This window comes from Candidatus Laterigemmans baculatus (assembly GCF_010367455.1).
Taxonomy (GTDB): Bacteria; Planctomycetota; Planctomycetia; order Pirellulales; family Pirellulaceae; genus Laterigemmans; species Laterigemmans baculatus.
The window spans coordinates 115,344-161,371 of the sequence record NZ_WRPR01000023.1; the positions used below are offsets into that span (position 1 = coordinate 115,344).

At 61.9% G+C, this 46,028-nt stretch carries 33 protein-coding genes (1 of these 33 only partly in view); 17 read left to right on the top strand and 16 right to left on the bottom strand.

The genetic code is table 11. The features are described 5' to 3' along the window. A protein-coding gene (locus tag GNK13_RS05025) for a potassium channel family protein (RefSeq protein WP_164101346.1) crosses the window boundary here: on the top strand, window positions 1-505 show its final stretch. Its footprint begins 596 nt before the window's first position; only the last 505 of its 1,101 coding nucleotides appear in the window; its start codon lies off the left edge, out of view; it ends in the stop codon at window positions 503-505. A gap of 16 nt (window positions 506-521) precedes the next feature. On the opposite strand, the gene GNK13_RS05030 is transcribed toward GNK13_RS05025, so the two are convergent. From GNK13_RS05030 to GNK13_RS05040, 3 genes are all read right to left on the bottom strand, one after another. Beyond that, window positions 522-785, bottom strand: coding sequence for a hypothetical protein (locus tag GNK13_RS05030; protein WP_164101347.1), 264 nt, complete (start codon window positions 783-785; stop codon window positions 522-524). A 93-nt stretch (window positions 786-878) separates the two neighbouring features. Then, entirely contained in the window at window positions 879-2,348 is a 1,470-nt protein-coding gene (locus tag GNK13_RS05035; RefSeq protein ID WP_235934783.1) for an FAD-dependent oxidoreductase, read from the bottom strand. A gap of 108 nt (window positions 2,349-2,456) precedes the next feature. Further along, window positions 2,457-3,464 (bottom strand): DUF6807 family protein, encoded by a 1,008-nt coding sequence (locus GNK13_RS05040; RefSeq protein ID WP_164101349.1) that lies wholly within the window; start codon window positions 3,462-3,464, stop codon window positions 2,457-2,459. A 143-nt stretch (window positions 3,465-3,607) separates the two neighbouring features. Between GNK13_RS05040 and GNK13_RS05045 the strand changes: the two genes are divergently transcribed. Further along, window positions 3,608-4,372 (top strand): VIT1/CCC1 transporter family protein, encoded by a 765-nt coding sequence (locus tag GNK13_RS05045; RefSeq protein ID WP_164101350.1) that lies wholly within the window; start codon window positions 3,608-3,610, stop codon window positions 4,370-4,372. A gap of 28 nt (window positions 4,373-4,400) precedes the next feature. Here the strand turns inward: GNK13_RS05045 and GNK13_RS05050 are convergent, their stop codons facing one another. Further along, window positions 4,401-5,402, bottom strand: a complete 1,002-nt coding sequence (locus GNK13_RS05050) for a 2-hydroxyacid dehydrogenase (protein WP_164101351.1) — start codon at window positions 5,400-5,402, stop codon at window positions 4,401-4,403. 239 nt (window positions 5,403-5,641) lie between these two features. Here GNK13_RS05050 and GNK13_RS05055 point away from each other — a divergent pair, with 239 nt between their 5' ends. The 3 genes from GNK13_RS05055 to GNK13_RS05065 all read left to right on the top strand — a co-directional run bounded on the left by GNK13_RS05055 (window position 5,642) and on the right by GNK13_RS05065 (window position 8,386). Next, window positions 5,642-5,992, top strand: coding sequence for a tRNA-binding protein (locus GNK13_RS05055; protein ID WP_203328925.1), 351 nt, complete (start codon window positions 5,642-5,644; stop codon window positions 5,990-5,992). 87 nt (window positions 5,993-6,079) lie between these two features. Beyond that, the gene (gene nrfH, locus GNK13_RS05060; RefSeq protein WP_235934784.1) at window positions 6,080-6,598 is read left to right on the top strand and encodes a cytochrome c nitrite reductase small subunit; all 519 of its coding nucleotides are present in this window, start codon (window positions 6,080-6,082) and stop codon (window positions 6,596-6,598) included. 48 nt (window positions 6,599-6,646) lie between these two features. Continuing rightward, window positions 6,647-8,386 carry an ammonia-forming cytochrome c nitrite reductase subunit c552 gene (locus GNK13_RS05065; protein WP_235934785.1) on the top strand — a complete coding sequence of 580 codons (1,740 nt, stop codon included), beginning with the start codon at window positions 6,647-6,649 and terminating at the stop codon, window positions 8,384-8,386. Window positions 8,387-8,564: 178 nt separating this feature from the next. On the opposite strand, the gene GNK13_RS05070 is transcribed toward GNK13_RS05065, so the two are convergent. Continuing rightward, window positions 8,565-9,581: an SDR family oxidoreductase gene (locus GNK13_RS05070; protein ID WP_164101353.1), complete on the bottom strand. Its 1,017-nt coding sequence runs from the start codon at window positions 9,579-9,581 to the stop codon at window positions 8,565-8,567. 589 nt (window positions 9,582-10,170) lie between these two features. Continuing rightward, window positions 10,171-10,887 (bottom strand): 4'-phosphopantetheinyl transferase family protein, encoded by a 717-nt coding sequence (locus tag GNK13_RS05075; protein ID WP_164101354.1) that lies wholly within the window; start codon window positions 10,885-10,887, stop codon window positions 10,171-10,173. Window positions 10,888-11,221: 334 nt separating this feature from the next. Between GNK13_RS05075 and GNK13_RS05080 the strand changes: the two genes are divergently transcribed. The 5 genes from GNK13_RS05080 (at window position 11,222) to GNK13_RS05100 (ending at window position 21,075) form a co-directional block, all read left to right on the top strand. Next, window positions 11,222-13,303 (top strand): alpha/beta hydrolase family protein, encoded by a 2,082-nt coding sequence (locus tag GNK13_RS05080; protein WP_164101355.1) that lies wholly within the window; start codon window positions 11,222-11,224, stop codon window positions 13,301-13,303. 205 nt (window positions 13,304-13,508) lie between these two features. Further along, window positions 13,509-14,738 (top strand): neutral/alkaline non-lysosomal ceramidase N-terminal domain-containing protein, encoded by a 1,230-nt coding sequence (locus GNK13_RS05085; RefSeq protein WP_203545339.1) that lies wholly within the window; start codon window positions 13,509-13,511, stop codon window positions 14,736-14,738. Between the two features lie 145 nt (window positions 14,739-14,883). Continuing rightward, on the top strand, window positions 14,884-16,398 hold the full coding sequence (locus GNK13_RS21420; protein WP_203328926.1) for a 3-keto-disaccharide hydrolase: 1,515 nt from the start codon (window positions 14,884-14,886) through the stop codon (window positions 16,396-16,398). 127 nt (window positions 16,399-16,525) lie between these two features. Then, on the top strand, window positions 16,526-19,810 hold the full coding sequence (locus GNK13_RS05095; RefSeq protein WP_164101357.1) for a LamG-like jellyroll fold domain-containing protein: 3,285 nt from the start codon (window positions 16,526-16,528) through the stop codon (window positions 19,808-19,810). A 32-nt stretch (window positions 19,811-19,842) separates the two neighbouring features. Next, complete coding sequence (locus GNK13_RS05100) at window positions 19,843-21,075, top strand: polysaccharide lyase 6 family protein (protein ID WP_164101358.1); 1,233 nt, start codon at window positions 19,843-19,845, stop codon at window positions 21,073-21,075. A gap of 179 nt (window positions 21,076-21,254) precedes the next feature. On the opposite strand, the gene GNK13_RS05105 is transcribed toward GNK13_RS05100, so the two are convergent. Both GNK13_RS05105 and GNK13_RS05110 read right to left on the bottom strand, forming a co-directional pair. Further along, window positions 21,255-22,268, bottom strand: a complete 1,014-nt coding sequence (locus GNK13_RS05105; RefSeq protein ID WP_164101359.1) for an alpha/beta hydrolase family protein — start codon at window positions 22,266-22,268, stop codon at window positions 21,255-21,257. 46 nt (window positions 22,269-22,314) lie between these two features. Beyond that, on the bottom strand, window positions 22,315-24,714 hold the full coding sequence (locus GNK13_RS05110) for a dienelactone hydrolase family protein (protein WP_164101360.1): 2,400 nt from the start codon (window positions 24,712-24,714) through the stop codon (window positions 22,315-22,317). A 215-nt stretch (window positions 24,715-24,929) separates the two neighbouring features. On the opposite strand from GNK13_RS05110, the gene GNK13_RS05115 reads away from it, so the two are divergent. Further along, window positions 24,930-25,775 (top strand): endonuclease/exonuclease/phosphatase family protein, encoded by an 846-nt coding sequence (locus GNK13_RS05115; RefSeq protein WP_164101361.1) that lies wholly within the window; start codon window positions 24,930-24,932, stop codon window positions 25,773-25,775. On the opposite strand, the gene GNK13_RS05120 is transcribed toward GNK13_RS05115, so the two are convergent. The 7 genes from GNK13_RS05120 to GNK13_RS05150 form a co-directional block, all read right to left on the bottom strand. Further along, window positions 25,763-26,737: a Gfo/Idh/MocA family protein gene (locus GNK13_RS05120; RefSeq protein ID WP_164101362.1), complete on the bottom strand. Its 975-nt coding sequence runs from the start codon at window positions 26,735-26,737 to the stop codon at window positions 25,763-25,765. The genes GNK13_RS05115 and GNK13_RS05120 overlap by 13 nt on opposite strands. Before the next feature lie 4 nt (window positions 26,738-26,741). After that, on the bottom strand, window positions 26,742-28,175 hold the full coding sequence (locus tag GNK13_RS05125) for a DUF1501 domain-containing protein (RefSeq protein ID WP_164101363.1): 1,434 nt from the start codon (window positions 28,173-28,175) through the stop codon (window positions 26,742-26,744). 5 nt (window positions 28,176-28,180) lie between these two features. Beyond that, window positions 28,181-30,481: a PSD1 and planctomycete cytochrome C domain-containing protein gene (locus GNK13_RS05130; RefSeq protein WP_164101364.1), complete on the bottom strand. Its 2,301-nt coding sequence runs from the start codon at window positions 30,479-30,481 to the stop codon at window positions 28,181-28,183. 21 nt (window positions 30,482-30,502) lie between these two features. Next, window positions 30,503-31,912, bottom strand: coding sequence for a RidA family protein (locus GNK13_RS05135; protein WP_164101365.1), 1,410 nt, complete (start codon window positions 31,910-31,912; stop codon window positions 30,503-30,505). 183 nt (window positions 31,913-32,095) lie between these two features. Then, the gene (locus tag GNK13_RS05140; protein WP_164101366.1) at window positions 32,096-33,880 is read right to left on the bottom strand and encodes a potassium/proton antiporter; all 1,785 of its coding nucleotides are present in this window, start codon (window positions 33,878-33,880) and stop codon (window positions 32,096-32,098) included. A gap of 146 nt (window positions 33,881-34,026) precedes the next feature. After that, on the bottom strand, window positions 34,027-34,602 hold the full coding sequence (locus GNK13_RS05145) for a tetratricopeptide repeat protein (protein WP_164101367.1): 576 nt from the start codon (window positions 34,600-34,602) through the stop codon (window positions 34,027-34,029). Between the two features lie 134 nt (window positions 34,603-34,736). After that, window positions 34,737-35,261: a hypothetical protein gene (locus GNK13_RS05150; RefSeq protein ID WP_164101368.1), complete on the bottom strand. Its 525-nt coding sequence runs from the start codon at window positions 35,259-35,261 to the stop codon at window positions 34,737-34,739. A 221-nt stretch (window positions 35,262-35,482) separates the two neighbouring features. Here GNK13_RS05150 and GNK13_RS05155 point away from each other — a divergent pair, with 221 nt between their 5' ends. The 5 genes from GNK13_RS05155 (at window position 35,483) to GNK13_RS05175 (ending at window position 42,362) form a co-directional block, all read left to right on the top strand. Next, the gene (locus GNK13_RS05155) at window positions 35,483-35,833 is read left to right on the top strand and encodes a hypothetical protein (RefSeq protein ID WP_164101369.1); all 351 of its coding nucleotides are present in this window, start codon (window positions 35,483-35,485) and stop codon (window positions 35,831-35,833) included. A gap of 302 nt (window positions 35,834-36,135) precedes the next feature. Beyond that, window positions 36,136-36,381, top strand: a complete 246-nt coding sequence (locus tag GNK13_RS05160; RefSeq protein ID WP_164101370.1) for a hypothetical protein — start codon at window positions 36,136-36,138, stop codon at window positions 36,379-36,381. A 33-nt stretch (window positions 36,382-36,414) separates the two neighbouring features. After that, window positions 36,415-38,709 (top strand): bifunctional SulP family inorganic anion transporter/carbonic anhydrase, encoded by a 2,295-nt coding sequence (locus GNK13_RS05165; protein WP_164101371.1) that lies wholly within the window; start codon window positions 36,415-36,417, stop codon window positions 38,707-38,709. 167 nt (window positions 38,710-38,876) lie between these two features. Then, window positions 38,877-40,178 (top strand): Gfo/Idh/MocA family protein, encoded by a 1,302-nt coding sequence (locus GNK13_RS05170; RefSeq protein WP_164101372.1) that lies wholly within the window; start codon window positions 38,877-38,879, stop codon window positions 40,176-40,178. 102 nt (window positions 40,179-40,280) lie between these two features. Then, entirely contained in the window at window positions 40,281-42,362 is a 2,082-nt protein-coding gene (locus GNK13_RS05175; protein WP_164101373.1) for an FAD-dependent oxidoreductase, read from the top strand. Here GNK13_RS05175 and GNK13_RS05180 read toward each other — a convergent pair whose 3' ends face one another. Further along, window positions 42,363-43,772, bottom strand: coding sequence for a hypothetical protein (locus GNK13_RS05180; RefSeq protein WP_164101374.1), 1,410 nt, complete (start codon window positions 43,770-43,772; stop codon window positions 42,363-42,365). It abuts the gene before it with no gap. A gap of 40 nt (window positions 43,773-43,812) precedes the next feature. On the opposite strand from GNK13_RS05180, the gene GNK13_RS05185 reads away from it, so the two are divergent. After that, complete coding sequence (locus GNK13_RS05185) at window positions 43,813-45,852, top strand: FG-GAP-like repeat-containing protein (protein ID WP_164101375.1); 2,040 nt, start codon at window positions 43,813-43,815, stop codon at window positions 45,850-45,852. Window positions 45,853-46,028: the final 176 nt, after the last annotated feature.

Genomic DNA, 46,028 nt, shown 5'->3' on the forward strand with positions numbered 1-46,028 from the left:
CCGCACCGAGGATGAGCTCGCCGACGCGCTGATCGCGATCTATGAATCGCACCAGTTCTATCCCGTGCTGCACTACTTTCGGTTTCCCGAGCCCGCCTACTTGTTGCCGCGGATGCTCTACTTTTCTCTCGAAGTCGCCACCGTCGCCGAAGTCATTCGCGCGACCGAGGGCGAAGCGAGCGGCCGTCGCTTCACCGCGTCGAGCCGCTTGTGGCCGGCGTCGAATCAGCTGCTGACCGAAGCGGCGTCGAATTTCTCGCGCCGCCGAAGCGACGGACCGCGGTGGGATGTCGAGATCGCAACGCTTCGCGACTATTTGCAACGCTGGCAGGCGGTCCAGCAGCGCCAGGACGTGGAGTTGGAGTCGCTCGTCTCACAGTACCAGGAGCTGCGGGAGCGGTGGCTCGCTCCGCTCCAGACGGTCGCACGCTCTCAAGGTGCCGAGCGGATGCTCGTCGAGCAACTTGCCAGGAGCGCACGCGGCGAGGATTCTGCTGAGCCGTAGGCGCTAGCCTCGGGCCCTACTTCCGCTTGCCTCGCTCAACCCGCCGCTGCAAGCCGGACATGCAGCTGAGCATCGTTTGCCGCAACTGCTGTGACTGCCAGCGATGACTGCGGACTCCCCGCCAGGCAGCGTTCACCGCCTGCTGCACATCGGGGGCTTCGGCGATCACTTCTTCGAGGACTTCAAACTCCTCGGTACCCTCGGGATTGCCGCCCGGTTTGTCATTCAACTCGCAGATCTCTTTGGCGAGCTGTTCGATGGTGAGATTGTCGACGGGCATTCCTCACTCCTGCCGCGGGAGCCGGCAAAAGTTCGGGATACTATCGCTGCCTCGAAATGCTCGCAAGGACCATACCCCGACAGAGAGGTGGGGTTAGGCGTTCTGAATTTCCCGCCAGTTCAGGTCATGCGGCATCACACCCTTTTGGACCGAAACCGCAGCCGCCAAGCCGGCCGCTTCCCCCATCGGCACCGAGTTGCCGGTGACGCGATAACTCGAGTGGGCGATGAAATCACCGCTAATGCAACGCCCGGCCATCAGCAGCCCATCGACATCGGCTGCCACCAATGCGGGGTAGGGAATATCGTAGGGCCGCGCACCACCCTTTTTAAATTCCTGATCGATCTGCTTATGTCCCAAATCGTTCAGAGCGTGGACGTCGATTCCAAATTTCGCGCGGCAGACCGCCTGGTCGTGCCGCAGGCCGGTTGCCAAATCGGAAGCGGTGATGTGATAGCGACCACGGATTCGGCGGCCTTCGCGGACGCCGATCTGCTCGGCGGTGGCGACGACGGCGAGATCCTGCCAAGCGCCTCCGAGCTTTCGCAGCCCCGTGACGATCTCGTGGATTTCTCGCCGCGCGCGGATCGTCGCCTCGGTGATCGCACCGGCGTCGAAAGCCGAAACGCCATACTCGTGATTCGTCATCAGCGAATAGATGCCGCTGTGCAAGTGCCTCAGCGTGGGAGCGCGATACGAGGGTTTCACCCCGTTGGCTTCCATCAGTTCAAGCAACCGACGCTTGGCTTCGGAACCGGTGCCGCGAAGATAGGGGCGGACCGCTTCGGGATCGACGCCGCTGAGCAGCGCAAGCATCGACATCGGTTGGCACTGGCAGTCGGTTCCCACGCCGACATCAAAGCCGCACCCGGCGTGAGCTGCCAAATCTCCATCACCGCTGCAGTCAATGAATCGTTCGGCCAGCCAGGCTTCTCGGCCTGACTTGGATTCGGTCAGCGCGGCAATCAAGCGGCCCGAGTCATCGGTGACGGCGCCGACCAACCGCGTATGCAAGCGGATCTTGACCCCCGCTTCGACACAGAGCTCCTCGAGCACCAGCTTCGCGATCTCCGGGTCGTAGACGGTGCCGCTCGAATGTTTTGCAGCCGCGCTGCCACGGGTGGCAAATTCCGCCAGCAGTTCCGCCATGACGCCCGACTTATTCTCGGAATCGAGAATTTTGGTCAGCAATCCAGCCGTCCACACGCCTCCGAGACAGCCCGCCACATCGATTAGCTGCACCGAAGCGCCCGCTCGAGCTGCCGCCAGTGCAGCACCAATCCCCGCCGGGCCACCGCCACAGACCAGCACGTCGCTGGTTCCGACGATCGGGATCGCTCGCGGCTGCTCGATCAACTGTCGCTGGTCGGCCGAGACTTGGCCGCCGGTGCGGATCACTTCGCCGGACTGGAGATTGGGATACGAGGGAAACTGCGAAGTCGTCCCAGGTGCCGTTTCACCTTCGCCTGCCGCAGCAGCCAGTGCTCCGGAGCCCAACAACCCTCCAGCGGTGACGTGCAGAAAACCGCGACGAGTCGAGACGAACTTCTCGGGACGATTCACGGCTGCAAGCTCCACTGTCGGCGTTGCCCCCAGGGTCCGGGGCGGATGTAAATGTCTGGCACACATTCTAAATCCCCGAGTCGGGGCGGTGGGCCGAGGACCGTGGTATCAGTCGGTTCCGGAGGCCAGTCGAGGCGCTTCCGCTGCGAACTCGCGGTGCCGCTCCGCAATCTTCGCTGCCTCGCTATCCCCGCGGTGGAGGATCAAGCGATAGTTGAACGCGAGCGGCTGGTCCCGCGGGAGGAGCACCGGCTGGCGTCCTGGCCAAGCCGCATTCTGCATGCTGCGACGCTCTCGCAAGATCCAAGGTTGCACGTAACCAGGCAGCGACGGATGGGTGAGAATCGCGACGCCGCTGACTTCTTCAGCCTTGGTGGTGCTGCCAGGGTTTTGGGAGCCGATCGCATAGCTGCCGACCATATCCATCCAGGGGCCAGCTTCGACCTGCAGTGTCTGAGGCTGGACCTCGCCTCCGCTGGAGACGAACCGCAGGTCGTGGGGAAGCGTGATCCGCGTGCAAAACCCTCCGTAGCCTTTCTCATCTTCGGAGCCACCGATCTTCAACTGTTCGACGAGTGGCACAAGGCGGAAAGAAAAATCGATCGCCCGCTGATCCGGCTTCGCAGGATGGATTCGAATGACCGCAGTCTCGTCGACTAGCGGTGTCATCTCCCCGCGATTGTCGACGATCCTCGGCGACTTCCAATGCACGCGGAGTCGGAGTTCCGCCGTTCCGTCGTCGCATACCTGCGTGTCGACCGTTTGGACGTCCCACACGAAATCTTCGCAGACCCAAGGGTCTCCCGCCCGCTTCTCTCCCACCCATACCTGATGCCAGGCCCAATAGATTCCTCGATGGTGGAGATGATCGGCGGGAAAATCCTCGCTAAGAACATTGCCGTCCAAATCGTACAACGGGTGGACGTAATGCGAGCGGGGGTATTTTTCATCCTCCGACTTCACCGCGCGCTGATAAAACAAGACCTGCTGATCCCCCTCCCGGACCAGCACCCCCTGCTCGTCCTCGGAGAAGCTAAACCCCGCGGGCTGCTGAGCGGTGAGTGGCGAAGGGAGAAGGGCGAGCAAAAACGGAATGCAGAACAAGCCAAATTTCATTGGGGTCTGCCCGTGGTATGGGAGTGACGTAGCGGTAGGATTGAAACGCAAGCTTAATGCTCCACCGGGGGCGAGGTCCAGCAAGCCGAAGAGTCGAGGGAAACTTGCGGTGCCCTCGCCTCAGTGGTGGGAGGAAACTGGCCATGAGTCATGAGCCGCTCACTCCGCTCTCGCGACTGAAAGCCGCCCACACGCCGCAGGCGGTTCGGGAACGGCTGCAGAAGGGGCCCACGCACAGTTATTTGCGCGACTTCGTCTATGGCGCGATCGACGGGGCGGTGACGACGCTGGCGGTCGTTTCGGGAGTCGCGGGTGCAGAGCTTTCGGTCGGCGTGGTGATCGTGCTCGGCGTGGCCAACTTGATCGCCGATGGGTTCAGTATGGCAGCGAGCAATTACTTGGGAACGCGAGCCGAGGAGCAGGTCCGGGAGCGGGCGCGGCGAATCGAAGAGGAGGAGATCGAGCGTTATCCCGAAGGTGAGCAAGAAGAGATCCGACAGATCATCCGCGGCAAAGGGTTCGAAGGGGACGATCTCGACCGGGCGGTGGAGATCATTACGTCAGACCGCCGGCGGTGGGTCGACATGATGCTGACCGAAGAACTCGGGCTCTCGCTCGAAGGACCCTCACCGCTGCAAGCCGCCGCCTCGACGTTTGGAGCTTTCGTGATCGTCGGCTGCATTCCACTGCTCCCCTTTATCCTCCAGTTTCTCGTGCCTCCCGCAGTGACTCAGCCGTTCCTTGCGAGCATGCTGATGACGGCCGCCGCCTTTTTCGGTGTCGGCGCCGCCAAGGCCCGGTTCGTGGAACAGAAATGGTACTGGTCGGGGCTGGAGACGTTGTTCGTCGGCGGTGGAGCAGCCGCGCTCGCCTACGCGATCGGCCGCTTGCTCGGCGGCTTGGCGTGAGCCGCGGAGCGGTGCAGGGCGGAACGCGTCAGCCCTGGGGCGGGCGGACTTGGTTCTTCGAGTGCCCAGACTGCTCGAGATCTCGGAGATTTCCGAGCGTCGTCTCCGCGATGCTCCGCAGGGCGTCGGCGGTGAAGAAGGCTTGGTGGCCGGTGATAAGAACGTTGGGAAAGCTGATAAGCCGGGCCAGCACGTCATCGGCGATCACTTGTTCCGAGAGATTCTCGAAAAAGTAATCCCCTTCCTCCTCGTAGACGTCCAGTCCCAGCGAGCCGATCTGCCCCGATTTCAATCCGTCGACCACCGCCTTGGTGTCGATCACCGCTCCGCGGCTGGTGTTGATCAGCATTACTCCACGCTTCATTTGAGCGATCGCTTCGGCATCGATTAAGTGATGCGTCGCGGGCGTCAGTGGGCAATTCAGGCTGATGACGTCCGACTCGGCCAACAACGTCGACAAGGGAACGTAGCTCATCCCCAGCCCCTGGCACTCGGCGTTCGGATAGGGGTCGTGCCCGAGCAAACGGCAACCGAAACCGGCCATGATCCGCGTGAACACCGTTCCAATTTGGCCGGTTCCAACGATCCCCACCGTCCGCCCGTGGAGATCGAAACCCAGCAGACCGCTCAGCGCAAAGTTCCCCTCGCGGACCCTCGCATAAGCCCGGTGGATCTTGCGGTTGAGCGCCAAGATCAGCCCCGTGGTATGTTCGGCGACCGCGTACGGAGAGTAGGCCGGAACGCGGACGACTTGCATCGAGAGCCGTTCCGCGGCCGCGAGGTCGACGTTGTTGAATCCCGCACAGCGAAGGGCAATCCGCCGCGTTCCCCCTTCGGCCAAACGCGGCAACACCGAGGCGTCGAGACGATCATTGACAAACACGCAGACCGCATCGAACCCATGGGCCAATTCAACCGTCTCGGCGGTCAATCTTGGCTCGAAAAAGCTCAGCTCGTACTGATAAGCCTCGTTCGCGGCTTGCAAAAAATCGCGATCGTATGGTTTGCTGCTGAAGACGGCGATCTTCAATGGAGAACTCCCGATGGTTGAGCGGAGCGGAGGTTGCATCGCGAGTGGGCGTCCACACTGGAGCATCGCGGGGCGGCACAGTCGTTTAACGGCAAGCCGCAGGCGTCGGTGTTTTAAAGTACAGTCGCCTGCGGCTTGCCGTTAAACGATCTTTCCGCGAACTTGCTGCTGCAGAACATGCGACGAACGCCGTCGGCTCAGGGAATTCTGCCAGACCCGAAGCCCCTCGCGAGGACATGATGCCCGAAACGACTGATCGAGTCAGCCTGGATGATTTTCAAAAACTGGAGATCCGCGTGGGGCGGGTTGCCACGGCGGAGCCGTTCCCCGAAGGCAAGTACTCGACTCACATCCTGCAGATCGACTTCGGCGGCGAGCTGGGCACGAAAAAGTCCTTGGCCCGCTTGGCACCGAACTACGGTCACCCGGAACTCGTTGGGCGGCAAGTCCTGGCGGTCGTCAACTTTCCACCGCGGCAGATCGGAAAGCACCGCTCGGAGGTCCTCACCCTCGGCGTCTCCGACAGCTCCGGCAACGTCGTGCTCATCGCCCCCGACCAGGATGTGCCGCTCGGCAGCCGCCTGCACTGATCTGGCCTGAACCAGAACTGGCCAGCACTAGTCTGGTACGTCGGTTGCCGCCGACATCAGGAGCCCCCGCAGTAGGAGCACGTCGCGTTGAACGAGCATGAGCCAGCCGCCCCCACCGATTCGCGACCGACCAGGAACCGCCGTCGGCGGCTCTTCTGGCTGGGGATGATCCCGACGCTGCTCGCGGTGATGGTGGGGAACCTGGCTGGCTTGGGAACGTTCACCTTTGGATACGGGCAGGGCTGGAGTTATCTGAGCAACGATCCCGCGGCCTGCGCCAATTGCCATGTGATGCAAGGGCATTTGGATTCCTGGCAAAAGTCCAGCCATCGCCACGTCGCCGTTTGCAACGACTGCCACTTGCCGCACGATCCGATCGGCAAGTGGGTCACCAAAGCCGACAACGGATTCTTCCACTCGTTGGCCTTCACGCTGGATAATTTTCACGAGCCGATCCAGATCAAACCGCGCAACAAGCGGGTCGCGCAAAGCTCCTGCCTGCATTGCCACGGCGACTTCGTGCACGAAATGTTTCCCGCTGAGGCGGGAGGCGAGCTGCTCTCGTGCGTGCACTGCCACAGCGATGTCGGGCATGCCTTGCGATGACCCTCGACCATTGAAGCTACGCCTTGAAGCGACGGAGCCGTTTTCGCCATGAGTGATTCTGTGAACCAGCCGCCGGCCGACGCCACAGAAACCGACCACACAGAAACCGACCGGAAGGGGCGGCGGATGCTGTGGCTCGGCGGACTGCTCGTCGTGGTGGCGCTGATCACGTTCGGTGTGACCGCGGTGCTCGTGACGATCTTCCAGCACCGCCAGGAAGCGCGCACCCCTTTTGTGCGACTGGTCGAAGTCAATGAGATCAGCACCGATCCGGTTCCCTGGGGTGTGAACTGGCCGCATCAGTTCGACAGCTACCGCCGCGCGGTCGACCAGGAAGAGACCGAATTCGGCGGCTCAAGCGCGATCTCCGCCAGCAAACTCGAGCAGGATCCGTGGTTGCGACGGTTGTACGCTGGCTACGCCTTCAGCCTCGATTACCGCGAAGCCCGTGGCCATGCTTTTATGTTGTATGACCAGGAAGTCACCGAGCGGGTCACTAAGCGGTCGCAGAGCGGCGCTTGTCTGCATTGCCACGCGTCAATCATCCCCACGTACCGGCGAATGGGGCTCGAAGCCCGCGGCGAACCGGCCGACGCCGACGCTTTGGCTGAGGACTTCAACTGGCCCGCCGTGATGGAAGGTTTCCGGATCGCCAGCACGCTCGATTACGCCGTCGCCCATGCGGAGCTGCTCAAAACGCCCGACGGCACGCCCGGCGAAAACCTTCCACTGTTCCCCGGGGGAACGTCGACCGAACTTCCCACGCCGGCCAATGTTCCGAGCGAACCGCCAAAGCCCGACGACGATTCCGCATCGGGAGCCCCCGCGGGGAACGTGCCCAACGATCTCGTCCATGTCGGGGAGGGGCATCCGGTCAGCTGCATTGACTGCCACGAGCCGGATCGGATGCAGCTGCGGGTGACGCGACCCGGATTTTTAATTGGAGTCGCGGCGCTGGCCAACAGCGACGATCCGCTTCCGCATTTGCCGAGCATTCAGCGGTGGCGAGAGGGAAACCGCGAGGAGCCTTACAACCCTAATCTCCATGCCAGCCGCCAGGAGATGCGGAGCTTTGTCTGCGGCCAATGTCACGTCGAATACTACTGCGCCGACAAAGAGACGCTTTTCTATCCTTGGGACCGTGGATTAAAAATCGAGCAGATCGAGGAGACTTACGACCAACACCAGTTTCCCGACGGCCAAGACTTCTACGATTTTAAACATGGAGAAACGGGCGCGGAGGTTTATAAGGCGCAGCACCCGGAATTTGAACTCTGGAGTCAAGGCATCCATGCTCGCGCCGGAGTGAGCTGTGCCGATTGCCACATGCCCTACGAACGGCAAGGGGCGATGAAAGTCAGCAGCCACTGGGTCCGCAGCCCGATGCTGAACATCAACAATGCGTGCCAGCACTGTCATAACGTTCCCGAGGAAGAACTTCGCCAACGTGTCGCTACCATTCAATCGCGAACGAAAAAGCAGTTGGATCGCGCCGCGGAAGCGATGACCGACATGCTCGATGCGATCCGTGATGCTCAAGCCGCCGGCACCAGCGACGAGGAACTGGCCGAAATCTTTGAACTGCAAAAGAAAGCGATGTGGCGGCTCGACTTCATCAGCAGCGAGAACTCGAAAGGTTTTCATGCGGACCAAGAAGCCGTCAGGATTCTCGGCGAGTCCATCGACTATAGTCGCCAAGCTCAAGCCGAAGCGATCCGCCTGCGAGCCCCCGATGCTCCTCCCTCGGACCGCCGCATCGAACCGGTCCAAGGCGTCACCGAAGAATAGTAGACCGTTTGCAGGCGTCGTGACTCCGTTGTCGCAGTATCAGCCGCAACGCGCTAGCGTCCGGTTTTGCCGGGATTTGAAGCGACCGGGGGCTAGCGCCCTGCGGCTGATGAGATGCGGGAGGACAATCCCTCAGACTGGAAAGCCTGACGTACGTTTGTCCCCGCCCTCCGGGACTTTAGCGGCGTCTGAGCAAACTCGCGCCGATTCCGACGGCGACTCCGGCCAGGCCGGCGAGGATCCAGGGGCGATGCTTGGCTAGTTCCAGTTCGACGGAATTGTCGGTCGCCCGAGCATCGAAGCTGCCGTGAGCTCCGCGGTCCTCCGCCGGAGTTCGGTCCAGTGGCTCCCAGAGGTTGTGATCCCGGTCCGCCGCAACCTGCTCGTCGGTCTGCTGCGACTCGTAGCCAGTGTGGGCCAGCATCCGGTCCAGCAGTCCGGGGATCAGTTTCTGCCCGATCATCGCTTTGACCGTCGGACCGCCCACCCACAGTTCGCGACGGCGGTGGTGAGATGCCCAGTAGATCGCATCGGCGGCTACTTCGGGCTGAAAGATCGGAGGCACTGGCTGAGCTTTGCGAGGCAACCGCGATTTCACCCAACCGAACTGCGGCGTATTGACGGCCGGCATATGAACGGCCGTCAGGTGCACGTCGCTGCCGTCATGGAGCAATTCGCAGCGGAGCGAGTCGGTGAATCCGACGATCGCATGTTTGGCGGCACAGTACGCGGACTGCAGCGGGATGCTTCGATAAGCCAGCGCCGAGCCGACTTGGACGATTGTCCCTCGATTCCTAGGCAGCATCCGGCGGAGCGCGGCGAGCGTGCCATAGACGTAGCCCAGATACGTTACCTGTGTCACCCTTTCGAATTCTTTCGCCTCCATCTCCTTCACCGGGGAGAAGACCGAGAGCATCGCATTGTTCACCCAGACGTCGATCGGCCCGAGCCTGCGTTCGGCCTCGGCCGCCGCTTGCTCGACCGCTTCGGCATCGGAGACGTCGCAGGGGAGGATCAGGGCCTGTCCGCCGAGCCGTTCGATCTCTGCCGCTGCCGCTTCGAGCCCACCACGACCTCGAGCAATCAGCCCGACGCTGTAGCCTTCCTTCGCAAAACGCCGCGCCGCGGCTCGTCCAATCCCCGCCGAGGCGCCCGTAATCACCACCGTTCTGCTGCGGTCGCTTCTTCCGTTCATCGTGGTGCGCCTTGGGGAGGAGGGAGTGCCCGGCAACCGTCAATTTCCCAATCACCCTCCCCCCGGGAGAGTCGGGATGTCAGGCCCGGGGAGGGCTTGCGAAATCGAGCCGTGCGTAGCGGCTCAGCCTGATGGACTGTTCGTGCTGCGGGTGCCTGCAAGGCGGGTGCCAGCAGCGGGAGGAGCTGGCGCGTGGTCCGGGTTCGGCCCCGGCGGTGGTGTACATACCTCTGCACTCCTCAGGGTGGCCACCGGACAACGCGTTTGCGGCACCCGGTTTGCATCCCTTGCGGCACCCGGTTTACATCGCTTGCAGCGGTGGGCAGGGCAGCCAAAAAGGGGGCTAGGTGGCGGGGCCACTGGTCAATATTCGACCACTCGATGGATGCTGTTCATGCAGACGCTAAATTACGAGTCCGAGCGGCGGTCGGCGGAGCCCGAGTGGTGTGACCTCGGGCAGGAATTTTTGCCGCTGCAAGAGGAAATCGCCTACGCCGAAGAACTCCTCGATGCCCTAGACAACGACTGCTTTGACTTTGACTTTGACTTTGACTTTGACTTTGACTTTGAGGAGCGAGCGCCGAACCCGCTACAGATAGCGAACGTCGAGCGGTTCGCTGCGGGCGACGGCCAGGGCCGCGCAAAAACCTTCCGGAGCGTCGAGCGCCCGCAGCGACCAAGGCTCCCCCGCGTAGTCCGGATGCCGCATCGCCACCAGGGCTGAAGCGGGCCTCGCCTCGAGCGACACGTCAAAGCTGGTCAGCGAGAGCGTCAGCCCGGTGCCGATCGCTTTGACGATCGCTTCCTTACGGGTCCAGACGCGGAAGAAGGCTTCCTGGCGCACATCTTCCGGCAGCCTCTGGAAAGTCTCCCGCTCGACGGGCGAAAAGTGTTTTCGGACGATCCCATCCCGCAACTTCACCGGCCGCACTCGCTCAATATCGATACCGACGGGATCATCCACCGTCAGAGCCAACATCGCCAGTCGATCGGAATGGGCCAGATTGAATTGCAGCGACCGCCCCGTTCCCATGCGGTCCTCAACCGTCGGTTTCCCCTGGGCCGCGTAGGTAAACGCAATCCGGCCCGGATCCTTCTCCAAGGCGACGCCTAAAGTGCGGCGAAGCATTCCTCGGCCTACAATAAACCGCCGCCGGTCGCGGTCGCGAATCAACCGTTCGGCCCGCTTCCGCTCCTCTGCCGAGAGCACCTGAGCAAACGCGTCGAGCGGCTCGCCAGGCTGATCCAGGTCGAGAGTAATCACCCACACCGTCCCCGGTGCGAGCGACTTTCCTTCGAGCGGCATAGCAAGCCTCCATTGGCGTGACGCAGCTGCGGTGAGCTGTCGGGTGGTGGCGGGGAGTGGTCGCACAGCTCGCTCGTTCCCTTTCCCGGGACGCGTTGCCGCAACACGCCCCGCGTCGCCAGCGGTTAGACTACGCAGCTGATAAACTATCCGCTCGGCGATCGGAGCTGCATCCCCCGCGGCTCCCCTTGGTTCGCTGCAGCCTTCCCCGTTCCCACCAGTCCGCAGCGCGTCCCTCTCCTGCTGCCCACGACGTCACGAGCCCCGCTTCGTCTCCGTTGCGACCCGCCTACGTTCCGAAGACTCCGCCTACGTTCCGAGATCAGGTGCGCTCATGAAACTCGCTCTCCGATTGCTCTCTCTGCTTGGCGACGCGGGCGCAAGCCCCCGCGGTATCGGCCTCTGTACCGCGACGCTCCTGTTCCTCATCGGCCCCTCCGCCGCGGCCCAAGGCACCCTCGAGGCTCCAGAAGCCCCCAGGTCCGAGGAACCGCATAAGGGCCAAGCAGACCAGCCGCTTGAGTCGATCGCAGCGGTTCTCTCCCGTTCGATTTTGCCCGAAGGAATGGTGCTCGAGCAGGTTCAATCCTTCACCGAAGCTCGCGTCCCGGAGATGCCGCAGGTGGATTCGGTCGAGGAGTGGCAGCGTCACGCGGAGCGGATGCGGCGGCAAACGCTCGAGCGGGTCGTTTATCGCGGCGAAGCACAAGCGTGGCGCGACGCCAAAACGCACGTCGAATGGTTGGAAGAGATCGAAGGAGGAGCAGGTTATAAGATCCGCAAACTGCGTTTCGAAGCCCTTCCCGGACTCTGGATTCCCGCACTGCTTTATGAGCCACTCGAATTGCAAGGCAAAGTCCCGGTCGCGCTGAATGTGAACGGGCACGACTCCAGTGGTAAAGCGGCCGATTACAAGCAGATCCGGTGTATCAATCAAGCCAAGCGGGGAATGCTGGCCCTCAACGTCGAGTGGCTCGGGATGGGACAACTGAGCGGAGATGGGTTGCAACACTACCGCATGAACCAGCTCGATCTGTGTGGTACCAGCGGTCTGGCTCCCTTCTATCTATCGATGGTGCGGTCGCTCGACCTGCTCCTGGAGCATCCGCACGCCGATCCCGAACGTGTCCTGGTCGCGGGCCTTTCTGGCGGTGGCTGGCAGACCATCTTCATCAGCTCCCTCGACGAACGCGTCACACTCTCGAATCCTGTCGCCGGCTACTCCAGCTTTCGAACCCGCGCTCGCAACCTCTCCGACCTCGGCGACTCCGAGCAAACGCCGACCGACCTGGCGACGGTTACCGACTATGCCCAGCTGACAGCGATGCGGGCTCCCCGACCGACGTTGTTGACTTTCAATGCAAAAGACAACTGCTGTTTTGCGGCCGGTCATGCGATGCCGCCGCTGCTCGAAGCGGCGCGACCGATTTACTCGCTTTATGGCAAGGCGACGAATCTTGAGTTCCACGTCAACGAGGATCCAGGAACCCATAACTTCGAAATCGATAATCGTCAGGCCTTGTACCGAATGATTGGCCGTCACTTCTATGGCGACGCGGAGAATTTCTCCGCGGAAGAAATTGACTGTAGCGCCGAACTCAAGACTTCGGAGCAGCTCCACGTCGAGTTGCCCGAGGAGAATGCCACCTTCAATTCGCTGGCCACCGGCGTATTAGCCGCCGCTCGCCGCAACCTGGACGTTCCGCAGGATGATTCCCAGCTTGCCGACTGGCAGGAAGAGCGGCGGCAACGGCTCACCGAAATACTCCGCGCGCCGGCCTACTCCGCGGTGGAAGCGGAAAAGGCGGAGGAGACGGAACTGGAAGGAGGCACCGCGATCTGCTGGCGTCTGACAATCGAACAGACGTGGACCGTTCCAGCCGTCGAGCTGATTCCCAGCAATTCGAAACAGAGTTCGCTCCTGATCGCGGATGCGGGACGCGCCGCGAGCGGTGCGACGGCAACGCAACTGTTCGAGCAGGGGCATCGGGTTCTGGCCGTCGACCCGTTTTACTTTGGCGAATCCAAGATCCCGCAACGCGATTTTTTATACGCACTTCTCGTCGCCGCCGTGGGTGGGCGGCCGCTAGGAATCCAGTCGAGCCAAACGCGGGCCGTGGCGAAGTGGCTGCGGGAGCAAGCCGGCCAACCGGTGCAACTGGTCGCCGTCGGTCCCCGCACCAGCACGATTGCTTTGGCAGCCGCTGCACTCGCCCCCGAGGAGATTTCGTCGGTTGAATTGCACGGTGCATGGGACTCGCTCGACCGTCTGATCGAAGAGAATCAACCGGTGACCTTCGCTCCCGAACTGTTTTGTTTTGGACTGCTACCCGAGTTCGATCTGCCCCAGTTGACACGCATGGTGGCACCTCGGCCGGTTATGATCCATGAGCCTCAGGAAGCGGCTCAGCCGTAACCTCTGTCAGAAGACCCATAACGACATCCTCCCCCCGGGAGGGTAATGCCAAAAGGGAGTTTTCTGACAGATCGCTAGCCTCGGGCTTTCTCGCCCCCCAATTCCCGCTGCAGCACCCGCGGCTAGCGCCGTCGGCTCAGGGTTTTCATTCCACTTATTGCAAGGTTCAGCAATGATTTATGTCCGCAACACCATAGTGATTGCATTGACCTGCGTTTTTCTCTTGGCCGTTGGGGCCGGAACTGCGGATGCGGCGGAGGAGTCTTCCACGCTGCAGTGGAAGGCCGGGGCGGCCTCGGCCAAAATCACTCCCGACCGCCGCCTGTATATGGCGGGCTATGCGTCCCGCAAGGAGCCCGCGGAGGGAACCGAGCAGGACCTCTTCGCCAAGGCATTGGCAATGGAAGACCGCGAAGGAAACCGGGTCGTCTTCATCACACTCGACCTGATCGGTGTCTCGGAGTCGCTCCGGAGTAGCGTTGCGAGCCAAGTCGAAGAGCAGTTCCAGCTTCCGCCCGAGGCGCTGCTGATGAACGCCTCGCATACGCACTGTGGCCCGGCCTACGAACGGGACGATGCCCAGGATTATATGGCTTCGCTGAGCGAGACTCTCGTGGGCTTGGTCGGCCAATCGCTCGAGCGGCTCGAGCCTGCCTCGCTGCATTACAACTTTGCGCGTTGCAGCGTGGCAATGAATCGCCGCACTCCCACCGACGACGGCTTTCGCAATCATCCGAACCCCCACGGCCCAGTCGATCACACGGTGCCAGTGCTTCGCGTGAACGACGCGGACGGTGAACTCCGCGCGGTCCTGTTTGGCTATGCTTGCCACAACACGACCATGGGCTTTCAAAAATGGTTGGGCGATTACGCCGGCTATGCACAGGAATACCTGGAACAGGAGCATCCGGGCGTCACATGTCTATTTATGATGGGCTGCGGCGGCGATCAAAACCCGTACCCGCGCGGTGAACTGCACTATGCGAAGAAACATGGGCGGAATCTCGCCACCGCGGTCGAAGCCGCGCTGGAGGTCGGCCAGCGAACTCCGCTGCACCAGACACCGGTGACGGGAACGCTGCGCATGGCCTTTGAGACGGTCGACCTCGAGTTCGCAACGCCCGACCGCCCCGATTTCGCCTACCCGGTGCAAATTGTCCGCTTCGGAGACGATCTGCTGATGGTCGCTCTCGGGAACGAAGTCGTCGTGGACTATGCGCTGCGGCTTCAGCGGGAACTGGCGAGCGACGGAGGGCCAGCGGTCTGGGTAGCCGGCTATACGAACAGCTACTCCGGCTACATTCCAAGCCGCCGAGTGTTGCTCGAGGGGGGCTACGAAGCGCAAAGCCGGCCATGGCGACCGACGCTGGAGGAGCGGATCATCGCCAAGGTTCACGAGCTGGCGAAGCGGACCGCCGCGGCCCCCATTCCCTGAGCCCCCATTCCCTGAGCCCTAAACCCCGCCGCACCGAGAACGGCTTCGGCGGCCCCACACGCTGCGGACTGAGTTATAGTAGGCGCCACCGGCTGGCGAATGCGGAGACCGGATTAAGACCACCTGTCAACAGGAACGATACCCGATGCGAAGCAAACGAGACTGGCGTATTTCCCTTCTAACGTTCGCCACGTTGGCGATCCTGAACCTCAGCTCGACGGCATCCGCTGCCAATCCAGAGCCGCCGGAAGGTTTTGTCGCGCTCTTCAACGGCAAAGACCTCACGGGCTGGAAGGGATTGGTCGCCAATCCCGAAAAGCGTGCCGAGATGTCCGCTGAAGAACTCGCCAAGGCTCAAAAGGAAGCCGACCAGCGGATGCGAGACCACTGGCAGGTTGTCGATGGGGAACTGGTCTTCGACGGGAAGGGTGATAGCCTCTGCACGGCCAAGGATTACGGCGACTTCGAAATGTATGTCGACTGGAAGATCCTCGAAGGGGGAGACAGCGGCATTTATCTTCGCGGCAGCCCGCAGGTCCAGATCTGGGACACCCAGTTCGAAAACTATTTCCGGCACGGTGCGGACAAGGGCTCCGGTGCGCTTTGGAACAACAAAGACAATCCCCGCTTCCCCTTGGTCAAAGCCGACAATCCCGTTGGCGAATGGAACACGTTCTACATCAAAATGGTGGGAGACCGAGTGACCGTGAAGCTGAACGGGAAACTCGTCACCGATAATGTGGTGATGGAGAACGTTTGGAACCGCGAGAAGCCGATCTATCCCACGGGCCAGATCGAGCTGCAGAACCACGGTAACAAACTCTGGTTTCGCAACGTCTATCTTCGCGAGCTTGACGGCGAGTCCGCCTCCGCGACTGCGGCCAATTCAGCTGAGAGCGAAGTCATCAGTCCCAAGGACGAACCGATCAAGTTGTTCAACGGAAAAAACCTCGAGGGTTTCTATACCTACATCGAAGGCCACGGTTACGAAGACCCGAACAACGTGTTCACCGTCAAGGACGGCATGCTGCACATCTCGGGCGAAGGCTATGGCGGACTGATCACCGAGAAAGAGTACCGCGACTACCACATGGTCATTGAGTTCAAGTGGGGCGGAAAAACCTGGGGGAACCGCGAAGACCGCACCCGTGACAGCGGCGTCCTGATCCATTGCCACGGGCCCGACGGTGGTTTGGGTGGCAAATGGATGGCCTCGATCGAAGCCCAGATTATCGAAGGGGGCGTGGGTGACATCCTGGTCCTCAGCGGCAAGGATCCAAAGACGGGCGAAATCGTTCCCACCACGATGACCGCCGAAATCACCAAGGACCGCGACGGCGAGCGGGTTTGGAAGAAGGGTGGTGAGCGCGTCACCCTATCCAGCGGACGTATCAACTGGTGGGGGCGCGACCCGGACTGGGTCGACGAGATCGGATTCCGCGGCAAACAGGACGTCGAAAGTCCGCTCGGGGAATGGACCCGCATGGACGTGATCTGCGATGGCGGACATCTGCTCTATAAGGTCAACGGCGTTGTCGTCAACGAAGGTTTCGACGCGAAGCCCGATCACGGCAAACTGCTCGTCCAAACCGAACAGGCCGAGATGATCGTCCGCCGCTGGGAGTTGCTGCCCCTGAAGAAGGATTCCCCAGCGAAGTAAGCGGTGTTTCCAGCGACATCGAGCGCTGAGTCTGTTTCACCGCGATCATTCTTCCCCGCACCAACCGCCGGCGCTGCATCACTGCGGCGTCCGGCGGTTCATCTTTCACGTTGCCACCGGCGCTCTAATGCTTCTCAGAACCACGCTTCTCGTTAGCTGTTTACTCTGCGTCACGTCGACCATATCGGCCCAGCTCGCCGATCCCTGGAGGTCGCAGTACCAAGGGGACGATGCGACGGGCAAGCATGTCATTGCGTTGTGGCAGTTCTTGCCAGGCCAGGAACTCGAGGACTCTTCGGGGAATGACCACGCCCTGACGCTCCGGGGCGCCACCGTCGTCGCCGAGGGCAAATTTGGCGGCGGACTCCAGAGTGGCCGGGGCTGGCCGGTGGAGGACGTCCGGCATGCGGCTGTCGCCAAACACCACCCCGACTTGTCCCCGCGCGGCCCCTTCACGTTGGAAATGTGGATTCAACCCCACGCGGAACTGGAAGGTTATCCCGAAGCTTTTCTCATCGACAAGAAGTATGTATCCAACGACGACTATCAGCTGATTCTCGGCCGCGCCGATGGTCGGGGGACGCGGCAGTTGCACTTGGTGCTCGGGTTCGGGGACGATTCCGAATCCTTCTGGTCCCAGCGGCGATTGAATCTTGAGCCTGACCGCTGGCATCATTTAGCGGTGACTTACGATGCGGCCGGAACGGCAACCTTCTGGGTTGATGGTGACAATTACGGCTCCGACACGCATCCAGGACGCGGCAGTATTCATCCAGGAAACCGGGAACTTTCGATTGGCGACCGATTGGGAAGCCATTATCACGGATTTCCGGGGCTGATCGATCAGGTGCGAATCAGTCGCGGCGTGCGTGAATATCGGCCGGTCGCGGTCCTGCCGCTGAGCTCCCGCACGACGTTTCTCCGCATGGAGTCCGCGCCGTCGATCCAGTTTGAGGTCAAGAACCTTTCGGAAAACGCCTTCGATGACGCAGCGCTGCGTTTCTCTCTAGCGGGCGTACCGGACCAAGAGTTCAAGGTCGATTCGCTTCCGCCAGGCAAGTCGCTGACGTTGGCTTACAAGCTCGACACGCGGCTGCGCCCGGACCAGTACGAGCTGCGGGTCTCCATCGAAGTCCCAACGGGGGAGACGACGTATCAGAACACCGAGGTCTATCGAGTCGTGATCGCGCCTCGCGTTTCCAAGCAGCGGATGCCCGTGGTGATGTGGGGCAGCCCGGGTCGCGACGGATTGGCTGAGATGCAACGACTTGGGTTCACCCACTGTCTCGGTCTAACCGCCGACGATGGACGGATCTGGGAGGCTGGTGCGGCTGTGCAAGCCGTCAATGACGAGCGGCTGGCACGCGACCGAGCGTTTCTCGACGAAGCCTTGGCTCGGGGCGTGCGGGTGATGGCTTCGCTCAGTCCCGGTCGCTGGCTGGAGAGCCAGGAGGAACTGCTGCGCGTCGATCGCGAAGGTCAGCATTATGAACGGGAGAATATCGCCGCCTCGCTGCCGAAACTCAACGCCTTCGCTTTCAACGTCGGCGCTTCGGCGGCGAAGACCTGGGGCGAACACCCCGCGTGGGACGGTGCGCTGATCGGAACCGAGATTCGCGATGGTACCCAGCTCTCTTTCCATCCGCACGATCGCCAAGCGTTTCGCGAATTCGCCGGCTATGAGATCCCCGAAGCGGCGGTGCAGAAGCGGGGCGTTCCCTACGCCCAGGTGAGCGAGATTGGTAAGGATCGCGTGGTCCCGGACGATCACCCCCTGTACGTGTTCTACCGCTGGTTCTGGAAGCAGGGCGACGGATGGAATCCATTCCATTCAGCCGTTCACCAGGGACTAACAGGTTCGGGTCGAGACGATCTGTGGACTTTCTATGATCCCGCAGTCCGTGTTCCGAGCGTCTGGGGCAGCGGCGGTGAGATCGACGTCATCTCCCACTGGACCTACTCCTATCCCGATCCCATCCGCATCGGACTCGCCGCCGACGAGTTGTTCGCGATGGCCGCCGGTGCCGAGCACGATCAAGACGTCATGAAGATGACGCAAGTGATCTGGTATCGCTCCCAAACCGCGCCGCCAGAGAAGCCGTCGCAGCAAGCTGCAGCGTCCGCCGAAAGTGCCAGCCAAGATCCCGAGCAAGCTCCGTGGGAAGATTTCGATCCCTCGGCCCAGTACATCACAATCTCCCCGATGCACCTCCGCGAGGCGTTTTGGACCAAGCTCGCGCGCCCGATCCAAGGAATCATGTATCACGGCTGGGGATCGCTCGTCCCGAGCGATGGGACCAGCTCCTACCGATACACGCATCCCGAGACGCAGAATGAGCTGGCGCGCTTGGTGCATGAGGTCGTCGAGCCCCTTGGCCCCACCTTGAAGCAGATTCCCGCGGCTCCCAAGGACGTGGCGATGCTGGAGAGTTTTGCGTCGCAGATCTTCGCCAGTCGAGGCACGTGGGGGTGGGGCAACCGCTGGACGGGAGACGCCTGGCACGTGCTCCAGTATGCCCACCTCCAACCAGAAATCGTGTATGAGGAAACGATCAGCCGCGATGGCTTGGATCGCTTTAAAATCTTGGTCATGCCCAGCTGTGACGTGCTTCCGGCGAGCGTCGTCGAGCGTGTCAAGGAGTTCCAGCAGCGAGGCGGAATTGTCGTCGGCGATGAACGCCTCGCACCAGCCATTCGTGCGGATATCACCATGAAGTCCTACAACCGTACGAAGCGGGCCGACGAGGACAAGCAGGCATTGCTCGCCATGGCGGCGGAACTGCGGAAAGCGATCGACGCCAAGTACGCGCGCTTCAGTGATACGTCGAACCCGGAGGTCATCAGCCACGACCGTCGGTACGGCTCGACGGACTATGTGTTCCTGGTCAACGACCGCCGTGAGTTCGGTGACTACGTGGGGCACCATGGGATGGTCATGGAGAATGGGCTTCCGGCGGAGGCGACGCTCTCAATTCGTCGCGAGAGGGGCCACGTCTACGACTTGCTCGAGCGGCGTGAGGTCGCGACGGGGCGGGGCGAGCAGGGCACCATGGAAATTCCCGTATCGCTCGCTCCGTGCGGCGGCGGACTTTTCATGGTGACCGACAAAGCGATCGAACAGGTCGCGGTGCGCACCGCTTCGACCGCAAAGCCGGGGAGCTCGCTCAAGCTGCAGGTGGCGGTGGCGAATCTCGAAGGGCAGCGGATCGACGCGGTCGTGCCAGTCCGTGTCGACATCTTCGATCCCGCTGGTCGCCCCGCGGAGTTTTCCGGCTACTACGGCGCCGCCGATGGGCGACTCGAATTGACGCTCGATCTCGCTCCCAATGACCGGCAAGGGGTGTGGGAAGTTCGGGTGCAAGAGTTAGCCAGCGGACTTTCAGCTCGCACCGCCTTTCGAGTCAGTGAATGAGTTCGTCCCCCGCGATGTGTCCGGTTTGTTTCATGCTCGATTCACTTTGGCGTTACGCCCTCGGTGTCTTCTTTCTCGCGTGGGTTTTGCCCGCAATCCCCGCGCAGGGTGAAGGAATCGATTCGCAAGCGGCCGCCCAAGCTGCGATTTCTTCCGCCAAACCTGGGGACGAGATCGTCTTGGCTCGCGGCCGATACGATCAGTGGAAGTTGACGGTCGACTGTGCGGGGACCGCGGAAGCACCAATCACCATCCGCTCGGAAGTCCCGGGCGGAGTTGTTCTCGACGGCCGCAGCAGCTTTACCATCACGGGAGCCCACGTCGTCGTCAGCGGGCTCATTTTCGACGGAGCCGATTCGCCTTCAGCCCGCAGCCTGATCGTGTTCGACGGCGCCGTCGGAGCTCGCCTCACCGAGAGCGAGTTTCGCGGTTGCCGGATGACGTCGGGCGATGCGGTTGTCGCAGTCGCCGGAACATCCCAAGACTGCCGGGTGGACCATTGCCGGTTCCTCGGCACTCGGTACCGCAGCATCCGAATCGTCGTTGACTCAGCCTCTCTCCGCACCGCCCCGCCGCTTCGGACGAGGATCGACCACAACGAATTCCGCGACGTGCCTCGCCTAGGCGGCAACGGCGCTGAAACCATTCAGATTGGCAGCCGCGCGGCTCCCTACTGCGACCTCGAAACGTTCGCCGTGGTGGAAGAAAACCTCTTCGTCGCCTGTAACGGCGAAGCAGAGATTATCAGCGACAAAACCTCTCAAAACACCTTTCGCAAGAATCTCTTTTTGAAGTGCCGCGGCGAATTGGTGATCCGTCACGGCAATCGAAGCGCGATCATCGACAACCGCTTCATCGATTGCAGTGGCGGGATTCGCTTGTCCGGCGGGGGGCATACCGTCACGGGAAACACGATCGTCAACAGCGGGGGAACGGGAATCCAATTGCTTTATGGCGTCGAAGATTCGCAGCACCCAGCGGCCTATCTGCCGGTCTCGGACTGCTTGATCGAAAACAACATGATCGTCAACGCACGTGAGGCAGGGCTGATGATCGGCGCAAACCGCAACCAGCGTTGGTATTCGGAGCGCTGGGCACGCAAACCTTACGAAGCCTCGCCACGCATGGCTGCGACGATCGCGCCGGCGAACAACACGATTCGCGACAACACCATCATCGGGCACCCTGATCGCCTGCTAGTGATCGATCAGGCGCCCGAGAACGAGATCCGGAACAATCATCTAAGCTCTGTAAGCAGCCCCTGAGCCGACGGCGCTAGCCGCGGGTTCTGCAGCGGAAAGCCAGGGGCTGCAAGGCCCGAGGACAGGCACTGTCAGAGAATCTGGAACGACACCCTCCCGGGGGGAGGGCAATGGTGAAATGAAGCTAGCGCCTACGGCTCAAGAGATTAGTCCCGATTTTTCTGACCGAGGAGCAGCGACAGCTACTCGGCTTCGGCGAATTGCTTCTTGAAAAACTCCAGCATCTCTTTCTGCAAATTCCGCCCCTTTGCCTCCGCGGTGTGGGCGTAGTGGTTTTCGATTCCGAGCGCATCCATTTCCTTCTTGAGCTGCTTTCCAAAGTTCGGATGGTGGATGAATTGGCCGGGACGCGAGTCGGCCGGAGGCACGACATCGGGTTCGCTGTAGATCATGAACAGCGGCGGATCGTCCTCGGTGAGGTGGGTGATTGCGGAGCCTTCGTCGTAGAGTTTCTGCGTTTCCTCGCTCGGGTTGAGCGCTTCTTCGGCCGTTTTCACCCCGTGAACTTTGAAGATGGAAGGATGCTCCCAGGCCCGCCCACCGACCAGTTCCTTGATCTTGATCGGATCGTAAGTTCCCTGACCGCCCATCGTGCCGATGGCCGTGATTCGGGTCGACTGGCGAGCGATCGGATCCTCGCTGTCGGGATCGGCCAAATCTTCGTGGAAGCCCAGCCACATGCTGATGCCTGCTCCGGCCGATCCGCCGTAGCAAGCGACCCGCCCGGGATCAATCTTCCACTCCTCGGCCTTGCTCCGCAGGAACTGGAGGGCCCTCGCGGAGTCCATCTGCGGCGTCGGAAAGATGACTGTTTCGCCGTCGACGAAGCGGTAGTTGAGAGCGGCGACGCTGATTCCCGCTCGGTTGGCTTCGCGGACCATCGCAGGGCTGAGCGAGCGTTTGTCCCCGCCCACAAATCCACCGCCATGGATATAGACGATCAGCGGAGTCGGCTGCTCGGACTCCGCTTGGTAGAAATCCAAACGGTTCCGCTCATGCGGACCGTAAGCCACATCGGCGTGCGTTGGCTCCAGGGCGTTGGCGGCAGCGGATCGATTTGCAGGCTGACGGGAGCGGGCCTGGTTCTGGTCCCGATTCGGTGACCGCGGTCGCGTGGGGCCTTCATCAGCAAAACTCGGAAGCGGGAAACAGAGCAGGATTGCGAGCACGGCGCCGCGGCGTATGTCGAACATCATCAATGGTCCTCGAGAGGTAGCGGAAGGGGAAACAGGAGCATTGCTGTCAGTGATCCATTGAACCCGCCTGCGGGCTCGCGGGTTTCGGCCATTGGAGATGCTTGTGGAGAAAATCGAAGCTGCCCTCTCCGTTGATACTGTGTCCGCCTTGAAAATATTCAATCTCCACCCGATCGCTTATGCCAAGCTGAGCATACAGCCAACGGACTTTGGCAAATTCATGAGCCACCCAGTGGTCGCGTCCGACGCGGTCATGGTGGCCCCTCTCCACCATAAACGGCCGCGGCACCATCAAGTAAGCCATCTCGGCGTAATCGAATGTATGCCCGAGATTCCAATACGGCATCTCCCATTCGATCGTGTGCATGAAGCTGAATGGTTCTTCCGTGGAGGCCACCTTGCGAGTCCACTGGTTGAAGTCGCCGGAGCAAATTGAGAGGCAGTACTTCTCTAGAATCGGAGGCACGCGGACCGCGGTTTCACCTCCATAGCTCAGCCCATAGAAGGCGATCCGGTCCCCATCGACGAATGGCAACGTGTCGAGCCACCGAAGCGTCTGATCATGCTGCGATAGGATGAAGCTGAACAGCGTGCGTCCCACGGCGTTCGCTTTTCGATCCAGCCAACGATACCGGTCTTCACCACGATAGAGATTGTGCGGCGCGAAAGTGATGAAGCCACGTTCGGCCAGTTTTGCGGCGAAGTCGTTGTACGCGGTCTTATGCTGATCGATCGTGTCGCGGGGCACTCCGTTCCGGCCGTGCTGGCAGACGACGACAGGCCGCTGCTCTCCTGGCTTTATATCCTTGGGGACGACCAACACTCCCCAGGCGAACAGATCCTGGTAGACGTCCAGCACCACGTCATAGGCAGTCCACGAATCGGTTTCCGCAACAACACGAGATCGCGCATTGAATGGCAGTAGCGGATCTTCAAAACGCCCCATCGCCTGCGCGTGAAACTTTTCCCGGAACACTCGGCTTCCAGCGATGAACTTGTCAGCTTGATGGACGGGATGACGCCGCTCGGTGCTCCATTTCCCGTCCGCCAGTTCGGGCATGACGCGATGCAAGAAGCCATCTTCTCGGACGGCAGCGGAGCGGCGGACGAGTTTCTGCACCTGCGATTCGAGTTGGTCCATCGCCCGCTGCTGCCGCTCGGCGCTGCGTGCCGCAGCATCCGCGCGCCGGTCCACCAGCGGTGCGTGTGCCTTCGTTGGCTGAAACTCGCTATCGAAAGATGCCACAAACGCGTTGAGGGCGGCGGACGACCATCGATCCACTGGCTGGTCCGACTCGCCAGCGATCCACCGAACCGGTGGTAGAGCATCGCCAGCGGGGATTCGGGCGAACTCCGCTTTCACGCGGTCCACCGGAGGCGTGCGGAGCTCACCCTTATGGCCGCTGACATTTGGAAAGGGACTGTGCTCGACGACCAGCGTCCGGGGAAGCACGAGCGCTGCGACTTCAGCGTTCCCGTAGCCGTTGAGTCGCGACCAGACATTTCGATAGATCGGCTCCGACCACATCGAGTCGCTTGAATCGAAGTACCCGCTCACCAGCGTGGCAGCAATGCGAGGATCGAGGGCTGCGGCATGCAGTGCAATCAATCCCCCTTCCCCATACCCGATGATGCCGACGGGCCCCCGCTCTTCGCGGCGGGTATCCAGCCAATCCACACCCGCCATCACTCGCTGGATTTCGTAGCCAATGAGATGGCGTCCCATGTGAAACGCTTGACGGTAGATCCATTCGCGAGGCGTGTAGTCCGCACTTCGGATTCGCGGGTCGTCGGTTTGCAAAGGGCCGCGGTCGAGGATCGTGGGGATCAACAGGTCGTAACGCTGCGCCGCCATCCTCCGTGCGATCTGTTCCGGGGCAATCAGCCCAGCTGCCAACCCGAGCAACTGTTCGGGCGTCTGATCGGCATCCGGGACGACCACGATTTGGCCAGCGGACGGTTCATCCTGCAGGACCAACAAGCCCTCGCCAAACAGATCCTCATAGACAGGCCACCGCACTTGGAAGATCTTGTAGTGATCCGTCTCGGCGACCATTGCCGGATTGCGCTCGTCGCCATATCGCTCCATCCGAGGCGGTTCGCGGCTCTCCACCACTCCGAGAATCGTTTTCAGAGGGGCGCGCAAGGGCTCGATGGATTGGACGTAGGCTTGGCGGGAGCCGAGATCGTAGCTCCACTGCCGCGCCCGCTCGTCGGCCGACTGCGCCAACTTGCGATCGATGAACCGGTGCGCGCCGTCCATCAGCCGCTGCGATAGATCCGCCTCCGGCCACTCGAGTCGCTCCGTGCCGGGAAGTGGCTGCGCCGGGCGATAGGCCTCCAGCGTATTCGCGGTTGGACCCTGAGCCCGTGCCGGAGTGACGACGAGGCTGAGCAGTGCTGCCGCGACCCAACCCGTGTATGAATGAAATCTTCGTAGGGTCATCGGACGTGTGAAACCTCGCTGGCCTTCATCATGGCGATCTTTCCAATGGGGATTTGCAAATTCTAGCAGCGGTGAGGGGTGGAAAGCGACTTCGCGGCTCCCGCCTTCGGTCGAATGGATATATTGAAAGGAACCCGTTGACGTGCGGCGAGCCCGTCGCCGGGCGTCTGTTAAAATTGTCACCGAACTTCATTCTTCAAGAGTACACCCCCACGATGAGTCGACGACCAGACCTCAGTTCGCCGTGCACCGGTCCATTTCGGTGGACTGCAGTGCTCGCCGCGACAGCCACGCTCCTGTTGGCCACGGCTCGCGCTCAGGAGCCGAGGAGTCGATTGCGGGTGCTCTGCTACAACATCCATTACGGCCAAGGGAACGATGGCGTCTACGACCTTGAGCGTCTGGCGAAGGTAATTGAAAAGGAATCTCCGGATCTCGTCGCGCTGCAAGAAGTGGACGTCGGTGTGAAACGCTCGGGACGCGTCCATGAAGCGCAGCGGTTGGCGGAGTTAACCGGGATGGCGGTGCGGTTTGGACCAACGCAACATTATGAGGGCGGACTATTTGGCAACGCGGTGCTGACCCGGCTGCCGATCCACGACGTCGTGATCCATCCGCTGCCGTATACCGAAAGTACCGCCGAGCGAGTCACTTATCCGCGTGGTGCAGTTGCGGTCACGGTGTCGCTCGCCGACGGTCAGAAGCTGCGTTTTATCAGTACGCATTTTCAGCACAACGTGGCCGAGGACCGGATCGCCGAAGCCCACGCCATCAATGAACTGTTCGCGACTGAGGGTGACGTGATGCCGACGATCCTTGCCGGCGACATGAATGCGGTCCCCGACTCGGAACCCATCCGAGTGCTACTCGAACGCTGGAGCAATGCGATCGATACACCCGCAGCTCCGACCGCCCCGTCGCGCGACCCGACATCGCGGATCGACTATATCTTTTATCGTCCGGCGTCGCAGTTCCGGCTCGTACGCGCCGAAGTGATCGATGAACCGATGGCTTCGGACCACCGCCCGGTGTTCGCGGAGTTCGAAGTTCAGGGTCGCTGAGCCCAGCACTCCGCGTCGGCGTAAGCGGCCTCGATTATCTGATTGGTCAATCGACCCTCCTCCCCGCTCACCGTGGGCTCGCGATCCTGGGTGATTGCCGAGACGAAATCTGCGATCAGCGGGGCGTTGAAATTGGCTGCCGGCGGATGCTGCTCGACCTTTCGCTCGGCGTCCGATTCGATGATCAATTCGGTGCCGTTCAGGGGGCGAGCGAGCAACCGGCCACGGCTGCCGGTGACGACGAACTCATCTGGATCGCTGCTGCCGCGAAAATGAGACTGCAGCGTTCCCACCACGCCGCTGGTGAATTGCATGAGCAGCACCGCGGTATCTTCGGAACCGTCTTCGGCAACGACTCGATCGCAGATGGCTTTCACCGATCGTGGCGGTCCAAAAAGCGTCGTGAAAATGTTAATGCGATGGCTGCCCACGTCCATCAGGGCACCGCCGCCGCCCTGCTCGAGGCGCCAGCGCCACCCGTCGCTGGCCGCATCGGTCGAGGTGACGGCTGAGACGGCCATCGGTTTTCCGATCGCTCCTTCGCGGATCAACTGCTGCATGCGGTGCACCAGCGGATAGAAGCGGCGATAGTAGGCGACGCTCAACTTCACTCCCGCCTCCTGACACGCCTCGATCATTTGATCGCATTCGGCAGCCGTCATCGCCATCGGCTTCTCGACCAACACATGCTTTCCGGCCCGCGCCGCAGCCAGCGTTTGCGGTAGATGCTCGCAGACGGGCGTGGCAATGTAGACCACGTCAATGTCGCGGTCGACGAGCAGCTCGAAAGCGTCTTCGTACGCCCTCTCGACAGCAAACGTGCGGCAGAAAGCGGCGAGTTCGCCTGGGTCGCGGCGACAGGCGGCAAGCAGGCGACTGCACGGTTCGGCAAGAATCGCTTGAGCGACCCGCTTGCGGGCCACATCACCGCAGCCGATCAAACCCCAGTTCAATGTGCTCATGGTGTTAGTTCAAAAGAGCCTTTAGCACCCGCGCTTCCTCGACACCGGTCAAGCGAAAATCGAGACCTTGGAACTTGTAGGTCAGCCGGTCGTGGTCGATGCCTAACTGGTGCAGCAAGGTGGCGTGTAAGTCGCGAACGTGGGCAACATCTTGAACCGCATTGTAGCCAAGCTCGTCGGTCGCTCCATAAGTGGTCCCGCCGCGGATTCCACCTCCGGCCAACCACATGCTAAAGCCTTTGATGTGGTGATCGCGCCCGGCGGTGCTGCCTTTGCCTTGGAACATCGGGGTGCGGCCGAATTCGCCTCCCCAGATGATGAGCGTATCGTCTAACATTCCGCGCTGTTTGAGATCGGTCAGCAGCGCCCAGGTCGGCTTATCGGTCAGCCCGCAGCACGTATCCATATAGCGGACCAGATCCCCGTGGTGATCCCAGCCACGATGGTAGAGCTGGATGAACCGCACGCCCTTCTCCGCCAGCCGTCGGGCCAAGAGACAATTCGAAGCAAAGCTGCCATCGCCCCCTTGGGTACCGTACATGTCCAGCACATGTTGAGGTTCATCCGAGAGGTCCATCAAGCCTGGGACGCTGGTCTGCATTCGGAAAGCCATCTCGTACGAAGCGATGCGAGTGGCGATCTCGGGATTGTCGACCACTTCATCGCGAACCCGGTTAAGCGCATGGACCGTATCGACCAACCGTCGTTGCCGCTCGGAAGTGATTCCCCGTGGATTGCGAACGTAGTGGACGGGATCGCCGGAGGCGTAGAACTCCATTCCCTGATAACGGCTGGGGAGAAAGCCGCTGTGCCATTGCCGCGACGAGATCGGTTGCGGATTGCGTCCCCCTTGGCTGGTCAGCACGACGAACCCGGGCAGATCCTGGCTTTCGCTGCCCAACCCGTAGGTCACCCACGATCCGATGCTGGGCCGTCCAGAGATGGAGGTCCCGGTGTTCATCAGCGTATGGGCGGGGTCGTGATTGATTTGATCGGTCGTCATCGAACGGACGATCGCAATGTCGTCGGCGAGCTTTGCGGTCCAAGGCAAGAAGTCGCTGATCTCCTGACCGCTCTGGCCGTAGCGCTGGAATTTGGTCTGTGGGCCGAGGCACTTTAGTTGCGCTCCCTGCAGCTGCGCGATCGGTTGCCCCTGCGTATAAGACTCGGGCATGGGCTGATCGTTCAACTCGGCTAGCTTCGGCTTATAGTCGAAGGTTTCCAGATGCGACGGACCGCCCGACATGTAGAGAAAGATGACTCGCTTGACCCGCGGCGGACGGTTCGGAAAACCGACGATTCCCGGCTGGTTCGGTGCCGCCGACGCCCCCCGGAGATCGGGGTGCAGCAGGTTTGCCAGGGCGATCGAGCCCAGCCCGGTCCCGGTGCGGCGGAGGAACGTGCGGCGCGCGATCTGGAGCGGATCGGTGATAGACATCGCGACTAGTTCCGGGTAACGAACTCGTTCAAATTGAAAATGGCACGCGCCACCGACGTCCAAGCGGCGAGTTCCACCGCGGCGAGCTCTTCAGCCGCCGGTGCCATCCCCGTTTGCAGTAGCTCGAATGCCGCTCGAGGATCGAGCTGGAATTCAGCCCGATCTTGTTCGTACAGCTTTCGCAACAGTTCCAACTCCCGCTCGTCGGCTTCGCGAGAGAGTGCCGTCCGCCATGCCCACCGCAACCGTGGGTCGGTTTCGGTTCCTCCTTCACGCACGATCCGCTCCGCGTATTGGCGGCTCGCTTCGAGGAACGTCGGATCGTTCAAGAGCACCAAGGCAGCCTGAGGCGTGTTGGAGACGGCTCGCTCAGCGGTACACTCTTCGCGGCTCGGAGCATCGAAGGCTTTGAGCATCGGATGCAGGAAGCTGCGTTGCCAGTGAACGTAAACGCCTCGCCGATACTGGTTCGCGTCTTCGTCCACGACGTAGCTGCGTTTGGGAAAGTTGAGTTGGCTGTAATAACCCTCGGGTTGGTACGGGCGGGCGCTCACTCCGTCGAGTTCCAAAGTCAACAATCCGCTGATCGCCAGTGCATTGTCGCGAATCAGCTCGGCGTCGAGCCGCGGCCGCCCCTGTCGCGCGAGCCACTGATTATGAGGATCCCGCTCGCGGAGTTCGGCGGATTCCAGCGACGATTGACGAAAGGTTGCCGATAAAACCATCAGCCGCAGGACGTGTTTCGTGTCCCAGCCACTGTCGACGAACTCGCAGGCCAACCAGTCGAGCAACTCCGGGTGTGTCGGTGGCTGACCTTGCGAACCAAAGTCTTCGAGGCTGGTTGCCAGTCCGCGTCCGAAACACAACTTCCACAGCCGGTTGACGAACACGCGGGCCGTCAGCGGGTGATCGGGCCGCGTGACCCAGCGGGCCAGGTCGAGCCGCGTCGCCCGCCCTTCGGTCTCGAGCGGAGCGAACATCATAGGAACGCCCGGCTCGACGATCTCACCTAATTCGTCCATCCAGTCGCCACGGTGGAGGACCCGAATCGGCCGCGCTGCGATCGCCTCGGTCACCATCGTCCGCCGCGGACCGGCGGGGGAGGGGACTTCGATTTCCGGCTCCCGCCGGGTGGGTGAGCGATCGCGGCCATCGAACGATTGCAGATCGTCGATGTCGGCAAAGAAGGCTGCCAACCGATAGAAGTCGCGCTGCGGGAGCGGATCGTACTTGTGGTCGTGGCATTCGGCGCAGGCGACCGTCATCCCCAACCACACCGAACCAAAGTTTCGCACTCGATCGGCGGAGTACTTAGCGAGATACTCCTTTTGTTGCACACCCCCTTCGTGCGAGGTTTGCAAGATTCGGTTGTATCCCGATGCGATCTTCTGCTCGAGCGTCGCTTCCGGAAGCAGATCACCCGCCAACTGCTCGGCGGTGAACCGGTCAAAGGGAAGGTTATTGTTGAAAGCCTGGATGACATAATCGCGGTACGGATCGATCACATGCTCTTGATCGCCGTGATAGCCAACGGTGTCGGCGAACCGCACCAGGTCGAACCAGTAGATCGCCATCCGCTCGCCGTAGCGGGGCGAGGCGAGCAACCGATCGACAAGCTCGGCACAGGCACGGTCCGGATTCTCGACATAAGCTGCCGAGAATTTCGCCACTTCGCGTTCGCTCGGCGGGAGGCCGACGAGCGTCTCCGAATATCGCCGCACCAATGTTCGCGGGTCGGCCTCGGAGGACTGCGGTAGCCCTTGTTGGTCAAGCCGAGCTGCGACGAATCGGTCGATGGGACCCGAGACGCGGTAGCCGTCAGGGATCGCCGGCAGAGCAGGACGGGTCGGCGTCGTAAAGGCCCAATGCTCCTGCCACTCGGCACCCTCCTCAATCCAACGGCGGATCAACGCCCGCTCGGCCGCCTCGAGCGACTTCCCCGAATCGGCCGGCGGCATCCGCATGTCTTCGTCGGCGTGATCGATCCTTGCCCACAGCTCACTCTGTTCGGGCTTGCCGGGCACGATCCATTGCACACCGCCAATCTCTGCAAACAGGCTCTCGGGGACATCGAGCCGCAGGTCGGCTGCCCGCTCTTCCGGATCCGGACCATGGCAAGCGAAGCAGTGGTCCGACAGAATCGGTCGCACGTCGCGGCTAAACTCGAGTCGCTGGGTTTCACTCGGCTCAGCCGCCGTGGCCGTCGATCCTGCGCCACTGATCGCAGCCGCGAAGGCTGCGACCAAGGCGAACGCGACTCCGCCTCGCGCAAACGAGTTCCTGCGTTTCGAGCTGCTCACTCGCATCGCGTCCCCTTTGGCTTTGTCTTAACGCTTCTCCGCAGGACCAACGCTCACGCCGATCATGTCCAGCGTATAGATTCCCTCTTCCGCACCGACGCCGCGAACGTGGATCAGCGATGCAGCCGGCGGGCGTTCTGCATTGTAGTAGTGCGGGCGGACCTCTCGCAGCGCAGGACTGACCGAGGGATCGCAGGCGTAGTAGGTAGCTTTGATCAGATGGTTGAAATCGCAGCCCGTTCGTTCGCACAGTTGCTTGAGCACTGCAAAGACCTGTTCCGCTTGCTGCTCTGCCGGAACCGACGGGTCGCCCGTGATCCCGGAGACGAACACCCAGCCCCGGTGGGCCGCTGAGCGGACGACCGCAGCGCGGCTGTAGACCGGCGAAGCAGTCATCCAGGGAGGCGTCAGGAAGCGGGCCGCTTCATCAGCTTGCGGTGCCGCAGCGTCCGTAGCGCGCGGCTTCGTTGCCATCGGCTTGGCGGCGATCATCTCGATCTCGGTCGGCCCCGGAATCGACGCCTGCCACTCGGTCAGAACGACCGGCGGAGCGGATTCACCTTGGTAGCTGTCGGCGATCGCTTTGAGGGCTTCGTCGGCTTCCTCCATGGGGTTGATGAATGCTTTGACCTGGACGACATGCTGGTTGGGATCGAGGCCAAAATGCTCGAGCGTGCGGTGCAGACCGGCCATCGTGTTGCGCACGCCTTCGGCCAACGACTGCCCTTTCTCGAGTTGGCCTGAGATGTAGTAGATTTCGCCCGGTGGCATCACCGAGACGTGCGAGAGCGAGTGCGGCGACGGCAGTCCGTCGGCTTTGAAGGTGGCGATCTGTTGGGTGTCGGTTCGGTGGGGCTTGGGCAGAGGAGCGACGGCCACGCCATCCATCGTGACCAGCACGTCCTGGCGGGGCTGAGCGGTGACGATCCAGGTTGCTGCCGGACGAGCCTCTCCGGAAAACGCCTTGGCGACTTGTTTGCGGGCCGCCTGCAAACTCGGGTAATCGGCCGCGTAGACGTTCAGCCGCACCATCCGCTGGGAACTGCTGCCGGCGGCCGCGAGCGCCCGCTCAAGATTGCCGAGGACCCGTTCGGCCTGTGCCGCGGCGTCGCCGGCGGCCACCACGGTGTCCGTGGCATCGACTGGAAGGATCAGCCCGGTGTGGGCCAGCGCCGCGGTCGGTGCGACCACCACCGCCGCCGAAGTTCCGGTGGCTGGATCGGCATCGAGGTAGCGGACCTCCCGTCCCTTCCCGGCCGCCCCGTTCTTCTCAGCCGCCCCGTTCTTTTCAGCCGCTTGGCAATCTCCGCCGGACGCTCCACCGAAGGAGATGACACCAACCGCTGCGCTGGCTCCCCCGAGGGTCGCCGCCCCGAGGAAGGCCGCGCGAACCAGACGCCGAACAATTTGGAAACCGCTGTTCCGTGGAATGGCCATCAATCGCTCTACCTTGTTGCGTGTTGCCGATACAATCGAAACCTTTGCTTTTTGAATACGATAACAGCCAGAGCAGGGGTGTTGGATCGACGGACAAGAGCGACCGACGAGTTCAGCGACAACGTCGTCGAGGTAGCGAGAGCGGTCGGAGAAATCCCCGCCTGTCCCAGTACCCCGCAGGACTCAAGACGCTTCAGGTTTGGGACCGCCGAGAGCGCTTTTGGTTTCCTCCCCTACCGGCTGCTCTTTCGGCAAGGGGAGAATCATCATGCCCACGTACTCGATCGAGCCGGTCGGGGTGAGCCCTCGGACGCGAAGCACGATCTGCTCGTAGCGGATGCTCGCCCCCACGCTCAGGCCTTTGCTACCGAGCTTGCTGCGGATCATCTGATCGAGCGTCGCCTCGGGATTCTCGCCGAGTCGGATGTCGTAAAACCGTTCCACGTCTCCTGCTTTGATCGTGCCTCGCAGAGGAAACTCGAGCGCCTCCGGCAGGCATTCCGCCTCGCGTTCCTGACGGGCGAAGACGCGGTCCACCAGGGGCCGAACCCCGGGCCGCAGGACCACGATCAGATGGTCCCCGATCTCGATCTGCGAACGACCTTGCGGCGGAATGATCTGATCCTGCCGCACGATCAGGGCCACGACGACCCCGTCGGGCAGTGCCAGATCTTTGAGCATTCGGCCCGCCGCCCGCGAATCCTCGTCGACGTAGTAATCGACGATGTCGCCTTCGACGTTCCGCAACGAGCTGATCTCGAGCGTCACCGGCGGCTCGGCTTTGGCCGGCGTCTCCAGCTTCAGATAGCGGGCAACCGCCGGCAACGTCCAGCCTTGAATCACTGCCGAGACGAGGACCACGAAGAAGACGACATCGAAGATCAGCGACGCGCTCTCGAGTCCCTGCATCAAGGGAAAAGTCGCCAAAGTGATCGGGACCGCACCTTTCAGCCCGACCCAGGAGATGAACAGCATCTCGCGAAAGCTGAACCGCAACGCGGAAATGGTCAAAAACACCGACAGCGGGCGAGCGACCAGGATCAACACCGCGGCGATTATCAGCCCTGGCCCAGCGACGTCCAGCAAGCGGCTCGGAAAACTGAGCATCCCGAGCACGATAAACATCAGGATCTGCCCCAGCCACGCGGCCGCGTCGTGGAACAGCAAGATGCCTCGATGGAAGACTGGCCGGCCGTTCCCGATCACGATCCCAGCCAGGTATACCGCGAGAAAGCCACTCCCGCCAATCGCGGCGGCGAAACCGTAAGCGAACAACCCAAACGCGGTGGCCAGGATCGGATAGAGCCCAGCCGCATCGAGCTGGATATTTTTAAGCACCCAAACCGCCAACCGGCCGACGACCAACCCGATCACGCCCCCGAGAACGATCTGGTTGAGGAACAGCGTGATCAAGGCGGGGCCGAGCGGGACCTCACCGCTCAGCACCTGGATCAACCCGACGGTCAAGAAGATCGCCATCGGATCGTTCGAGCCGCTCTCCACCTCCAGCGTGTCGGCGACGCGGCGGCGAATGTGCACGCCTCCGCTGCGGAGCACCGAAAAAACCGCCGCCGCATCGGTGGAACCGACGATCCCGCCCAGCAGCAGTCCCTGCAGATTCGTCAGCCCCAGAATCGCTGCCGCCGCCAAGCCGGTCACGACCGAGGTCAGCAACACGCCGGCCGTCGCCAAGATCCCCGCCGGCTTCCAAGCGGCGCGGATCGAACGGTAGGGCGTGCGGAGACCGCCGTCGAACAGAATCAGCCCCAGGGCAATCGTCCCGATCCCGTGGGCCAGGCTGTAATTCTCAAATTCAATCCCGCCGATCCCTTCGGATCCGGCCAGCATCCCCAGCGCCAGGAATAGCACCAGCACCGGAACGCCCAGACGGGCCGAAAATTTACTCGAGGCGATCCCCAGCAAAAGCAGAATGCCGGTGACCAGGAGGATCGTGTCGATGACGAACATGCGGGAACGGTCAGCGTTGAGGCATTAGCGCACAGCGCACAGCACACCGGCAGCCGGGGGGGCGGGCAGCCGAGCGGGCGGTGCGTCTCCAGAGTCGGCGACGGACCGCCCGCGTGGAAGGGGGGCACCCACGGAAGAGGCACCCGTCAGGACAATTTTTCTTCCACCGAACGCAAGTCTACCGGCTCGGGTGCATGGAAAAAGTGTCCGGGAACAAAGTCCAGCTCGACGCGACACTTCGGCGGTTCGACATGCGAGAGGTACCAGTCCCAGCGGCGCCAAAAGGAGAGACTCGCCTCCCATTTCCGGAGCGCTCCGCGGAGCTGCTGAATCCGTGGGTCGCGCGGAGCATTGATCTCCTTCAGGATCGCCAGACAACCCGCCGGACTTCCTTTGAGCAACAGCGCTGTGGCGAAGTTGATCTTGTAGAGCGTCGGGACTTCCGGACGCATCCATGTGCAGCCGGGCTTCATGACCATGGCATGGTACAGCGGCACCGCCTCTTGCAGGTTGCCCATCCGCATCAAACACACGCCGATCGCATTCAACGTCTCGGGCGAACGTCCCTGTGGCCGCAGCAACTGCAGAGCCGCGTGGTACTGGCCGCTCTCAGCCAGCTGCACGGCCCGGCGGAGCGAGGGCGAGAGGTTCGCCGGAGCGGCCGTGGCGGAGTCATTCAAACGCACCGCCGTGGCGGATTCCGTTAGTGGTTTCGTAGGCACGATCGATTCTCTCCATGCGCGCGCAGCTCCCCTCCGATATCTTGCCGCGGTGGCGGCAGGCAGCGAGAGCGAACGCACGCGGTTCTTTAAACTTGGTAAACGCAGACGGCTCGGGCGAAGAACGCCGGGCAGGCTTAAACCTGCAGCCGAATGTGTTGGGCTACCAAAGAACCCGAGAGAGACCGCGAGAGTCCTCGCGGCGTGCGGCCACCGACAGCCGAGAGTGGCACGGCGATGGCCTCAACGCCTTCGCCGCACCCCAGGAACAGCAAACCCAGAACTCGCTGGCCACTCAGCCGCCGGCCATCGCGATACCGCCACTCGCCAGCGTGCGGCGACCGCCAGTCGCTGCGGTCAGCCGCGGGCAGGGGAGCGCGGTCAGCCGCGAGCGTCGCCTCGCGCTTGGGAGACGCAAAAGCCGAGTCGCAATTGATGTCGAGCGATGATCGCCCCGGCAGCGAACTCGCGGTCGCTACGGTGAATGGAGTCGCCCGCGGCAACGCGAGCTCTGCGACCGCCGATCCGACGCTGACGAGCCCGCCGAAGCTGACGAGCCCGCCGACGCTGACGAGCCCGCCGACGCTGACGAGCCCGCCGAGCCCCAAGAGGGCGAGCGCCAAGAGGACGAGCACCAGGCGAGGCTGCCGAAGGAGGGACATGGGCTCAGGCCGAATTTTCAGGATCTACCGATCGAATCTATATCGGTCCGAAAGCCGAACTTCAAGGCCACCCGGCCTGCCGCGGCGCGACCCGCGGCCCCCCATAAAAGGGCTAGGAAATCTCTTGACGATGCCTCGCCGGTAGGTATATCGTGAGAAACTCTCAACGGATCGCTCCGGCGATTTTTGCTCGGTGTTCCCTCGCGGAAGTCCCCCCTCCCATGGCAGATTCGCACAGTCAGGCGTCGCAGCCCCGACGTGGAATCGTTGCTATTGTGCTGAGCATGCTGCAGATCGGTGTGCTCAGCGCGGGCCTCGTCGTGCCACTCCCCATGGTTTTCGCGAGCACCGGTGCTCAGGCGGCCTCGGAGGATCATCACGAAACGGGGATTTCGGTTTGCGAGCAGAAGCGGTCGCGGACGCGGGCCTTCGTGGTCGCGCGGTATCTCGTCGTGGTTCCTCCGCAGACCCACATCCTGCGGCAGCGGATCGCCGCGGATTCTCATTCTCGAGTGCGATGGCGCGACGGCCATCGCTATGACAACGGCTTGCTCGCCCCGCTGCGGTGTTAGCCCGCCCGCGTGCTGGCTGCGCTGATCGCAAACGCGTCGTCGCCTCCTTTGGCGGTGATGGGAGCTTGAGGGTCAGTCGACGCGGCTCGGCGACTTCGGCATCTCAGCACACTGCGGCAATTCCCGGTCGCCCTCGATCGGGCGCTTGACGCACGGCGGCTGTCGGTGTGGCGAGTCGCCGCGTAGCTGGACGCTCGGTCGACCGAAGCACTCCGCTCGCCTGAATTCCCGGGCGGATCGGAGCCAGTGCGCCGCGATCGTCTCACCTCGGCCTTCCGCTTGGTGTTGCCGCAGTTGCTTTGTTGCGATCGCTCCGCGAGTTGTTGCGATCGCTCCGCGAGTTGTTGCGATCGCTCCGCGAGTTGTTGCGATCGCTCCGCGAGTTGTTGCGATCGCTCCGCGAGCCGCTTCGGTTCAGCACCTCCCTGGCTGAGGACCGCGCCAAGTCCCCGACCGTATTCGGGCGGAGCTACCTGCGACTTACCCCGGAGACGCTGCGAAACCAGCGATGGTCCCTCGTCATCGACTCCGCTTTCCCTCAAAATTAAACTGCCTGCCCTCGAAGCTAGGATCTTCATTCGATGAAAGAATCTCAGGGAATCTCCCTCTCCACCCTGCCACGCGATTTGATCGCCGGTTTGGTGGTCTTTTTGGTCGCGTTGCCGCTCTGTTTGGGAGTCGCGCTCGCCTCCAATGCTCCATTATTTTCCGGGCTGATCGCCGGGATTGTCGGCGGAATCGTCGTCGGGATATTCAGCGGATCTCACACCAGCGTGAGCGGGCCAGCAGCCGGTTTGACCGCGATCGTCGCTGCTCAAATCGCCGCCCTCGGCAGCTTCGAGGCGTTTTTGCTGGCCGTCGTCATCGGCGGCGCGCTGCAGGTCGCGTTGGGGATCGCCAAAGCGGGAGCCCTCTCGGCTTTCTTCCCGTTGAGCGTGATTAAGGGTCTCTTGGCGGCGATCGGGGTGATCCTGATCCTCAAGCAGATCCCGCACGTGTTCGGGCACGACACCGATCCCGAAGGCGACTTGGCTTTTCAGCAGCCCGATCAGCACAACACGTTCTCGGAAATCTTCACCCTCTTTCAGGGCGAGATTCACCTTGGGGCGACGGTCATCGGTCTGCTCGGGATCGTACTCCTGGTGCTCTGGGACAAGTGGAAGCCGCTCAAGCGGTCCGGCGTTCCCGGCCCGCTCGTGGTGGTGCTCATCGGGGTTGCCATCCACCTGCTGTTCCAACGGCTCGGTGGTCCCTGGCTGATCGAAGCGAGCCATCTGGTTCAGGTGCCGGTCGCCGAGAGCCCCCGCGAATTTCTGGGCTTTTTTCAGCTGCCCGACTTCTCGCAGTTGACCAATCCCGCGGTTTACGTGGCTGGCGTGACGGTGGCCATCGTGGCGTCGCTCGAAACGCTGCTCAACCTCGAAGCGGTCGACAAACTCGATCCCAAGCAACGGCACTCGCCGCCCAGCCGCGAACTGCTCGCCCAGGGCGTGGGGAACATGACCGCCGGCTTGCTTGGCGGGATTCCGGTCACCTCGGTCATCATCCGCAGCTCGGTCAACGTGAACTCCGGGGCGCAGTCGAAGCTGTCGACGATCTTCCACGGAACGCTCTTGATCGGCTGCGTGATGTTCCTGCCGGTCTATCTCAATATGATTCCGCTCGCGGCCCTCGCTGCGATTCTGTTGGTTACTGGTTTTAAACTGGCGAGCCCCGCGCTATTCCGGCAAATGTGGGCCGGCGGGCGTTACCAGTTCTTGCCCTTCATTATCACCCTCTCGGCCATCGTCCTCACCGACTTGCTGATCGGGATCGTGATCGGCCTGGTCGTCAGCACGCTCTTCATTTTGAACAGCAATCTGCGGCGGCCGATTCGCCGGGTCGTCGAGACCCACGTTGGCGGCAACGTGCTGCACATCGAGTTGGCCAATCAGGTTAGCTTCCTCAACCGAGCAGCGCTCGACAAAGTCCTTCGCGACGCGCCGCGGGGAACGCACGTGCTGATCGATGCCACCGAAACCGACTATATCGATCCGGACATTATGAGTCTGATCGACGACTTCAAGAACCAGACCGCGCCGGCTCACGGCGTCGAAGTCAGCCTCCGCGGGTTCCGCGACAAGTACTCCGCAATCCAGGATGAGACGCGTTTCGCGGACTACACGACGCGGGAGCTGCAGGGGCAGGTGACCGCGAGGCAGGTCATCACGATGCTCGAAGAGGGCAACGAGCGGTTCCGCACCAACAAACGCCTCTCCCGTGACTTCAACCGACAGCTCAGCGGCGCCGCCCAGGGACAGCATCCGCTGGCGGTCGTGCTCAGCTGTATCGATTCGCGAGCTCCGGCCGAACTCGTCTTCGACTTGGGGCTGGGAGATATCTTCAGCGTCCGCGTCGCCGGCAACGTGACCAGCGATAAGGTGCTCGGCAGCATGGAGTATGGGACCGCGGTCGCTGGAGCCAAGTTGATCGTCGTGATGGGGCACACCCGCTGCGGTGCGGTCACCGCTTCGATCGACCTGGCATGCGCCAAGCAAGACGCTTGTCAGGCCACCGGATGTCATAACCTGGACTCGATCGTCCAGGAGATTCAGATGGTGACCGATCCTTCGCAGCTGCGCTCGGTGCCCACGCTTTCGGCCGAGGAGAAACTGCGCTTCGTCGATGGCGTCGCCCGAGACAACGTCCTCCACACGGTCCGCCGGATTATCGAGCTGAGCCCGACGATCGAAGGCCTGGTGGCCGAGGGACGGGTGGCGATCGTCGGCGCGCTGTACGACGTCGCCAGCGGCCACATCGACTTTATGATCGATGAGGCTCTGGGGCTCGAGAAGACCGATCGCAAGGCGGCGCTGGCGGCGAGCAACGCCAACTAGCCGACGCCACGCTCCGCAAGTCGACCCGGCAGCAAGGTGGGGGAAGCTCGCCTTGCTGCCGCTTTGCAGCTACGATTGGCACCCAGCGAATCGTCCGCCCCGGTCCGTCCGGTCCCGTCCCGCCCGGTCCGTCCGGTCCCCACCTCCACAGCCCCGGAGCTTCCGCCATGCCTTCAGGTCGCCCCTCGGATCATTCCCAAGACGCAGCCTCCCTCTCCCGCCGAGAAGCGCTTCGCCGCGTGGGCGCGGCTGCCGGAACCGCGGCCGCCGTTGGGCTGTGGCCTGCTGCCGCGAAGGCTGCGGAGAAACCAGCTGCCGGAGCGGCACCAGAAGGATCCGATAAGAAAATTCGCGTCGGCATCGTGGGAGGACGGTTTGGGGCCACATTCCAATGGCACGAGCACCCCAACTGCATCGTCCAGGCGGTCAGCGACCTCCGCCCCGAGCGCCGCAAGCGGCTGATGCAGGTTTATAACTGCGAACGCTCTTACGAGTCGCTCGAGAAAATGATCCTCGACGACTCGATCGATGCGATCGCTATCTACACCGAAGCACCGAATCACGTTCCTCACACTCTGAAAGTGCTGAACGCGGGTAAGCACGTTCTGTGCGCGGTCCCCGCTGCAATGGACCTCGAGGAGTGCCAGACGCTGATCGATGCGGTGAATGCCAGCGGACTGAGCTACATGATGGCTGAGACCAGCTACTGGCAGCAGTCGACCATCTCGGCCCGCAAGTTCTACCAAGAGGGACTCTACGGCAATCTGTACAACGTCTATTCCGCATACCGCCATGCAGGCCTCGAGACGCTCGCCTTCGAAAACGGGAAACGGACCTGGCGTCACGGTTTCCCGCCGATGCATTATCCCACCCACTGCACCGCGCACCTGATCGGTGTGACCGGCGATCGGTTGACCGAAGTCACCTGCATCGGCTGGGGCGACAACGATCCGATGCTTCAGGACAACGCCTACGACAATCCCTTCTGGACCGAGACCGCGCTGTTCAAAACCGCCGCGGGACGGTCGTGCAACATCGAACTCTGGTGGGGCGGCGCCCACCGCGGATGCGAACGCGCTGAATGGTACGGCGACAAGATGAGCTTCTTGTCGGCCGACGCCTATGGCCGCGGCCCCGTGCTTGTCCATGCAGGCGACCAAAAAGAACTCGACGACGGAGGCTTCAGCCGCTCCGCACCGCGGGTCGAACCGTACGACCAGCCGCACTGGTGGGACACCCCCATGTTGCCAGAGCCGCTGCGTCACGACAGCGGACACCATGGCTCCCACACCTTTATCGTTCATGAATTCATCGAGTCGCTGATCCAGCGGCGTCGCCCGGCGATCGACGTCTATGAATCGGTCGCCTACACGGCCCCCGGGATCATCGCCCACCAGTCGGCGCTCCAAGGGGGCAAGAACCTCCCGATCCCCGATTTCGGAAGAGCCGAGACGGCCGCCGCGAGTTAGTAGGTGGTTATGCCGATTCATCGCGCAACAGTGCAATAAATCAGCCGCCACGCGCTAGCGTCCGGTTCTCACCGCTCCCACGCTCCCATCCGCAAGCGATCTATGTTCCCAAAGCTAATCTTAAGCCTCACCCTGTTCCTTGCCTGCTCTCCGCTCGTGCGGGCCGAGGAGCCCACGTTTGACATCGTCATCTACGGCGGTACGTCCAGCGGCGTGACGGCGGCGGTGCAAGCCGATCGGATGGGCAAGACGGTCGTGCTGATCGAGCCGACCCAATTCGTCGGAGGGCTCACGACCGGCGGCCTCGGGGCCACCGATATCGGGAACAAGCGAGCGATTGGGGGACTCTCCCGCGAGTTTTATCAGCGCGTCTTTCAGTACTACACCGACCCGGCAGTGTGGGACCACGAGGCTCGCGACGAGTACTTTGCTCGGGAGATCCGCGGCAATTCGAGCAACAGCGACTCGATGTGGACGTTTGAGCCTCACGTGGCGAGCAAAATCTACCAAGACATGCTCGATGAAACCGACGTCGTCGTCGTCTTGGGCGAACGCCTCGATCTGGAGCAAGGCGTCGTCAAAGACGGTACTCGAATCGTCAAGATCGTGATGGAAAGCGGCCGCGAGTTTCCCGGTCGAATGTTCATCGATGCGACCTACGAAGGGGACCTGATGGCCAAGGCGGGTGTCACTTACCACGTCGGCCGAGAATCCAATTCCGAATACGGCGAAACGCTCAATGGTGTGCAAACCGGCCGAGCGATCTATCACCAGTTCACCAAGAACGTCGACCCCTACATCGTTCCAGGTGATCCTTCGAGCGGAGTCCTGCCGGGGATCAATACCGAAGGCCCCGGCGAGGAATTTTCGGGCGACAAAAAAGTCCAGGCCTACAACTTCCGGATGTGCACGACGGACGTGCCGGAGATCCGTCGCGAGTGGCCCAAGCCTGATAACTACGATCCTCAGTGGTACGAGTTGCTGCTGCGGAATTTCGAAGCGGGCGACGAGCGGATCCCTTGGGCTCCCAAATGGATGCCCAACCGCAAGACAGATACGAACAACAATTTCGCGATCAGCACTGACTTCATTGGCCAGAACTGGGATTACCCGGAAGCGGACTACGCCACCCGCGAAAAAATCTGGCAGGCGCACGAGGACTGGCAAAAGGGGCTGATGTGGACCCTGGCCAACTCGCCACGCGTCCCCGAGAAAGTTCGCGAGCACTTCCATCGGCTGGGATTGGCCAAAGACGAGTTTCTCGACAACGACAATTGGCCGCGCCAGTTGTACATCCGCGAGTCACGTCGGATGGTCAGCGACTATGTGATGACCGAACAGAATTGCCTGCGGCAAGAAATCGTCGAGGACAGCGTTGGGATGGGAGCCTACAACATGGACTCGCATCACGTGCAGCGGTACATCACCCCCGAGGGGTTTGTCCGCAACGAGGGCGACGTGCAGGTTCGCTCCCGCCCGTATCCGGTCAGCTACCGTTCGATTCGGCCCAAAGCCGACCAGTGCAGCAATTTGCTGGTGCCGGTCTGCCTGAGTGCCTCGCACATTTCGTACGGCAGCATTCGCATGGAGCCGGTCTTTATGGTGATGGGCCAAAGCGCCGCGACGGCCGCCGCGCATGCGATCGACGAAGGGGTCGCGGTTCAGGAAATCTCCTACGAGAAACTCAAGCAGCGATTGCTCGAGGACAATCAGGTCCTGGACTTCGAGAGCCCGCCGATTCCCGAACGCGTGGTGCTGAGCAAAGCCCAGCTTGGCGGGATCGTCGTGGATGATATGGAAGCGGAGCTCGAAGGTTTTGATTCGATGGGCACGACTGTCTCACCCTTCGTCCAAGCGGGCTACCGCCACGATCGAGACACCGGCAAAGGGGAGCAGAAAGCCCGTTTTCAGCCGCGCATCCCGCGCGCTGGAAAATACAGGGTTTCGATTGCTTACACGGCCAATCCGAACCGGGCGACGAACGTTCCGGTCCGCGTCCATCATGCGGACGGGACGACGGAAATCACTGTGAACCAGCGGAAGGCCGCTCCGGAGAAAGACCTGCTGTTGCCGATCGGCGAGTTCACCTTCGCTGCCGGCAGCGAAGGGTTCGTCGAAATCTCCAATCAGGGGACCAACGGCCACGTGATCATCGACGCCGTGCAGTGGCTGCCGGTCGAATAATCACGGGCTGAGGCTTTTGAGATCCGCTCGCTTATCTTCGTACGTCACGTCGTAAGCGAGCGCCGCGGGGTCGGGCGTGACTCCCCACCGCTGGCAGGCGGCCCGGTACAGTTCGGGCCACCAATTGCGGTGCTCGGTCAGCCCCTGCTCTTTGTAGTCCCGCCAGTGGCTGAGGACCTTGCTCCAACAGCGATCGCCATATTCAAGTGCTTCATTCAGCGAGCCGAATTGGGGGACATACCAGCGGCGGCCGATCTGGGAGTGGAGGACTTCATCGGCCCAGTCAAAGTCTTGAAACAGTCCCGACAGCGGGTCGTTACTGGCGAGCGCCACTTCCCATTCGTAGCGTTTGCCCGTCTTCGGCATCAGCCCCTGCTCGATAAAAAACAGCACACCATGCCGTTCTTGGGGTGTGAGCTGCGTATTGAGGTTCAACGACCACGTGAAGTTGATGGGAACCTCTCGCCAGTCGATGTTCAGATGGGCGAATCCGACTTCGCCCATCATCGCGTGCCGCGCTTCGTCCCACAGCTGACGCGTCATTTCGCCGTGAAACTCCCACGGCTGGTCCGGCATCTCGTGGAGAATGCTGGCCATCATCTCGGGGACGTCCAACTCACGAAGCCGCTTGTAGAACATCATCAGCGTCTTGTCGCGATCCGAAAATCGTTCGTCGTACAAGAACGCTTCGGGATTCACCCCCGCGTTGTAAGGGTCTTTAAACCGCTCGTCTCGGCGCGGAGTGCGGTCGTACTCGTATGGTTTGGCGGAATAGTGAGGGGCCGGCAGCTCCGCATCGGATCGCTCTGCCGGATCAAGGTTTGCGAACCGGAGGCAGTCGTCGAGCGTCGCAAGCCACTCGGACATCTCCTCACGCTGTTCGGCGTCGACCAGGCATTCGATCGCCTGGCGACCAAACGCTTCGACATCCGCCAGCTCGAACTTTGCGAGCCGGGCGATGCGCGCCGTCGGCGCATCGGCCAGCGGGTGCGCGTCGCGGATCAGGGCGTCGCAATCGGCCAGTAGAGCCGGAAGGGCTTTTCCATAGAGGGCGGCGACGAGCTCGGTCGTCTCGGGGGCTGCCAGAATTTCGTCGAAAAACCGCTTCAGCGCTTGGTCGGGGACGACTTCGAGGCCGAGTGGCGGTTGCCGCATCTCGCTGACCCGCTGGCGAATCGCCCCCACCTGCTCGGAGCACAGATAGGCGTGGTAGCTGAACGCGGTTTTCAGCTCGTAGATCGGCTCGGCCGTCAGCCGAGCGGTGAAAATTTGATGCAAGCGGCGAAGCATGTAGTGCAGACGCTTCAGGCGAGTTACGCTCTCCTCCACACTCCACTGGCTCCGCTGGGCTTCCTCCATCGAAGCGAGCCCGGCGAGCGGTGGCAAACCACGGTACGTTGTGTAGGTCATCTTGAAATCGCCCTGATCCGAAAGTTGCGGAGTACGGTCCATGAAATATTTAGTCGTCTTACTATCGCTCGTGGCGTCGCCATACATCGCGGTGGTTAGCGCCCAGGCCGAGGACCTGAAACCGCTGCGATACAACCACCCGGGCTTAGAAGTTGATCTTGGCGTCGGTCTTTGGGCGTGGCCGGTTCCTTGCGACGCCGACGGAGATGGGGATTTTGATCTGATCGTCTCCTGCCCCGATAAGCCCTCCAACGGGATATGGCTTTTTGAAAACGCTGCGGGCGACACCGCTCAAAACAAATTTCCTGTCTTCAAAGCTGCTCGACGGCTCAGCAGCACGGTGCATTATGTCATGCCGAGCTACGTCGATGGAGGGCTCCGCGTGCTGACGCCGGGACGCGAACACCAGGACTTCACCCGCGTCGGACTGGAGCGTCCGATCTCCTTGCCCGTCGCCGCGAATTTCTACAAGCCGCAGGGCAAGCAGACCAAAGGCCCCAAGGTCCGGCACAACCAGTGGCGGTACACCGATTACGACGGCGACGGAGCTCTCGACCTCGTGGTCGGCATCGAGGACTGGAGCGATTACGGCTGGGATGACGCCTGGAATGAGCGCGGCGAGTGGACCAATGGACCGCTGCACGGCTTCGTGTACCTGTTTCGCAATACCGGCACGACCGCCGAACCGGTTTACGCCGATCCGCAAAAGCTGACCGCCGCGGGGCGTCCGATCGATGTCTACGGTTGCCCCTCCCCCAATTTTGAAGACTTTGATGGCGACGGTGACCTCGATCTGTTGTGCGGGGAGTTTGTCGACGGCTTTACCTACTTCGAAAATACCGGCACCCGCACCGAACCGCAGTACGCTGCCGGCCGCCGCCTGCGATCGCCCGACGGCAGTCTGCTGACCATGGACCTGCAGATGATCGTTCCGATCGTTTTTGACTGGGACCGTGATGGCGACTTTGATTTGGTGGTGGGCGATGAGGACGGTCGCGTGGCGCTGGTGGAGAACACGGGCCGACTGGGAGACGATCGCGTGCCGCAGTTCCTACCGCCGCGATACTTCCAGCAGGAAGCTGACCAACTCAAGTGCGGAGCGCTCGCCACGCCCGTGGGCTTCGACTGGGACGGCGACGATGACATCGACATCCTCTCGGGCAACACGGCCGGGTATATCGAATTCTTTGAAAACCTCAGCGGGCCCCGAGTCGAAGAGCCGAAATGGGCCGCGCCGGTGCGTCTCGAGGCCGGTGGCGAAACCTTCCGCATCATGGCCGGCCCGAACGGCAGCATCCAAGGACCCGCCGAAGCCAAATGGGGCTATACCACGCTGAGCGTTGCGGATTGGGATCACGACGGGCTACCCGACATCGTGGTCAATGGGATCTGGGGAAAAGTGCGGTGGCTGAAAAATGTCGGCAGCCGGACCGAGCCGAAACTCGCGGCGCCGCAAGCGATCGAAGTCCAGTGGCCTGAAGAGCCTCCCAAGCCGCGGTGGACGTGGTGGTCGCCGAGCGGAGGAGAGTTGGTGACGCAGTGGCGGACGACCCCGGTGGCGATCGACTGGAACCGCGACGAGCTGGTCGACCTCGTGATGCTCGATCACGAAGGCTACCTGGCCTTCTATGAGCGGGCGAAGCGCGGCGAGGAGATCGTTCTCTTGCCACCGCAGCGAGTCTTCTACGGCACGAACCTCTCGGGCACCAACAGCCAGCACAAAATCGTCGATGCGACACCCGGGCTGCTGCGACTGAACACAGGGACCGCCGGCGGGAGCGGGCGGCGGAAGCTGCACATCGTCGACTGGGATGGTGACGGCAACCGCGACCTGCTGGTCAACTCGATCAACGCGAATCTCCTGCAGCAGACGGCGCCCGAATCAGCCTCGCAATCCGCCTCGAACGAAGCGGCCGATCAGCCGGTCTGGCACTTCACCGATCGCGGACCGCTACTGCGGCAGAGCATTCAGGGGCATACGACCAGCCCGGCGACCGTCGATTTCAACGGCGACCAAATCCCCGATTTTCTAGGCGGCGCCGAGGACGGCCGCTTCTACTACCGCCAGCAAACCCGCTGAGCCGCGGCTCTGGTCGAGAACCGGTTCGACTTACCACTGGCCTCCGCCCGGGAGGGTCGGGCAATATTTTAGCCCGCTCTCCCTAACTGGACAGCGCCACTTTCTTACGCTGAATTGCCATAAAGTCAGCAGTGCCCAGCAGTTGGCTACCAAGTCGTTTAACGGCAAGCCGAAGG

Bases quoted from the DNA above. Each gene is read 5' to 3' on its own strand.
- GNK13_RS05030 (WP_164101347.1), bottom strand. From the start codon at position 785: ATGCCCGTCGACAATCTCACCATCGAACAGCTCGCCAAAGAGATCTGC.
- GNK13_RS05040 (WP_164101349.1), bottom strand. From the start codon at position 3,464: ATGAAATTTGGCTTGTTCTGCATTCCGTTTTTGCTCGCCCTTCTCCCT.
- GNK13_RS05045 (WP_164101350.1), top strand. From the start codon at position 3,608: ATGAGTCATGAGCCGCTCACTCCGCTCTCGCGACTGAAAGCCGCCCAC.
- GNK13_RS05055 (WP_203328925.1), top strand. From the start codon at position 5,642: ATGCCCGAAACGACTGATCGAGTCAGCCTGGATGATTTTCAAAAACTG.
- GNK13_RS05065 (WP_235934785.1), top strand. From the start codon at position 6,647: ATGAGTGATTCTGTGAACCAGCCGCCGGCCGACGCCACAGAAACCGAC.
- GNK13_RS05070 (WP_164101353.1), bottom strand. From the start codon at position 9,581: ATGAACGGAAGAAGCGACCGCAGCAGAACGGTGGTGATTACGGGCGCC.
- GNK13_RS05075 (WP_164101354.1), bottom strand. From the start codon at position 10,887: ATGCCGCTCGAAGGAAAGTCGCTCGCACCGGGGACGGTGTGGGTGATT.
- GNK13_RS05080 (WP_164101355.1), top strand. From the start codon at position 11,222: ATGAAACTCGCTCTCCGATTGCTCTCTCTGCTTGGCGACGCGGGCGCA.
- GNK13_RS21420 (WP_203328926.1), top strand. From the start codon at position 14,884: ATGCGAAGCAAACGAGACTGGCGTATTTCCCTTCTAACGTTCGCCACG.
- GNK13_RS05095 (WP_164101357.1), top strand. From the start codon at position 16,526: ATGCTTCTCAGAACCACGCTTCTCGTTAGCTGTTTACTCTGCGTCACG.
- GNK13_RS05100 (WP_164101358.1), top strand. From the start codon at position 19,843: ATGCTCGATTCACTTTGGCGTTACGCCCTCGGTGTCTTCTTTCTCGCG.
- GNK13_RS05105 (WP_164101359.1), bottom strand. From the start codon at position 22,268: ATGATGTTCGACATACGCCGCGGCGCCGTGCTCGCAATCCTGCTCTGT.
- GNK13_RS05110 (WP_164101360.1), bottom strand. From the start codon at position 24,714: ATGACCCTACGAAGATTTCATTCATACACGGGTTGGGTCGCGGCAGCA.
- GNK13_RS05115 (WP_164101361.1), top strand. From the start codon at position 24,930: ATGAGTCGACGACCAGACCTCAGTTCGCCGTGCACCGGTCCATTTCGG.
- GNK13_RS05120 (WP_164101362.1), bottom strand. From the start codon at position 26,737: ATGAGCACATTGAACTGGGGTTTGATCGGCTGCGGTGATGTGGCCCGC.
- GNK13_RS05125 (WP_164101363.1), bottom strand. From the start codon at position 28,175: ATGTCTATCACCGATCCGCTCCAGATCGCGCGCCGCACGTTCCTCCGC.
- GNK13_RS05130 (WP_164101364.1), bottom strand. From the start codon at position 30,481: ATGCGAGTGAGCAGCTCGAAACGCAGGAACTCGTTTGCGCGAGGCGGA.
- GNK13_RS05135 (WP_164101365.1), bottom strand. From the start codon at position 31,912: ATGGCCATTCCACGGAACAGCGGTTTCCAAATTGTTCGGCGTCTGGTT.
- GNK13_RS05140 (WP_164101366.1), bottom strand. From the start codon at position 33,880: ATGTTCGTCATCGACACGATCCTCCTGGTCACCGGCATTCTGCTTTTG.
- GNK13_RS05150 (WP_164101368.1), bottom strand. From the start codon at position 35,261: ATGTCCCTCCTTCGGCAGCCTCGCCTGGTGCTCGTCCTCTTGGCGCTC.
- GNK13_RS05155 (WP_164101369.1), top strand. From the start codon at position 35,483: ATGGCAGATTCGCACAGTCAGGCGTCGCAGCCCCGACGTGGAATCGTT.
- GNK13_RS05165 (WP_164101371.1), top strand. From the start codon at position 36,415: ATGAAAGAATCTCAGGGAATCTCCCTCTCCACCCTGCCACGCGATTTG.
- GNK13_RS05170 (WP_164101372.1), top strand. From the start codon at position 38,877: ATGCCTTCAGGTCGCCCCTCGGATCATTCCCAAGACGCAGCCTCCCTC.
- GNK13_RS05175 (WP_164101373.1), top strand. From the start codon at position 40,281: ATGTTCCCAAAGCTAATCTTAAGCCTCACCCTGTTCCTTGCCTGCTCT.
- GNK13_RS05180 (WP_164101374.1), bottom strand. From the start codon at position 43,772: ATGACCTACACAACGTACCGTGGTTTGCCACCGCTCGCCGGGCTCGCT.
- GNK13_RS05185 (WP_164101375.1), top strand. From the start codon at position 43,813: ATGAAATATTTAGTCGTCTTACTATCGCTCGTGGCGTCGCCATACATC.